Raw genomic sequence first — 57,671 nt, 5'->3', positions numbered from 1 at the left:
CTAGTGATTCCACGGCCAACCATGCTGGCTGGACATTAGGCGTAATCTACCAAAATACAGCCTTACCTTTTCGCAATATGTCCCTACGGGCAGGTGCAATACTTGTACAGGCAACCTCAGCCCCAGTTTCAACTACGATCACAGGCTTCGCAACACCAATTACAGGTGCGCTTGGCGGCAGAGCGTTATTCAGCGCACAGGAGGGGGATGCCAACCGTTCGGGGGATCAAGCGTTGTTTGGTCCAACCTCGGCTACACTTGTTGCTTTATCGGGACCTAATAACTTTGCCAACAACTTTTTTGCGTCACAGATTAACAATGATGCAGGTAATCTAAACACAACAGGTACCTTTGGAAACCGCAATCAAATAAACGGAAACCCAGGGACCAACATTATCGGCGGCCGTCAAGGCTGGGATATTACCAATGTTGACGTCTCCGCACGGCTAATAAACAATCAATCTTCAGCCGTATTACAATTAACCACCTCAGGCGATGCTTATGTACTCAACGGTAATGCCATACAGGTTGATATCAATGCTCCTAAAATAAACCTCACTAAAAGCGCTAATGTAGCCGGCCCCATAGTCGGTGATACGGTAACTTATACGGTGACTGTCAGTAATACAGGAACAGCGGGAGCAGCAAGTGTCGTTTTATCAGATGCGCTGCCGGCAGGATCCACTTTTGTAACTGGAAGCGTAGTCGTTGCTGGCGTCGTAAGGCCTACTTTTGATATTACAGCAGGAATCCCATTAGGCTCATTAGCTTTAAGCAGTTCAATAACGGTTACATATCAAGCCAAAGTCACTTCATTGCCGCCAAGTCCACAAAATATCGCAAATACTGCCAACGCTGCCTTTACGTTTCAAAGTGTAGCCGGAGGCCCTATCATGACGGGGGTCATTCCATCTAATACAGTAACCTTACCTGTATATTCACCCGTCCTTAACATTGTGAAATCAGCCAATACCACCAATGCTACGGTTGGAGATCAAATCACCTATACTCTTCAAATCACGAACACAGGAAATATCGGCGCGGTAACAACACTTACGGATAACATTCCTTCAGGCAGCTCTTACGTCGCAGGCAGCTTCACCGTCAATGGAAATCCTATCGCTGGTAACCCTGCCACGGGGATTGCTATCGGTACGGTTGCTGCCGGTGGCAGTTCTACTGTTCAATTTCGGGTCATTGTAAATAGTCTTCCCTCTCCGCCACAACTGGTCGATCAAGCAAGCGCCGCTTATACGTTTCAGGTTCCAGATGGGCGAACTATTGCTGGATCAGCCTCATCCAATACACTATCTATTCCAGTTAGAACACCCAATGTTACCGTAGTCAAAAGCGCAGGATTTGCTGACGTTGTTGTCGGTGATACACTACTCTACACTTCCGTAATCAGTAACAACGGCATAGCGGCAATTACCAACGTCTCACTCTCAGATACCATACCTGCGGGGACATCGCTGGTCCCCGGAAGTGTTACCGTCGCCGGTGTATCACAACCCTCAGCTAATCCTGGAACAGGGATTGCTGTCGGTACCATCGCTCCAGGAAGCTCCGTCGCCGTCACTTTTCAAGTCAACGTTATCTCATTACCAAGTCCTGCTCAGCTATTGAATAAATCTAGTGCCTCTTTTAGCTCGGGTGCTTTTACTGGCATTTCAGTCTCAAACACGACTACAACTCCCGTGTATCAGCCTGTAATCCAAATTGCAAAAAGCTCGAACGTTTCCAGTGCAACTGTAGGCGGCAATATTCTTTATACGTTAAATGTTCAGAATTCAGGGAATATCGGGGCGGCTGTAACCCTGAGCGACAATATTCCTTCAGGAAGCGCCTTTGTCTCGGGAAGTGTAACTGTTAACGGTGTTGCTAGACCTGCTGACTCTCCAATTACAGGAATTAACTTAGGCACTTTAGCTTCAGGGGCAGCTGTTCCTGTGACCTTTCTTGTCTCGGTACAATCTCTGCCTGCTCCACCTGTTCTGAATAATCAAGGCAATAGCAATTACACCTACCAACTGCCAAGTGGAAGATCATTCTCCGGGACCAGTCTATCCAATACCCTAACCATTCCGGTCTCCGCTCCAAACATTACACTAACCAAAACTGCAAATCTAACTAATGTAGCGGTTGGAGAAAATCTTACTTATTCAGTCATAGTGTCCAACCCAAGCAGCGTCACTGTCACTAACGTTGTTGTCTCTGACCCTATTCCTACGGGGGGAGCTTTTGTAGCAGGCAGTGTGACTGTCAACGGTTCGACGGTTGCAGCGGCTAACCCAAGTACAGGTATAGCAATCGGAAGTATCGCCGCGGGCAGCTCTGTCACGGTGTCTTTTAGAGTGAATGTTGCTTCCTTGCCAAGTCCAGCACAGTTTACAAACAGAGCCAGCGCCTCCTTCACCTCTGGGGCGTTCACCGGTTCTTCGCTCTCAAACACGATAGTAACACCTGTATTTCAGCCCATCCTTAGTATGGTCAAAAGCGCCAATGCAGCACAGGCATCTGTAGGGGGATCTCTCTCATACTCCATCCTGATCAGCAACACCGGGAATATTGCAGCTACTCTATTAGTAACTGATATCCTGCCACCCCAAGCCGTGTTTGACACGAATAGTGTCATAATTGGAGGAACACCTTTGCCCGGATATAATCCGGCAACTGGCATTCCAGTTGGACCGCTCGCTCCTGGTGATAGTGTCACCGTAAGTTTTCTGGTCACAATCACAGCCCTGCCTCCATCACAAGTATTACTGAACTCTGCTTCAGCGACATATAGCTTTACCCTTCCAGACGGGCGTCAGCTCGGAGGAAATGTAGTATCCAATACGCTCTCTGTCCCAGTGTCCGCCCCTAACGTCAGTGTTGTAAAAAGCGTAAACGCTGCTACTGCTGTTACTGGTGATATCCTTACCTTTACCTCTGTATTGACCAATAACAGTATTGCAACAGTAAGCAATATCATTCTCAGCGATCCTCTGCCTGAGAATGTCGCTTTTATTCCCGGAACCGTAATTGTAAGTGGCACTCCCCTGCCGCTAGCAGTTCCGTCCGCCGGCATTCCAATCGGTAGTTTGAGCCCTGGCGCCACAGCTACCGTAACATTCGAGGTGAGGATAACGATGCCGATACCATCACAGATTAACAATCAGTCGTCTGTCAGTTTTACATCCGGTGTATTCTCCGGTTCTTCTTCATCTAATATCACAACTACACCAGTTATTCAGCCCCAAATCTCCTTAGTAAAAAGTGCCGCTGATGGAGACGGCGATTTCGATGCTTTAGTTGTCGGTGATTCTGTCATCTACACAGTGATTGTTAGCAACACAGGTAATCTGGCTGCAAATCTTACGCTAACTGATAACATTCCAGCAGGTACAGTTTTTGTTCCTAATAGTGTCATTGTAGGTGGTATGCCTCAACCCGGATCAGCCCCTGATACAGGGATAGCTGTAGGAAATGTCGCTCCTGGTGCCAGTATTGCAGTCAGCTTCACCGTTGATATCATCTCCCTGCCAACACCTCAGCAGATTAGTAATCAGGCTTCTGCAAGCTTTACCTTTACTCCGCCTGACGGTAGACCGTTATCTGGGACTGCTGTGTCTAACACTGTAACTTTACAAGTCTCTGCTCCTAACATTGTCGTTACCAAGAGCACTACTTCAACATCAGTTGCTGTTGGTGAAACGGTCACATACAACGTCAATATAACTAATAATGGTATAGAATCTGTTACTAGCGTCTTACTCAATGATCCTACACCGGTAGGGAGTACTTTTGTAACAGGCAGCGTGTCTGTCAACGGAGTTCCATTCCCGAACTTGAATCCTGCTTCGGGGATATCTATCGGCACTCTAGCAGCTGGTGCATCAGCGCTGGTTACCTACAGTGTTACTGTTACCTCCGTCCCTCCTACAGCTTCACTCATCAATCAGGCATCCGTTACCTTCACTTCAGGCGTTATTTCAAGCTCCACTTTTTCTAATACCGTTACAGTCCCTGTGTTCCAGCCGAACATTGCCGTAGTCAAGAGTGCTAGTACAGCCAATGCCACGGTTGGCGATTCCGTTAGCTACACACTGACAGTGAGTAACACAGGAAACTATGCTGCTAATTTAACATTGACGGATAATATTCCCGCAGGTACGGCTTTTGTTCCGAATAGCGTGCTCATCAATGGACTCCCTTTAGCGCAAGCGGATCCTTCCACCGGAATTGCAGCTGGAATAATACAGCCTGGAGGAACGACCGTAGTCATTTTCACGGTTGACATCACTTCATTGCCTAGTCCTCAGCAACTGGTCAATCAAGGAACCGCAGCATACAGCTTCACCTTACCCGACGGACGTACACTTAATGGGACTGCACTCTCTAACACCGTCACTATTCCGGTCTCCTCACCTAATATTGCTGTAATTAAAACTACAACCACAACATCAACTACAGTCGGTGACACAATCACTTATTCCATAGCTTTAACTAATAACGGGATTGCCACTGTAAATAATGTGGTCTTCACAGACGCCCTTCCTGCCGGCACCACCTTTGTGACAGGCAGCGTGCTTGTGGACGGTGTGCCTCGCACAGGAGTTAGCCCAGCTACTGGAGTGACCCTAGGCAGCATAGCACCCGGTGTAACCGTAACTGTTGCTTTTACCGTAAATGTAGTTTCACTACCGCCTACTGGATTGTTAAATAATCAGTCAACAGTCAGCTTCACCTCAGGTGTTGTCTCAAATGTAGCCTTCTCAAATATCGTCACGACGCCTGTCTATCTGCCTATCCTTGCAGCAGCAAAAAGCTCCAATTCAGTCAATGCTACCGTTGGGGATACGATTACTTATACTATAAATGTGACCAACACAGGTAACTACGGAGCTTTAGCAACCCTGAGTGACACCATTCCAGCGGGTACAACGTTTATTCCAAACAGTGTACTCATTCAAGGCGCTCCTGCTCCAGGAGCAGACCCAGCTGCCGGGATCCCACTGGGGGTAATCTCCGCGAATGGAAGCCTGTCTGTAATGTTCTCAGTGCTTATCACAACATTGCCGGCAAGCCAACAGCTGCTCAATCAAGCTTCCGTCGCGTTTGCATACACACTTCCAGATGGACGGACATTTAACAATTCGATCAATTCCAATACAACAACAATCTCAGTATCCTCACCGAACGTTATCGTCACTAAATCTTCGACAGCTACCGATGCCGTTGTTGGCGATACCATCACTTATAACTTCACTGTTACCAACAGCGGAATAGCAAATATCAGTAACGTTAACCTCAGTGATCCAATACCTGCAGGCTCTAGCTTTGTCGCTGGCAGTGTGACCGTAGATGGCACTCCACGCCCTAGCGCCAATCCAGCCAACGGGATCTCGCTCGGTACACTTGCACCGGGAGCATCTTTTCAAGTCTCGTTCAACACGATTGTCAATGTGCTGCCTAATCCTACAACGCTTAGTAATCAAGCTTCCGTCAGTTTCACCTCCGGCGCATTCTCAGGATCTTCATTCTCAAATACACTTGTTATTCCGGTATATCAACCTATCATTGTAGTTGTCAAAGGGGCGGACAGAACCGCCGCAACTGTCGGAGATACGATTACTTACTCCTTAAATGTGACGAATACTGGTAACCTCATAGCAAATGTAGTTATTACCGATACCATTCCGAACGGAGCTGTCTTTGTTCCAAACAGCGTGCTCGTGAATGGGGTACCACAACCAGGATCAGATCCGGCTACTGGCTTAAGTATTGGGTCGGTAGCTCCGGGAAGTACAGTAACAGTAACCATTACGTTGCAGGTTACTATTGCTTCCCTCCCTTCGCCACAACAGTTAGTCAATCAAGCTACAGCAAATTTCACATTCACACCACCAGATGGACGTTTACTCACGGGATCCTCTGTCTCAAACGTCCTAATTATCCCTGTATCTTCACCAGACGTAAGTGTGGTTAAGAGCACTACTTCTATTGATGCGGTTGTGGGCGATATCATCACCTATACGATTGTTGTCACCAACTTAGGGATTTCACCAGTTAATAATGTCATCATGGTTGACCCTATTCCAGCTGGCAGCCAGTTCGTAACGGGAAGCATTACCGTAGATGGAGCCCCACGTCCTAGTGGCAGTCCGGCTTCGGGAATCGCAATTGGTACAATTGCTGCAGGTGCTTCTTCAACCATTACCTTCCAGGTTCAGGTAGTAGCGTTATGATTCCCGGCTCACGTACCCAACCTGTCGTAACCAATCAGTCCATGGTACTCTTCAACTCGGCAGCGGGTGTTGACGGAATTGTCTATTCCAATACCGTTAACACCCCGGTCGTGGGCCCCGTGCTTTCATTGCTGAAGAGTACAGATAAACTCCACGCCTCTTTAGGCGACACTTTGGTGTATACCATTACAGCCAGTAATAATGGAAATACAGATGCTTTTTTGACGGTGTTTGACATTCTTCCAGAAGGTGTATCCTTTATTTCCAACAGTGTGCTCAGAGACGGTGTGCCTCTTCCGGGGGCTACACCGTCTTCAGGCATCCCCCTTGGTTCTATTGCACCGCAGAGTCAAGTGAGCATCGCCTTTCAAGTCGTCATCATTTCCCTGCCGTCTTCCCTAGTGCTGCAAAATAAAGCGCTGGGCCGTTTTTCTTTTTCCACACCGGAGGGAAGAATCGTTAAAGGAGATCTATTTTCAAATTCCGTACAGGTTTCTTTACGCTCCTACCAGCTCTCGACCTCTTTGTCTGCAAGTACTCCGACTTCTTTTATAGGGGATGTAGTCACTTACACCTTGCGGCTTACAAATGAAGGCAACAGCCTTTTAACTCAAATCAACGCAATAATTTCTATTCCGGACGGGGCGGTGTTTATACCGGGGAGTGTCATTGCAGGTGGGATTTATTACCCAGAATCGGACCCGGCGCAGGGGATATTACTCGGTTCCCTGGACACAGACCTAAGCGTTGATATTACTTTTCGTGTCCGAGTAACAGAGTTTTCTCCCTCGTTGGCCTTAACCAACAGCGCGGTTGTCACCTATTCAGTCGATGAGCATACAATTACGACCGAAAGTAACACTGCGGTTGTCTCACTTGTCCAAGCGGGGGTCACCATTAGTAAAAAAGTGGATCATGTTACAGCAGCTCCGGGCGATAATTTGAGATATGAGCTTACGGTAACGAACAACGGGAATCTGGCTGTAAATGCAGTCCTAACAGATGCCATACCTTCAGGTACTCTTTTCGTATGGGATAGTGTTCTCTTAAATGGAGTGTTGCAAAAAGGTGCACGACCAGCGGAAGGCATCCAGTTAGGTACTTTAAGAGGCGGAACTACAGCAGTTGTAGTTTTTCAAGTGAGTATACCTGCAGCCATTAACATTCATGAAATCGCAGCCGTACAAAACCATGGTAGTGTTCAGTATACCTTTGTGCTTCCAGACGGACGGACCGTACGGCAAACCTCTCGTTCCAATACAGTTACCACCCTAGTAGTCACACCTGTCATTTCACTCGTAGTCCATGCAAAACCAACTATCGTAGAAGCAGGAGAGCGAGTCCAATGCTGGATCTCACTAACCAATAGTGGAAATTGGCCTGCGGAAATATCTCTGAATCGGCTAACCCCGGAAAAATGTTTTCTTGATCCCAACAGCATTGTGATTGATGGAGTTCCGAATCCACAATCTTCATTTGCCGGCACCTTGCCGCTGGGGATAGTTAATGCTGCATCTATGGTTAACATTCATTATTTTGTCCAGGTGAGTGAACAGGTAATGGGTCGTTTCCTTAAGGGATCCGTAAATGCTCAATTCTCTTTCAATATGGATGGACGTAACTACTCTGGCGAAAGCCAATCTAACAGCTATGTGCTGACCGTAGATGAGATCAGTGAATAAGAAATCACATATCCCTCATCCCCATGAATATACTTTAGTTACAACCCCAAAACATCCCCACAAAGTGAGGCTTTGCTTTCTATGCGTACTCAGGTACTTTGCGGGGGATCCAAATATATACTTTGCAAAAAATTCCCTCAATCAACATTTCATATTCCATGGGAGGTGGTCATCCTGTCGCAATCATCCGGTCCCTTTTCCTTCGTAGTCTCAAAAGAAGACTGGTCCCTTCATCGTAAAGGTCATCAGGATCAGGAACGCCATCAGCAAAAGGTCAGAGAAGCCATCAAGGATAATTTGCCTGACCTCGTTACCGAAGAAAATATTATTTTGTCAGGCGGTAAGCAGATTGTGAAGGTTCCGATTCGCAGTCTGGATGAATACCGGATTATTTATAACTTCCGTAAACAGAAGCATGTAGGACAGGGGGACGGGGAAAGTCAGGTCGGCGATGTGCTTGGGCGCGATTCACAATCGGCACAGCCCGGCAAAGGAGAAAAAGCAGGTGATCAGCCGGGCCAAGATACCGTGGAAGCAGAGGTCAATCTGGAAGATCTGGAGGACATTCTGTTTCAGGATATGGAATTGCCTCATCTGAAGCCTAAGAATAAAGAAGAGATCGAGGTCAAATCCATTATTTTTAACGATATTCGTAAAAAAGGGATGATGTCCAACATCGATAAAAAACGTACGCTGCTGGAGAATCTCCGACGCAATGCAAGCAGCGGAAATCCCGGCATTCACAGTATCAGCCCAGATGATCTGCGCTACAAAACATGGGATGATATTAGAACACCTCATTCCAATGCGGTCATTATTGCGATGATGGATACGTCAGGTTCGATGGGTTCATTTGAAAAATACTGCGCCCGCAGCTTCTTCTTCTGGATGACCCGTTTTCTGCGCCGCCAATATGAGAAGGTAGAGATTGTTTTTCTCGCCCACCATACGGAGGCTAAGGAAGTCAGTGAGCATGATTTCTTCACCCGTGGCGAAAGCGGGGGAACGATTTGTTCCTCGGCATATCAGCGAGCGATTGAAATTATCGATAGCCGCTACCCGCCTGCGCAGTACAACATTTATCCATTTCACTTCTCCGATGGTGATAATCTCACCTCCGACAACGAACGTTGCGTGAAGCTGATCGGAGAACTGCTGAAACGAAGCAATATGTTTGGCTACGGTGAGGTGAACCAATACAATCGTAGCAGCACCTTGATGTCAGCTTATCGCCATCTGAAACATGAACAATTCATGCATTACGTCATTAAAGACAAAAAAGAAGTGTATCAGGCGCTGAAGACCTTCTTTAGTCCAAAAGGTACGGTTAATTCTTAATCCCCCACTCCAAAACGCGGATGTCCCAAAAGCCAAAAATGGCTGGTGTGACATCCGCGTTTTTGGCGTCTCACCTTCTTGAACAAAACAACAAACTTCGTAAATTGCGTCATCTAAGTTCGCAAGTATCAGGGGATGGGCAAATAGCGTCATCTGGATCCGTATGATCGAGGGATGGACAAATAGCGTCACCTGGGTCAGTAAGATCAGGGGAGGGGCGAATAGCGTCATCTGGGTCCGTAAGATCGAGGGATGGACGAATAGCGTTATCTGGGTCCGTAAGATCAGGGGATGCGTCAGAATAGTATGTAGGGCAACTGGGGGATTCTGGGGGTTCGGCGCTTTCGGACACAGATGACCTTATACGTAGCTTTATCGCATATTTGGCTTCCTATCGGACTCCATAGCTACTATTAGCACGAAAAACACCAAAAACGAGCCTCATTCTTAGCAATAGCTGCACTGGAGTCCGATAATACGCTCCAAAGGCGATAAATTGCTAAATAGGGTCATCTGGGTCCGTAAGTATCAGGGAATGCGCTGGAAATCCAATTAGGGCAACTGAGGGATTACTGTGGGATCGGCGCTTTCGGACACAGATGACCTTATACGTAGCTTTATCGCATATTTGGCTTGCTATCGGACCCCATAGCCGCTATAGGCATGAAAAACACCAAAAAAGAGCCTCTTTCTGAGCAATAGCTGCACTGGAGTCCGATAATACGCTCCAAAGGCGATAAATTGCTAAATAGCGTCATCTAGGTCCGTAGGTATCGTGGATGGACAAATAGCGTCATCTGGGTCCGTAAGATCGAGGGATGGACGAATAGCGTCATCTGGGTCCGAAAGTACCGGGGGATGGGCGAATAGCGTCATATGGGACCACAAGTATCGGGGATGGGCAAATTGCTCATCTGAGTCCGTAAGTATCGAGGAATGCGTCAGTATAGTATGTAGGGCAACTGTGTGGGATTACTGTAGCCCTCGGCGCTACGGTATAGATAAAAAAATAAGCCAGTGAAATTAAACTAACTTTCTTTTTTCAGTTACATAATAACTCCTACTATAAACCTAATTTCACAATTTGGATCGGTACCGATAAACTTGTACTCCCCACCCATGTCAGCTTATTTTCGTAAGCTATGACTGCTGTTTTGTTTTTCCCCCTCTTAGATTTCCATCCTAAAAAAACCTCCAATCCCAAACTATGGAATGTGGAGGTTATTTATAGTTAAAAAGCTTTCAATGCTACACCTTATTGAACCTTCTCTCTATCCTTGCCTTTATCAGACTCACCAGCATTTTTGTTCGCTGCTTCCCGGTCCTGCATCATCTCATCCACCGACTTCACCTTCAGGCGAGCAGCGCCTTCGTTGTTAGCGTTCGTTGGGATAAGCTCTCCTGAAGCCAAACGTTCCTTGGCTTTAGCAATAGCTTCGCTGTATTGAGGCAGCCACTGTTCCCCTGCGACGAGCATCTCATCGACCATCTGCCAGATTTCTTTTGGATTGCATACGGCACCAACGAGTGGGTCCATCATAAATGCCTGACGTAACAGCTTATCATCGCCGTGTACAGCTGCTTCAACCGCCAGACGTTGCACTGAAATGCTCACGTTACATACGGCGGCAGGCCCAAGCGGCAATTCACCTACCAATGGCATGGAGATCCCGTTCCGGTCTACATATCCCGGTGCTTCGATAATGGCGTCCTCTGGTAAATTAGAGATTACGCCATTGTTCACTGTATTAAAGTGCCCCCGGTACACTCGTCCCGTTTCCAACCCTTCTATAATATAAGAGCCGTGCTCTTCCCCGCGATTCTCCTTCGTATACTCCAGTGCCGGGTCTTTCATCCAGTTTGGAAAATCGGTCTCGAACCAATTTCGACCTTCCGTGCAGACACGCAAATAACCGCCTGTTTCTCCGTTAATCCAGCTCCCCAGATCGATCCAATCCATAATTTCATCACTGCGTTTACGGTACCATGGCACGTACTCACTTAAGTGTCCATTGGATTCTGTACTATAGTAGCCAAAGCGACGAAGCATATCGATGCGCACTTTTTCCGTACGGCTGAATTCCGGATGTTTCTCAAAAGCCTCTAAAAGACCTTCGGTCAGATCCTTCCCCTCATGACTTGCTGAAATATACCAGGTCTGGTGATTGATGCCCGCACAGATAATATCAACTTCGGATTTCTTAAGACCATACACATCCGCAATTTGTTGGTGCCCATGCTGTACACCATGACATAGACCGATGGTCCGAACACCACCATATTTATTGCAGGCCCAGGTCAGCATAGCCATCGGATTCGAATAGTTAAGCAAAAGCACATCCGGTGCTGCCATCTCCCTAATATCACGGCAAATATTCAGCATCTCCGCAATTCCGCGTTGCCCGTACATGATGCCACCCGCACACAGAGTATCTCCCACACACTGATCAACTCCGTATTTTAAGGGAATGTCCACATCCGTAGCAAAGGCTTCAAGCCCACCCATCCGAATAGTACAAAATACGTACTTGGCATCCTTCAGTGCTTCTCTGCGATCCGTTGTCGCCTGAATTTGTATATTTAAACCATTCTCCTTAATATCACGCTGGCATAGCTCCGTGACCATCTCCAGATTGTGGCTGTTAATATCCATAAATGAGACTTCGATATTTTTAAATTCCGGTACAGTTAGTAAGTCCCGCAACAATCCACGGGTAAATCCAATGCTGCCTGCCCCTATAAAAGACACTTTAAATGACATGGTTATCATCCTCCGGTAATGAATTGGTTGTTCCTGTCCATTGTAGCAAGGGACCTTAGGAAAGCGTAACCAATATCATGACCTCTTTTGAAAGAAGGTGTCAAAAATCCTAACCTATCTACTGAAAATCATGCTCTTCATAACTCCAGGCGTGACGCTCAATGGAATTGCGGAATTCTACAGGCGTGCAATCGGCGTATTTTTTAAAAAGAAGATGAAAATATTGCCTGCTGCTAATTCCTACGTAATCTGCAATTTCAGCAATCGGGATGTCGCTCTGCCCAAGCAGCATCTTCGCTTTCTCCATTCGCAGCATATTCAAGTAATCGCTGAGCGTCCGACCCGTATGGCTCTTAAAAATTCGATGCAAATATCCGGGATGCAGATTAACTGCGGCAGCGATGTCCTTAACCTGAATGTTCTGGTCATAGTTCTGATGCAGGAATTCAATGCTCCGGCGCACATAAAGCTGCGAGTGCTGTTGGCTGGTATGAAGCTGCTCTTGCCGAAGTCTGGATAACCGCAACAGAAGCTCACAAAATAATAAATCAACCATACTTCCACCCTTTCCGCCGCTTTGATCAAGCTCTAACACAAGTCCCTTTAGAACATGATAGATTTCCTCCGGATCAGGCATTACTAAACTGGAAAAAGGAAGCTGCAGCATTTCTGCGAGCGCCGTTTCTTTACGGGCTAGCTTGCCAACAGAGGGTGCAACCCCTCTATATTCCATGAAGCCAAATTCCACATTTAGCATCCGACAAGGTGCCCCCTCTTCAACAATCAGCCTATGCGGAACATTCGCGTCTAGGATGATCAATTCTCCCCGCTTCAGCCGAACTCTCTCTTCTCCTCCTGAGCTTGGACGGACATCCACGATACAACTTCCTGAGATCAAATACATGATTTCCGTTGAATTATGCTGATGGTAAGACATATTGTAGTTATTCCACTGTTTATAATAGTAAGCAAAAAAATGAGGACTATAATCTCCCTCGATTAAAACCTGCTGAAAAAGACTCCCGCTGGGGCTCAGATTTAAGTTCGTCAATGGATCACTACTTTCTTCATTTATTACTTAATACAAGTGTATCTCTTTAGCCACTTCGAAGACAAGATAACGTCCGATAGCAATCAAATCAACAAAAACGAGCAACTCTCCATTATATTGGAAAATTGCCCGTCTCTATTAGAATAATATTGTCATACTTGAAAAGAAACCAAAGAGTGCTTAAGATCGGCTGCCAAGCCCTCCAGCTTTTCCGATAGGGCAACCAATTCCTCACTAACCGTGAATTGCTGAGATGACATAGAAGCTACCTCCTCCGTCGAAGCAGTGGTTTGCTGGACGATGGAGCTTACGCTGGCCATGGATTCACCGAGTTGACGCTGGAACTCAATCAGTTCGAGGACAGAAGCAGAAGATTCACTAATATGTTTCATGAAATGTTCCATTTCCTCTTTGACACTCGCGAATATCGTTGACGACTCTCTTACAGAAGAGATTTGTTCACGGAACTTAGGAGCGGCTTCATTGATATCCTTAACGGTGTTCTCGATATGTAGACCAATCTCTTCCGTGATCTTGGAGACCGATTGAATCGATTCATTCGACTGGTTAGCGAGCTGCCTGATTTCATCAGCAATCACTATGAACCCTCTACCTGCCGCACCTGCTCTAACTGCTTCTATGGTAGCATTTAGTGCCAAAATATTGGTCTGCTTATTCACAGCAATCATAGGGCTGAGTATACTGCGAATTAAATGAGTGCTTTCTCTGAGCTTAGTAGAATTATCTTGAATTCGATTGATCACCTCTACCGTAGACTCACTCTGCTCTACCAGCAGCTTCATCAGCTCTGTACCTTGATTGCTAACCTCAATGACCCGTTCTGCTGAATGGTCCATCACTGTATTTATTTCCGTCACTTCACTCATTTTGTTGCCGATAATCTCAACATTGTGATAACTGCGTTCGGCTTCAACAGCGAGGCTGGCTGACCCCGCTGCAATCTCACCGGTAGCGGTCGCAACCTCTCTGGCATGGAGGGAGATTGTACTTGATGCTTGTACTAATTGTTCCGAAGTAAGGAGGACCTCATCTGCCGAATTCCCGCTCTGCCTTGCAAGTAAGGAGATCTGCTCCATCATTTTGTTGAAGCTTTGACCCAAGCGGCCAATCTCATCTTTGCCCTTGAAATTGGTTCGTACCTGTAGGTTCCCACGCTCTCCTTCCTCCATCAAGATTGCCAGCTTACCCAGCGGGCGCCCTACCAATCGAACAAGAATATAACCAATTAGTAGTGCTATTAAGGCTGCCGCCAGCACCACAGAAAATGTGATATATAAAAGCTTGTCCGCAGACTTAGTAAAATCACTGACAGGAGCATACCCCATAAGCATCCACTTGGCAGTCGCCAGGGGCTGGTATACAACAAGCTGAGAACTTCCGTTCTCATCCTCCGCTGTAAATGAATGATTTTGCTCTTTCCCTTGTTCTTCTGAAACTTTTATGTAAGAGGGTTGACCCAGCTTGGCATGATCCGCACCATACACAATGCTGCCATCCGCACTCAAGATACGAATTTCACCGGTCATCCCAATCTGAAGGTTAGACAGCATTTCAGTCATGGCCTTCCCTTTCACTTCGATTAGCATGTAATACTCCGCTTCGGGATGTAAAAGATTACGTAGCAATCTCCCCATAGTTAAGGATGGCTCAGTATAAGCATCAAAAAAGCCTTTCTCACGAACGGGAAACCAGACTGGCTCTCCTTTAGCTGCGGCAATTTGCTCTAATCTTGCGGAAATGCCTTCATCACTACGAATCCCACTTATACCGGTAGATTTATAAGATTCTGATTCTACCAAGCTCTTGGATACCAGCCTGACGCCATACATCCGCTCATCAGACCCTTTTACCAAGTCCAGCTTTCTGCGAATCCGATCTTCAGCCCCCGCTTTGGCCACAGTTGTAAGCTCGCCACTATTTATTTTTTCTAAATCACCCTTTAACACAGAGTCGAGTGCAAACTGCCTTGATAGTGCCTCATACTCTGCCAGCACAAAATCCAGCTTGTCCGCTGCCTGAACTACAGATTGTGTGGAGGCTGCAGCAACCTCATTCGTAATGATATTTTTAGCGGCAAAATAGGAAGTCAATCCTAGCACGGAGGATAAGAGAACTATAGAACTAAATAAAATAACGAACAGTTTAACTCCAACAGATTTAAAATATAGAGTCCAGGACTTTTTCATTAAGTTCACTCCCCATGACGAAATAAGGGTACAGCCCTCCATTTCTGTATAAAGGCTGTACCCTGATCATTTATTAGCATGAAGCGAGCGAATGGGTTTACCCCTTACTAGCTCCTGCTGTCAAGCCATCTACTAGCAGACGTTGCAAGAATACAAACAAAATCATAATTGGAATGGAGATCAAAACCGCACCCGCAGAGAACAAGGTAAAGTTAGTGTTTTGATTGGTGTTAACCATATCCCACATCCCCACTGCGACTGTCCAGTTCTCCTTAGTCCGCAGAATGAGTCTCGCAAAAATGAAGTCCACCCATGGTCCAACAAACTGAGTCAGCGCCATATATGTGATCATAGGACGTGACAAAGGTAAGATGATTCGCATAAATATTCCGAAATTGCTCGCCCCGTCAATACGAGCGGCCTCATCCAAGGAACGAGGAATCGTATCGAGGAACCCTTTGGCGATAAAGGTCCCCCCCAGCGGCGCCCCAGCCGCATAAACGATAATTAACGCAATATGTGTATCCAGCAAATTAAACTCTTTAAGCAGCATATAAATAGCGATCATACTCATAAAACCAGGGAACATACCAAGAATCAATACGGTGGATAACGCTGTTTTACGCGCTTTAAACCGGAATCTGGAAACGGCATAACTGGTTAACAAAGTAAGAACTACCCCGATAAGCATCGAGAACACAGCTATTTTCAAGGTATTGGCATACCAAGTCCCAAACATATAGCTGGGTGATGTGAACAATTCTCTGTAATGTGATAAAGTGAATTGCTCGGGAATAAACGTTTTGCTGTACAATGATTTACCAGGTCGGAAAGAAGCTAAAAGAATCCAAAGGGCAGGATAGAGTGCAGCTATCGACAAAGCAATCAAGATAATATAACTACCTGCTAAGCGAATAATGTTCGCGACTTTTCTGCTCATTGGATCATATCCTCCTCTTTAAATGACTTTGTCCGGCGGTAATTGTACAGGGAGAATGAAGCGACAATGATAAAGATAATAATCCCTATTGCCGAAGCCATGTTGTTTTTATTCTGATCTAGCGTTAATTTGTATAACCAGGTTACTAGCAAGTCCGTAGAACCGGCGTATTGATAGTCACCATTTACCGGACTACCACCAGTTAATAGGAAGATCGCGTTAAAGTTATTGATGTTACCTGCAAACTGCGTGATCAAGGTTGGTGCTGTAGAGAACAATACCATCGGCAACGTTACGATACGGAACTTCTGATAACCCGAGGCTCCATCCACCTCAGCAGCTTCATACATATCCCGTGGGATAGTAGTCAGAACGCCCATGATAAGCAGCATAGAAACAGGAATACCTACCCACATATTAACGATAATTACGGTAACCTTAGCCCAGAATGGGTCAGTCAGCCACGGTAATCCATCCAATCCAAAATACCCCATGTATTGATTGATAGGCCCGAATTGACCGTTAAATAAGTTGCGCATGAGCAGAAGCGAGATTAACTGTGGCACCGCGTAAGGCACAATCAGAATTACCCTCCACATTCCTTTGAAGCGAATGCCCTTCTGACTCACCAGCAAAGCGACCAACAGTCCTCCGAAGTATGTAGTAATGGTTGAAAGAACTGCCCATATAATTGTCCATGTTAATACACCATAAAAAGTGTGGCTCCATGTCTTAAGGACCAATAAATTACGAAAGGTCTGAAATCCAACCCAGTCCACCAATTTGGCGGGTGGAAGATGATCAGGTGCGGAATAGTTCGTAAAGGCCAACAGGATCATGAAGATAATTGGCATAATCGTAAAGAATAGAACACCAATGCCCGGCAAGACTAGAAACGCTTGAGCAAACTTGTAATCCAGGATATAACGAACACTTTGTTTAAAAGTGTTTGCCTGAAGACCGTTATCACGTTTTTCTCCAATCTTGTAAGCATCTCTGATATTCAAATACCACGCGATAATCAATAGAATAAGAATAAGGATGGTGATCAAGCTTTGGATCATGATATAAATCGAGTGATCACCGGTAACCATCTTGGCGATCCCCTTCACTTTAACCAGACGACTCGGATTCTCTCCTAGTGTTACGATGCCCCATAAAGAGTTGGCAAGGTTCTCAATAAAATAAAAAACGGCTACAGCTTCTACGGCTAAATATAATATTCCTTTAACGAATTGGCGGTTATATATTTGTCCCAATCCCATAAAAATCGTCGACAGTATTGCGGCCCTCGTGCGATGTCGTTGCATTTCGCTTCCGTTCTCCTCTCCGAGTGAAAATAAGAAGCTGCCAGCCGCTAAACATGCGGCGGGCAGCTTGATTCACTGTATGCTGTTAAGACAGTGAATTATGATCCTTATTGGGATGCACTGTTATTCAAATCTTTGATTTGTTGTACAGCTTTGTCCATTGCTGCTTTTGGATCCCCATTTTTATCCCAAATTTCTGGAAGGGCAGCATTTACTGGGCTCCATACGTTACCCATTTCAGGAATAGAAGGCATCGGTTGGGAGTTCTTAGCTTGTTCTGCAAAAACAGAGACATATGGATCGCTAGAGATCTGTGGATCAAGAAGCGCCTCGTTGTTTGTAGGAACCGAACCAATCGTTTTGTTCAGTAACAGCTGAGCGTCTTTGCTTGAAGCAAAATTCGCATACAATTTAGCAGCATTCGGATATTGAGTAAACGAGTTAACTGCGAAAATTTTAATACCAGAGAATGTAATTGCTGTTTTGCCATTCACTGTAGGGATTGGAGCAATACCAAGGTTGTCACCAAGAGCTTCTTTGTATCCTCCAAGCTCCCATGGACCTGTGATATCCATAGCTACATCACCAGAGTTGAACAAGCTGCGTTTGATATCACTGTTGATATCACCACTCTTAATTGGCAATGCTTCCTTCAGTTTCACAAATTCTTTAAGTCCTGCAATTGCGCCATCGTTAGCAAGACCGATATCATCTTTATCCGTACCATCCTTACCGAAGAGGTATCCGCCATCGGAAGCGATAAACATGTAGTTGAAGTACAAGTTTCCTACTTCCCACATAATCCCATATCTATTTTTCGATTTATCCGTGAATGTTTTGCTGAATGCAAGAACATCATCAAATGATTTAGGTGCTTCTTTAACAAGCGATTTATTGTAGAACAATGCATAAGTTTCTGCTGCTCTTGGGTAACCATACAATTCGCCTTCGTACGAAGATCCGATAATCGAAGCTTCAGTATTGTTAGCTTTTGTTTCTTCACCGAAGACATCGTTAGGAAGAACCAAGCTCGCGCTTGCCGCTTTACCTAAGTTATCGTGAGGGATAAGAATAACGTCTGCCGCTAATCCTGAAGGACCATCTTGAGTAAGTTTAGTTACTTGATCTGGTGGTGCCAATTCTTCAACCTTGACTGGAACGTTATATTTTGCTGTGAACTGTTTAGCAATCTCATCTGCAAAAGGTCTTTCTTCTTTACTTTCCCATACCACTAGAGTTGCGCCATCTTCAGGTACAATTTCATCTGTTGCTGCTGCATCTGTGCTCTCTGGCGCTGCAGTCTCTGTAGTAGCATTATTAGTAGCTTTTGCTGCGTTGTTGCCCCCGTTATTCGTACTGTTGTTGTTGGAACCGCATGCTGTAACGGACAGAGCCATTGAGAAAGCTGCGGTGATAACCATCATTTTTTTCAATTTCATTACTTTAACCCCTCCCAATTTTTAAAAACGTAAGATGGAAAATAGTAGTGCTGCAATCTGCGCAAACGATTTCAGAAAGGCTAAAAAAAAAGTTCTTCTTTTAGCTTGCTCCTTCTGTATCTGCATTTCACAGGTAAGAAAGCGCTTCATTCATGAGTACATCATACAACAGTAACGATTGTTTTTAAAAACGTTTGCATATACTGTATTGGGTCATTTTCCATTATTTGATATACATTATAGGCATATATCTCCATTTTTCACATGATATCTTTTAATTAGTCGATAATTCATGTGTTTATTATTGGAATATCTATTTTATTTGCCCCTAATATGCCACATTTTCTCTATTTCAAGAGATTTCTCATAAATTGCCCTTCACAATGCTCGTTTCTTTTAGTGAAATTTAGTGCAATGGTTTGAACAAGAGTATTGAAAGCCCTTTTATTCCATGCTATAATCCAAAACGTTAAGAGGCTGTCCAGCATGAAGCACAACATCCCTTGTCTGCCTCCTGTTCTATATAATTAAAAGGCAATGTTACTTATCAAAGGTACAACCTCGGGCAAGCTACTTCGCGGTGGTTGTGCCTCTTTGTTATGTGCTACTCTGCTACTGATTTAGTGCATGTTGCATAAAAAACTGTGCAACCAATAACAATAGCGACATTCTACATTCCACGCGCTCTGTGGAGTATCGTCCGGGAATAGTTTATGCTTTCGAGGAAGTAACGCTAACAAAACTTAGCGTATGCTTTCGATGCGGTTTTGCCGAAGTATCCGAGGAAGTAGCGCTAACAAAACTTTAGGAGGATTTATCATGTTACTGGAAGCAGTGTATCATCGTCCGCGGTTAAATTGGTCTTATGCCTATAATGAAAGTACGATCCACCTGCGTCTACGCGCTAAAAAAGGAGATTTAACCGAAGTGTTCGCCTTTGCTGGAGATAAATATGCTTGGGATACCACAAAAGAGCTAATTCCCATGACCCTCTTCACCTCCGATGCTATGTTTGACTATTGGGAATGTGCTTCAGTACCTCTCTACCGCCGCTTGAAATACGGTTTCTTACTTCAAAAAGATAACGAACGAATTTGGATGACCGAAAGTGACTTTCAAACGGTGCGGCCGGAAAACCCAAACAAGCTGTTCGAATTCCCTTTCATTAACCGCGTTGACGTATTCGCTCCGCCTGCCTGGGTAAAGGACGCTGTTTTTTATCAGATCTTCCCAGAACGCTTTGCAAATGGTGACCCGAGCCTTGATCCGGAAAATGTTCAGCCATGGGGCTCCGAACCAACACCAACCAATTTTTTTGGCGGCGACCTGCAAGGGGTTATTGATCATTTAGATCATCTTAACGAGCTTGGGATCACTGCTATTTATTTCACACCTATCTTTGATGCAACTACTAATCATAAATACGATACAGAAGACTATATGAAAGTCGATCCGCATTTTGGAGATATTGAGACTTTAAAAAAGCTCGTCGATAGCTGCCATAAACGTGGGATTCGTGTCCTGCTAGATGCCGTATTCAATCATTCTGGCAGAACCTTTGCCCCTTTTGTGGATGTTCAAGAAAAAGGAGAGGCTTCCGCCTTTAAAGATTGGTTCCATATTCGCAAGTTTCCGCTTCAGATTGAAAACGGTGTCCCTACTTATGACACCTTTGCTTTTGAACCGCTAATGCCAAAGCTAAACACAGAACACCCTGAAGTTAAACAATACTTACTGAAAGTCGCAGAATACTGGATCAAAGAAGTCGGGATCGATGGCTGGCGTCTGGACGTTGCCAATGAAGTGGATCATGATTTCTGGCGGGAATTCCGCAAGGTGGTTAAACGTGCTAATCCTGAGGCCTACATATTGGGGGAAATCTGGCATGAATCTGCACCTTGGCTAGAAGGCGATAAATTTGATGCCGTTATGAACTATCCTTTCACTGACGCCGTCCTTGACTTCTTTGTGAATGGCACTCTTGATGCTGAAGGATTCGCCAATTCCATTGGTAAACAGTTATCACGCTACCCGCTGCAGGCTAGTGAAGTTGCTTTTAATCTGCTGGATAGCCACGATACTCCACGACTGCTTACGCTGGCTGCTGGAGACAAAAACAAGATGCGATTAGCGGCACTGTTCCAATTCACCTTTATGGGCACTCCCTGCATCTATTACGGTGACGAGATCGGCATGGACGGTGAAGGTGACCCTGGTTGCCGCAAATGCATGGAGTGGAACCCTGAAAAGCAGGATCGAGAGCTCTTCGAGTTCTATCGTCAGCTTATTAAAATACGCAATGACCACCCTGCTCTCCGCACAGGTACATTTACCTTCCTTGAGGCAGGACAACAAGGCAGCAAGCTAGCTTATGAGCGCCGGCTGGATCTGCAGACGATTGTGGTACTAATCAACAGTGAAGAGACCGCTCAGACCTTCCGTATTGACGTAGACGAGCGGGATTGGGAGAACTTGTTTACAGGCGAAACACTGCGCACAGAACGCAGCAAGCTGATCGTGAAGATGCCAGCCTATGGATTCGCTATACTAAAGGCAATCATCTAAAAGACTTCTTTTCTTCCCACTGCTCAGCCATACAGCATAACAAAACAGGGTATCTCGCAAGCGATAATCGCTTCGGGATACCCTGTTTTCTTTTGGAGCATACTAAAATGCTAACCGCTGCTCAAACTAAGGGGTGCCAGAATTCAGCACACCTTAGTTTAGCCTACTTGCTCAGCAGCGTATAAATAACCTGTGCGCTTTCTGCGCGGGTCATCCATGCTTTTGGAGCGAATCGATTGTTCTCTCGGCCTTGCAGGAGTCCTAAGTCTGCTGCAGTCTTCACATAGGCTTCCGCCCACTTGCTAATACTTGAAGCGTCAGTAAATGCCGTAGAGGCTGCTAAAGGTTCAAGCTTCTTACCAGACTTCACTTCAAGTGCGCGGATCGCCATAACAGCCATTTCCTCACGGGTAATTGATGCATTTGGCGCAAAAATATTATTACTCCGTCCACTAACAATACCCAGCTTAGTAGCTGTGGCTACATATGAGGCATACCATGCATCTGACCTGATGTCAGTAAACAGGACCTGCCCTTCCGCTTTTAAGCCAAGTGCACGTACTAGTAGTGCTGTAAATTCCGCACGGCTAACATTACTTTTCGGATCAAACTCAGAGGTAGTGACCCCTGACACAATTTGTTTGGCGGCAAGTGATTGAATCGCCTTAAATGCCCAATAGGTTGCAGGAACATCTTTGAACGACTTATCGATTTCAAGCACAGCATACTTACTGAAATGTGTGACTTGTGCCGTGATCACATCTCCATTCAGCTGTCCTCCCACGTACTCTAACCCGCCATTATCACTTAAATAATAGATTCCGATTAAGTCCTTGTTGAATTGCCCTTTAATCTTGAATGAGATCGTAATCGGCTCATCGAACTGCTTAATTACAATCCGAGTACCGTCTTTCATCAGCACGCTAAGTCTGAATTCAAATACATCGGAAAGAGAGCTAACATGAGCACTGTCTTTGATTAAACCGTCTACTATGGCTTTCGCAGCAGACTGCGCCAGTGGGTTCAGTTCAAGCAAGATTTGGGCACCTACCCCATCAATACTTGAAGCTAAACTTGGCATTGTACTTAAAAGCTGGCTAGGGATAGTAACTAACAGATCTCCCATTTTAAACACAAGATCATTAGTTCCTAGTATTTGTGCAGCTTGTAAAGGTAAGCGTACCGCTGTCTTACCGGCAGCAACATCAATTTGCACCTTGCCGTCTTTACCATTCTTCAAGCTATCCTCATTCACAACCTGAGTATCCGCTGGCGGCGTAGGGCTAGGGTTAACAACAACTCCAGAGGTTGGTGCCGCTGTGGCTTCTGGCGTTGGTGTTGGTGTCACCTCAGGCGACGGTGTTACTTCTGGTGTCGGCGTCGACGTTGGTGTCGGCGTTGGCGTTGGCGTCGACGTTGGTGTCGGCGTTGGCGTTGGCGTCGACGTTGGTGTCGGCGTTGGCGTTGACGATGGTGTCGGCGTCGGCGTTGGTGTCGGCGTTGGTGTCGGTATAACATCCGATACTTCCGCCAAAATAACCGTGCCTCCATCATCTCTGCCTGGCAAATCAATATTTACCTTTTGATCTTCGGAAACCATGTATGTTTTACCGCTGTATTCATCGGTTACCGATGAATTGGCAGCAAACGGTACTGGAATCGTTACAGAATTCCCACTAGTTTTAGTATTGATTACCGTCACTACGTTCTCATCTTCATAAGATTTGTTGAAAGCTAAATAACCTGAATCATCTGAACCTGCGAGCTTCGTGCGCGCACCTTTGGAATACACTTTGGAGTACTTCGCACGGATATTCAACAGCTTTTGATAATGGTCATGTAGTGGCTTCTCTGCCGTCAATTGATCCCAAGGCATATCCTTACGGTTCTCACTGAATTGACCTTCAGACATATTTCCAGCATTGCTTCCGGAATTCCCCAGTTCTTCTCCGTAGTATATTACCGGCTGTCCTTTGGCGGTAATTTGCAGAGCTGCAGCAATCTTCAGCTTGCCTTTATCGCCTCCCACATAATCAGACAAGAAACCATTCTCATCGTGACTGCTCAGGAATTGAGCCATTATCTTCGTATTATCGATCTTTAATTCACGTTCCTGCAGATAAGCATCCACACTGTTTACCTTACCATTTGCAAAATCTCTGGCTGCATCTTTAAATCCAAAATCAAGCAGACCATCCATCTGGCTAGTTTCGAGCATTCCACCATTGTTATCAATGGTTCCACCGAAGTATTCGCCGGTCATTTTGAAGTTTGGATCAATCGCTGTCAGTGCATTTTTAAAGGCTTTCCAAGTCGTATCGTCCACGTGCTTGACTGTATCCACACGGAAATAATCAATCGTGTCTCCACGTTCCGTACGTGCGTTGTCTAACCAGCCTGTTTGCCAAGCGATAATTTTTTCACGAACGGCTGGATCTTCCGTCTTGAAATCTGGCAGGAAAGCAAGCTCACCCTTAATTGGATCTGTATCTGCGGATACACCATCCGTGCGCAGCATCCCTTCGAAACGTGCTTTATCCTCAGCTGTAATTGTCGGATAAGTATCCTCAGCTTTCAGACCGTAACCCGTATGATTGAGTACAACGTCAACCATGATCTTGATCCCTTTGTCATGCGCCTTTTCGATTAGCTCCTTGAAGGTTGCCATATCGCCAAGATGCTCGTCGAGCTTGGTAAAATCTTTTGCCCAATACCCATGGTATCCATATTGTTCGCTGCCAAAGTCAACGCCTTTGTTAAAATCAATATTATCTACGATTGGCGTGATCCATAACGTGTTAATTCCTAGCTCTTGCAAATAATCGAGATTGTCGATCATCCCCCGGAAATCTCCACCATGATAAGCTTCCAGATGATCTTTATTTACATTCTCATTATTCGTTGGGTCACCGTCTTTAAACCGGTCTGTAAGCGCGAAATAAATCCGGGCCTCATCCCAATCAAAATCCAGCTTATCCCCTGTATAGGTTCTTGCTTTTACCTCAAGTGTAGCCTTTTCCTTATGTGCATTGCCGTATTGGTCTACGAGCGTAATCGGAATATCCTTGATGCCCGCTGACACCGTGTCTTTCACAGCAACCGTTTGTTTCAAGAGTTCCGTATCCAGCTTAACTTTGCTAGGTCCTCCAAGATTGGTTAAATCCATATATGCTTCAGAGTAAGTTACTTCTTCCGAAGAGGAAGCGTTGATGCTTACAACAGCATTCTGATTGGATGTGACTGCCTCTGGACTTACGGATGTCGTAATCGTAACGACAGGTTGATGATAATCAATAACAGATTCATCATTCACCGTATTCTTTGGATCTGTAATTTCGGTAGTGACGCCGTCTTTAGTAATCAAGAAAGTATATTTATACATACCTTCTTTTAAATCAGCCAGTGTATAAGTGAACCACTCGTTAGCCGGATCATAGATCATTGGATACGAAGTGCCGTTCACTTTTACTTTAGCAGCTGTTATTGCGTCCATATTTCCATTACGGAACAAAGCGTCGTCGCGGTATCTGAAAGTAATCGTTCCATCTTTTAAAATAGGGCCGCTAATACTTGGTTTGATATCAAGCTCTTTAACCATACTGGTTACATACACTTTAGTGAACGGTTCACCAGGGGTCAACGGTATGACACGATCGTCCGGGTAGTCTTGTTTTCCCGTGTTCCAATCCGTACCTTTGCGCAGGACAAATCCAACGCTTGTTGCATTCTCCGCAACCTCAATCAGAACGCTCGCTGTGCCATTCTTAAAGGTTGTGAAATCAATCTGGTCATTTTTAGCTCCAGTGTTCCAAACCCAGATATTCCAATCCTTATAGTCCTTATCGCTACGGGTATAAGTGAATTGAACATATCGTTTGTCAGTAACTTTAACGGTGACGGTTGTGGAAACACCCTCATAAGAGATAGTAAGGGTTGCCGTTCCTAGCCCAACCGCTTTGACTAGACCTTTATCAGTTACTGTAGCCACTTCAGGTTTATTGGAAAGGTAAGTAGCCTTCTTAGTAACATTACTTCTGCTATTGTCATCATATTTCGCAAAAACAGCGGTTTGATGCGTATTTCCTGCTGCCAGCGTGTAGCTTGCACTATCTGTTTCCAAAGAGGTCAGCGTAACTGGTGCAGCTTCCTTTTGAATAATCACAGCCGTCAAAGGCTCTAATGTAATTAAATTTGCTGTCAAAATAAAACCTGTCTGCTGCGCAGCCGGTATCGCTGTAACACCAGCTTCATCGTTGTCCACAAGAACTTGACCACCCGTCAAATCCTCAGATAAGGTCAGCTTTCTAGTTGTGCTGTCACCATTCATGAAGACATAATAGATGCCAGTACCATCTGTTGCTTTGTTGGAATAACCGATGACAAGATCGTTATCCTTCATTTCTGGAGCAGGGATCAGGTTAATGTTAGAGTCAACCAAATCCTTATCGCCCAATCGGAAGGCATCCGTTGATTTTCTCAGCTCCATCAGACCCGACGTATATTTTCTTGTCGTGTTCTGTACCGGGAACTTAGATTCATCCGTTGCTTTGGTCCAATCAAACATGTTAACTGCATCCGATGAATCGTAAGAATCATGAATGAAATAGCCAAACGATTGGTTGTTATTGTCGAACATCTCTGTGAATTTATCCTCAGGATCCGTTGTGCCCTTCCACTGCTTAGTCCGCCCATATTCCTGACCGGCATGGATAAAGGCTGTACCTTGAGAAGTTAATACGAGCATATTTCCTAATCTGATCCGCTGCTGAATTTCAAGCTCATTCTCAGCAATATCCGGATCCTTCTTGATCGATTGTGCTATGACATCATGAAGTGTCAGATTATCATGAGCTTCGATGTATGGGACGATATCACCCGGATCATCTGCTGGTGTATTCGAAGGTTGAGCTTTAATATTGTCCAGGATTGTAGCGATCGGACGTGCTCCACCGGTAATAAATCTAGGCTGACCTTCGGAACCATAACCAGACTTCAATTCATTACGGAATTCATCGGAGAAAACACCGACACTATCCGTTTTGTCCATCCAATCCTGATCTGCACCTTGCCCAGCGAGAGAAGGATCAGCCGCAGCGCCGCCGAATGTTCTCCAGCCTTCACCAATAAAGAGTGCCTTCGGATTCACTGCTGCCGCGGCATCATAAGCATGCTGAACAGCATCAGCTGTCGCATCGCCCATCATATCCCAGCGCATTCCATCAATCTTATACTCTTCAAACCAGTATTTTACCGAATCAACCATCAGCTTCTCAGCCATTTTATGGTTGGTGGCTAAATTGTTGCCGAACCCCCCGATAAAGTTACCGTTTGCATCTTGGAAGGCATAATAATTAGGTACGATGTCGTTTAAAAATTCTTTTTTAGCCATGTGAGTATACACTACGTCCAGAACGACACCCATTCCAGCTTCATGCACGGCATCAATCAAACCTTTTAATTCTTTAATCCGCTCTTCTGGATCGGCAGGATTCTGTGAATAAGCCCCGTCCGGAGAGAAATAGCTATGAGGATCATACCCCCAGTTGTATTCATTGTTTTTTGCTGAATAATCTGGCTCTCTAGTCCCCATCTTCGTCTCATCCCCGTAATACCAAGCCATCACAGGAAGCAACTGAACATGCGTTACACCAAGAGATTTAATATAATCAAGTTTCTTTTCAAAAGCGCTATAAGAACCCCATCTTTCCCCACTCAGACTATCCTCGATCGATACATCCGATGTAAAATCTCTCACGTGGACTTCGTAGATGATGGCGTCCTCACGTTTTTCGTAGCCTTTTATATCAGCATACCCAAAGGTATCAGGGTTCGTCTGGCTTAAATCAACGATAGCCGCTTTGCCCACTGTATCCCCGCCGGCACCAGCAGCACCTGTGGTATCCACAGTGAATATCGCCATTGATTTAGCATAAGGATCAAGGACCTTATGGGTTACACCGTCATTCGTTACTTCGTATTGATAAAAGAAGCCCCTTACATCTGTTGCCGCTGTGCCTGTCAAATCAGCTGGCTTCAGCTGGACTGACCAAACCCCTTGCTCGCCGAGTGTTAAAGCAACACTACCCACTTGCACGTTAGAGTCATTCTTATCGTAAAGATTTACAACGACTCCGCTTGCTTTAGGTGCCCATAATTTCAATGTGGCTGTTTTGTCAGCATTATACGTAGCTCCAAGATCGTCTCCTGTATAATTGTACATTTCATCAAGCATTCTCCAGCCACTTGCGGCGGAGACTGTTTTACCTGAATAGGTAACGCTAAGCGGAACTTTTTCCAAATCAAAAGCTTCTGTATCCACTTCGATTGAAGTTTTGCTTGTAAGGGTTACAGCAGTAATCGGGACTGCAGCACCCTCTTTATCCTTAACTGTAATTGCTGACTTTAAGGCTGCTGGATCCAAACCGTCAGTCAGTGTGAAGCCGAGAAGGATTTTGCTCGTCGACAACACCTCTGCGGATACTAAGCCAATTGGTGTCTCTCCAAACGGAGAAACATAAACATTGTTGTCTCCTTCTTTAACCCATAGCTGATTGTATCGATCCAGCAGGCTAAAGGTTTTATTGTCACCGTCCTTATCACCGTTCGAAGGTTTCATCACAATAAAGCCAATTTTCTTCGCGTTCTCAATAAGCGGAACATCAACATATGCACCATAACGATCTGTTTGATCTGCCACAAAAGGAGTGGCACCAGACGGCCAATTTTCGGATTGGGCTACGACGTCATCCCACAGCCACAGTCCGTATTGATCATGATTTGTATCAGCTCTGGTATAGTGAATTCGCACTGTATTAGGAGCAAGTGCAACTGGTTCATACGGTGTTACATCATTTGACCCTTGCTTGATCCAAATTTCATTCGTCTCAGGCGTGTTAATGGCAAAGAGTTTATCGCCTTCATCCTTAGCCTGAGTGACTCGGTTTACCACAAGGAACGAAATTTTCTTGGCCCCATCCTTCACTGGCACGTCAACATAAGCACCATATGAATCGATTTGCCCTTCAGGAAATGGAGTTGCACCTGTTGGCCAATTTGCGGAAGGGGATTGAACATCATCCCATGTCCATAATCCCTGATTTTCATAGTCACCAGCTGTCCGATTGTAGTGAATACGGATGTGTCCAGCCGGAACAGGGGTAACCTCAACAGGTTCAGAAGGAATTTTATATTCAGCTGTCACACTGCCATCCAGTGGATTAAATTTAAAGGTAACCGGCAGATCGGAAGGAAGACTCAGATTATTAGCAGTTTCGGGATACAATTGATCCCCGGCTTCACCGTCTCCTGGAACAGAAACTTGGTAGGTGTAATCTCCCTTAGGAAGGGTAGCCACCGTACTATAAACATCATCAAAATCAGGATCAGATAATGTGGTAAGTGCTTCTGCCGGCAGGTTTCCTGTCAATCTTGGTAGTTTAGCGGAAGCAATCGGTGTGTAATACGTGGAATCGGCTATTTTATGAGTTAAGTCATTATAATAAAAGGTCACGGCAGTCTCTGTTTCCAGCTTGATATGAATATTCTCCCCATCATTGCTCCCCTGAGGATTGGTGTAACTTGTGAATCCATAGTTCTCATCCCATAAATCATTTAGAGTAACCTTGTAGTTATATTCTCCTGCCGGCAATGTGCCTGTAAAAGAATATAGGCCATTATCTGAATAGGTCATTTGGGTAACTACCGATGTCTCATCCCAATCCTTACCCGGCGTTTCCGCATCTGTCGATGTAAATTTAGACTGCAGATCCCCGACCAACACAACCTTCGTCGTTGCTGCTGTAACATTAACAGGATGTAGTCCAAGACCAGAGAACACGAGAGCAATGATCATAAAGATCGCAAATGCCCTCTTCCCCCATAAACTTATTTTCATTTTTGAAAAACCTCCCATAATTATGAATTCCCTTTTTGCAAGCGGATACATGATTTCACAAACCCCACCAATTTATGAGATTATAAATCATGCGAATTCCTTCTGAAGGTGAAGAAGGTCTATATGTAGGGCTCGTCAAGCCAATTCAACGCTGTCACCATCCTTCTATCAAAGTAAAAGCTTGATACATCATGTCGAAATTAGTGCAATCGTTTGCAAAAAGCTATGCACAAACACTAGTCCATAAAACCCGATCGTTAGTGCAACTGATTACAACCTAAAAATACCCAATGAAAACGCTTGCTGTATTTTGATTTACATACTAATGCCGAATTTACGGTATTGTCAACCAGTATTTTCTAAAATAAAAGCTCAATTTAAAGCCGCAATAAAAACGAGACTTGTTCTTCCCTTCCTTTCAGCTAAGTTCTTGCATCCTTTAAGCCATACGTTTGCATTCAGCGAATGCTCTTTTCACAAAATTCAGACCGCATTTATACATATTAAGATCAAAATTCCCGAATCATTCATACTTTTTTGGTGAAAAGCAACAATATTACATTGAAATTTCTTGTGTTCCTTCCAAAAGTAGCAATTTCCTCCTTTTGAATGACTTTATCTATTTACAATTTAGAACTCTTAGATTAATATTACTGTGTAAAGCAAACGGTTCCATAAGGAGGTTTCAATGACAGTTACCATTAAGGATGTGGCCAAGAAAGCGGGAGTATCTCCCTCCACGGTATCCCGGGTATTGTCCAACCATCCCAGAATCAGCCTGGAAACTTCCCGCAAAGTTAAAGCTATTATGGAGGATATGGGCTATACCCCTAACATGATGGCTAAGAGCTTGGTGTCGAAAACTACTAACAGCATCTGCTTCAGTCTTCCTAAACCTGCTGAAGAGCTGTTCTCTAATCTATTTTTTATGGAATTAATTCGCGGGATCGTTACACAAGCCAGCCGTTCCGGTTATGATGTGCTGATAAGCTCCGGAGCGAACGAGAAAGAAGAACTGGAAGCCGTTTCACGACTTCTGAAGGGTCGCCGTGTTGACGGCGTTATTCTGCTTTACTCTCGTACGGATGATGCCGTTATTGATTTTCTAGAGAGCAACGATTATCCATTCGTGCTTGTTGGCCGGAGTGATAAATATGAGAATATTTTATCAGTCGATAATGATAATGTGATGGCAGCATACGATGCTACGAACCACCTCATTTCCATGGGGCATAAACGTATTGGCTTCGTAAGTGGACCACCTAATCTAATCGTTTCTCGTGACCGTCTCGCCGGATATCGTAAAGCATTGCAGAATAGCGGTTTAGAAATGCGGGATGAATGGATTGTAGAGGGTGAATTTCTACAGGATAGCGGCTATAGAGCGATGTCCTTTTTCATGAATTTGCCGAATCGACCCACTGCGCTGGTAGCGGTGGATGACATGGTATCGTTCGGAATTTTGCGCGGGTTGAATGAACTGAAATACAAGGTTCCAGACGATCTCGCCATTGTAAGCTTTAACAATATTCCATTATCTGAATTATCTAGTCCTCCGATCAGCAGTATTGATATAGGAATTTATCATCTTGGCTACACCGCATCACAAGTACTTATCCAAAATATCAAGAGTCCGGATAACGGTTCAGGTCATACCAACCGATTTGTCATTCCCCATCGTCTGATCGTGAGAGAGTCATCCATGCACTCTCAGGCAAAGCATAAAACCGAATGAATAAGTGAAGCGTTTAATCGCTTCATTTATTTTTTGAAAATCTGTACAAACGTTTGCGCTAAATCATACAATACTTAATGATCCAGTTCTTTATGGGTGATTTCTAGGATCTTAGGTTAGGATAAACTTACACATCTTAATCAAAGTTTAAACGGTTTAATAAGATTCTAATACGGCATCCGCTGGATCACGACGCTGTCAAAACTTTTAGGAGGTACTACAATGTCGGAAATTAAAGCCTGCTTGTTCGACTTGGACGGAGTAATCGTCGATACAGCCAAATACCATTATATCGCTTGGAAAGAGCTTGCAGATGGACTGGGATTTCTTTTCACAGAACAAGATAACGAACGCCTTAAGGGAGTCAGCAGAACGGCTTCACTAAATATTTTGCTGGAAATCGGTGGACTAACGATTGCTGAAGAAGAGAAAGCTAAGCTTGCGGAACAGAAAAATAATCGTTATGTCGAATATATTGCAAAAATGGACAGTTCTGAGATTCTGCCAGGTGCGCTTGATTTCCTAAAAGAGTGCCGTACGAATGGCATCAAAGTCGCTCTCGGTTCTGCCAGTAAAAACGCTATGACGATCTTGAATAATACCGGATTAACCCCTTACTTTGATGCAATCATCGATGGAACTCATACTAGTGCTGCTAAACCAGATCCGGAAGTGTTCCTGTTAGGAGCCAAAGCACTGGATGCCGCACCTGAACATTGTGTAGTCTTCGAAGATGCAGAAGCGGGAATTGAGGCCGCTACCCGGGCCGGTATGTTCAGTGTTGGCATTGGTTCGCCGGAAACCCTCAGTGCCGCGAATATTGTGGTTCCATCGCTCGCTCATATGAGTGTGTCCATGCTCAAAGAATCTTTTGCATAAATATAGTGAACATAATGAACTCAAATAGTACTGATTTGAGTTGTTATGGACATTCCTACCAGAGATTAAATGAACTAATAATTAATCGTTAACTTTCTGGTGATGAAGTGACGGAGAGGAATTTTGGAACTGTAGAAGCATAGCGTTCGCCTTTATAATCAGATTTCATCCGCAAAATGTGGTTTAAATATAGAAATCTGATTATAACAGCGATCGAAAGTCCAAAGATTCATCGCAGTCACTTTTATATCACCGGAAGTTTAACAAAAGATTTGTTCATTTTATATATCCCCCTAACATATTTAAAGGAGCGGTTATCGTGAAACAATATTTAACAATTGATGAATGGTCCATTATTGAGGAATCCTTTGATCCACAGACGCAAGAAATTTCTGAAAGCGTATTTAGTCTTGGTAACGGATTTATGGGTGGCCGGGCTAATTTCGAAGAGCAATATAGCGGCAACAGCCTGCAAGGCAGCTACATGGCGGGCGTCTACTACCCTGACAAAACACGTGTCGGCTGGTGGAAAAACGGCTATCCTGAATATTTTGCCAAAGTACTTAACAGCACGAACTGGATCGGTATTAACATTGATATCGAGGGTACCCCCCTTGATCTGGCAAAGTGCACCGTTTCCGAATTCCGCCGTGTACTTAATATGAAAGAAGGAACGCTCTCCCGTAGCTTCACTGCCACTCTCGAAGATGGTAAGGAAGTTAAAGTAGAAAGTATCCGGTTCGTAAGCATGACTCGTCAAGAAATCGGCGCGATTCGCTATTCCATCATTCCTGTCAATTTCTCAGGCAAGATTACGATTACTCCTTATCTTGATGGTGATGTGAAGAACAAGGATTCCAACTATGACGAGAAATTCTGGAATGAAGTTGAGAAACAAGCAGGACCTGATCATGGACATCTCACTCTAAAGACTAAGAAACTCGACTTCCATGTCACCTCTGCTATGTCTTTTGATATCCTTGTCAATGGTGAGAAGGTAACTGCCGAAGCAGAAGCGATCGAACAAGAGAAATATGTAGCCAGCAAACTGGACGTAACCGCACAAGCAGGCAATCAAATCGTCATTTATAAATATGTAGCCAATGTTACTTCTCGGAATCACGGTCTGGGACAATTGGTCGACGCCGCCCAAACTGCTCTGCAAGCTGCTAAGGAAGCCGGATTTGTAACTCTTTTGACCGAACAAATTGAAGCTTGGAGAGAAAAATGGAAAGAAAGCGACATCATCATTGAAGGTGACGTTTCGGCTCAGCAAGCGATTCGCTTTAATATTTTCCAACTCAATCAAACCTATAATGGTGAAGATGACCGCCTGAACATTGGCCCTAAAGGCTTTACCGGTGAAAAATACGGCGGCAGCACTTACTGGGATACAGAGGCGTATTGCGTTCCCTTCTATCTCAGTACGGCGGACTCCTCCATTGCCCGCAATTTGTTGATCTACCGTTACAAGCACTTAGAGAAAGCTAAAGAAAATGCCCGTAAGCTTGGATTCAAAAAAGGTGCGCTATACCCAATGGTTACTATGAACGGTGAAGAATGCCACAACGAGTGGGAAATTACATTTGAAGAAATTCACCGGAATGGTGCCATTGCCTACGCTATTTACAACTATGTGAACTACACCGGAGACAAAGCTTATCTGGGACAATATGGCCTTGAGGTTCTCGTGGAAATCTCCCGCTTCTGGGAAGAACGTGTTCACTATGCATCACGCAAAGACAAATACGTAATGCTCGGCGTAACGGGCCCGAATGAATATGAGAATAACGTTAATAATAACTGGTATACGAACCGTATGGCTTCGTGGACTATGGAATATACCATGGAAGCACTGGCATACTTGCAAGAAAATGAGCCTACTCGTTATGCTGAGCTAGTTGACAAACTAGGGCTGCAAGAGAGCGAAACTACAAAATGGAAAGACATCATTGCTAAGATGTATTATCCTGCGGATGAAGAGCTGGGTATCTTCTTACAACAAGATGGCTTCCTGGACAAAGAGATCATTCAAGTCAAAGATCTGGAACGTGAGCATCTGCCACTCAACCAAAAATGGTCATGGGACCGTATCCTGCGTTCTTGCTTCATTAAACAAGCAGACGTTCTGCAGGGATTATATTTCCTGGGTGACCGTTACGATCTCGATACCAAAAAACGTAACTTCGACTTTTATGAACCGATCACTGTTCATGAGTCCTCCCTTTCCCCTTGTATCCACTCCATTCTAGCCAGTGAGCTGGGATATAAGGATAAGGCCTATGAAATGTACTTGCGTACTTCAAGACTGGATCTTGATAACTATAACAATGATACAGAAGACGGCTTGCACAGCACTAGCATGGCTGGTACTTGGATGTCAATCGTACATGGTTTCGGCGGACTCCGCGTGCATGACGGCAGACTGACACTGAGCCCATCTAACCCAGGTCACTGGACCGCTTACTCTTTTAAAATCATGTTCCGCGGCTCCCGTCTGAAAGTAAGCGTTACGGATGCACAAGTTACTGTTACGAATGAAACTGATATCCCTGCTTCTATTACTATCTACGACAAAGAATATACCGTAAACGGACTAAGCAGCATCACTGCTGATAGCAATTCCGTCACAGTATAAAACTTACACCCAAGAGACCCTTGAAGCTTAATGCTTTTGGGGTCTCTTTATTTTTTAGGAAGATAACTTATATAAGGAGTGATTTTGAATGAACAGAACCTTTTGGAAAGAAGCCGTTGTCTACCAAATCTATCCCCGCAGCTTTCAAGATAGCAATGGTGACGGGATTGGAGATCTGCAAGGAATCATTTCACGTCTGGATTATTTGCAAAAGCTAGGTGTCGACGTAGTTTGGCTGTCACCTGTATATAAATCACCAAATGACGATAACGGTTATGACATCAGCGATTATCAAGATATTATGGATGAGTTCGGCACATTGCAGGATTGGGAAGAATTACTGACTGGATTGCACGCCCGTGGCATAAAACTGATGATGGACCTTGTAATCAATCATTCCTCAGATGAGCATCCTTGGTTCGTAGAATCCCGTTCTTCAAAAGATAATCCATATCGCGATTACTACATTTGGCGTCCGGGTGGACCAGATGGTGAGCGCCCCAACAATTGGAGTTCTGTATTCAGCGGCCCGGCTTGGGAACTGGATGAAACCACTGGTGAATACTATCTGCATCTGTTTTCGCGCAAGCAACCGGATCTCAACTGGGAGAATCCGCAGCTGCGTGAGGAGTTATACAAGATGATCACCTTCTGGCTCGACAAGGGTGTGGATGGTCTACGAATGGATGTAATCAATATGATTTCCAAAGTGGAAGGTCTCCCTTCCTCTCATAGAGACGGCCTTGCTCCCGGGGAACTTGCTTGGGGTGGCGAATATTATATGAATGGACCACGTGTTCATGAGTTTTTACATGAAATGAATGACAAAGTGTTATCCAACTATAACATTATGACTGTCGGCGAGACTCCTGGCGCTACAGTTGAAGATGCCATCCTTTACACGGACGAGGAACGCAAAGAGCTGCAAATGGTATTCCAGTTCGAGCATATGGATGTGGACTCGGGTCCTGACGGCAAATGGGACGTAGCCCCGTGGACGTTGTCGAAGCTGCGCGATATTCTTCATAAATGGCAAGTGGGTCTGGCGGATAAGGGTTGGAATAGTCTTTATCTTAACAATCATGACCAGCCACGTATGGTCTCAAGATTCGGGGATGACGGTAAGTATCGTGTGATCTCTGCCAAAATGCTCGCTACCTTACTGCACACGCTGAAAGGAACGCCCTATATTTATCAAGGCGAAGAAATCGGGATGACTAATGTAAAGTTCACAGCCATTGAACATTATAAAGACATTGAAATCCTCAATATGTATCGCGAAAAGGTTACCGAAGGCGGCGCTGATCCTAACAGCGTGCTAAACGCTATTCATATCAAAGGCCGTGATAATGCGCGCACTCCGATGCAATGGGATGATTCTGCGAATGCCGGCTTTACTGAAGGGGAGCCGTGGCTCAAAGTTAATCCGAACTACAAGGAAATTAACGTGGAGCAGGCCCTGGCGGATTCGGATTCCATCTTCTATTATTACCAAAGGCTGCTTGCTTTGCGCAAAAAAAATCCGATCATGGCTTATGGCGAATACAAGCTACTTTTGCCAGAGCATGAGGATATTTATGCCTATACGCGTACTCTGGATGACGAGAAGTGGCTGGTGCTGCTCAATTTCAATGAGGTTCCACAGACTGTTGATCTTTCCGCAGAGCTAAGTAAGGCTACGGAACTTATTATTGGAAATTACCCTGATGATGCACCCACACGGGAATTATTACGACCTTATGAAGCAAGAGTGTATCGATTGAAAGACTAACTTTGTCTATCTTCCTGAGTTATACTATTTAGGATGATTTTTTATGAGATTATCCTTCTGCCTGCTACCTGTCATTAGAGAGCACGGAATAACAGGATTTTGCAAATGTAGCCTGATAGTATGAACTTAAAGGGAGATGACGGACTTGGAATGGCTTATCCGCATGAAAGAAGCTTTAGATTATATGGAGAGCAAGATGGAGGAATCTGTGACCATTGAAGAAATCGCCAAGGTTGCTTACTCCTCCCCCTTTCATTTCCAGCGCATGTTCAATATGCTTACCGGAGTATCTATTAAAGACTATATCCGTAAGCGCAGATTAACTCTGGCTGCACAGGAGCTTGCTATTTCTAAAGTTAAAGTGCTGGATGTTGCACTGAAATACGGATATGACTCGCCCGAGTCGTTTGCCAAAGCATTCCGCAAGGCACATGGAATTACTCCTTCTGCTGCGCGGGAGTCAGGGGTACAGCTCAAGGCTTTCCCTAGACTCTCCTTCCATCTATCACTGAAGGGAGATAAAGAAATGGACTACAGAATTGAGAAAAGAGACGCCTTTAATGTTATCGGACTAGTAGAGGAAATGACAACGAAGGATGGGGAGAATCTGCGCCGCATCCCTCAGTTGTGGATAGAAGCTAATGAAAATGGTACGTCGGATAAGCTGATTGAGCTCGGTGAAGATAAGGATTTATTAGGCATCTGCTCTGACATGAACCATGATAAAGAAACCTTCTCCTATTGGATCGCTGTCGAAGCTACTCCAGAGACTGATGCACAGGGCTTTGCTTCTACAACAATTCCAGCTGCAAGTTGGGCTGTGTTCACCTCAGTAGGGCCGATGCCTGATGCGATCCAGCAGGTATGGGCACGCATTTTCCAGGAGTGGTTCCCTTCCACAGGCTACGAGCACACAGGCGGACCTGAGTTTGAGCTATATCTTCCAGGGAGACCAGACGCAGAGGACTATCGTTGTGAGATATGGATCCCTGTTACGAAAAAAGAATAGAACTAAAAAGACTATCGAAATCCCGATAGTCTTTTTTCTTGTGATTGCCTACTATTTCATTTTGAGAATTGGCATAGTCTTGGTATAATAAATAGATTATGTAGTTCTATAATGATTATTGTCATCCGAATTATCGGTGAAGGAGAATTTCATGTCTACTGTAAAAATATTTTCAGACAGCACTTCCGATTTACCTCAAAACTGGAAGGATACTTATGACATCGGCATCGTTCCTCTTTATGTTGTATTTGAAGAAGGTACCTACAAAGATGGTGAAGATATTACACCCGAGGAAGTGTATCGCCGTGTAGCCGCTAGTGGAGTATTGCCGAAAACGGCAGCACCTTCGCCAGCAGATTTCATTGCTGCATTTCAACCCGTGATTAGCAGCGGACAAGATATTGTATATATCAGTCTCTCCTCCTCACTATCCTCTACATATCAGAATGCACTTTTGGCTGCCGGGGAATTTCCTGAGGGACGCGTACAGGTTATAGATTCGCAAACCTTGTGCGGAGGCATTGCCCTCCTTGTTATGAAGGCTGTCAGAGCTGCTGAAAAGGGCCACTCTGCCGTAGAGATTGCAGCCATGCTGGAGCACAGCCGCAGCCTTGTGGAAACTGAATTCGTTGTGGATACGCTAGATTACTTATATATGGGTGGACGCTGTTCAGGCATGCAGAACTTCATCGGTAGTCTGCTCAAAATCCGTCCTGTTCTTAGACTGGTAGATGGGAGCATCATACCTACCAGCAAAATCCGTGGCAAAAAAGAAAAAGCTGTGGAACAAATGCTCCAGAACGCTTTGGTTCATGTCGATCGAATGGATAATGAGTTGCTCATCGTGGTCCATACCTTGGCGGAAGAAGATGCGCTCTATCTGGAGGCAGCACTACGAGAGAAAACTCAAGTTAATGAAATAGCAATCCTCCATGCGGGTTGTGTAATTGGCAGCCATTGTGGGCCGCATACTGTAGGTCTCATGTATATGCTTCAGGACTAATAACACACAAATCTCCGGCCATTGCTTCTTAAGCAAATGGACCGGAGATTTGTGTGTAACCCCCCTAGTTTGAAGTTACTTCCAGCTCTATATCTTCTGCTCTGCAAGGCAACATAAAACGAAACGTAGAACCTTGATTCTCTTCACTTTCTACAAAGATCGTCCCACCCATCAGCTCCACAAGCTGTTTACAAATCGCCAGTCCCAAGCCTGTGCCTCCATATTTACGGTTTATGGACGGATGCAGCTGTGAGAAAGATTGAAACAATAGATTGAGTTTGTTACCGGCAATTCCTACACCTGTATCCCGCACTGAAAACTCCAACAAAAATTCTTGTTCATCAGATAGTGGAATGTTCTTCACCGATAGGGTCACGCTCCCACGTTCCGTGAATTTCAGCGCATTGCCTACCAGATTCACGACAATCTGCCGCAAGCGGATCGGATCAGCAATGATTATGGTTGGAACGCTAGTATCCATCCACCAACGTAATGCCAGCTTCTTCTCTTCCGCTTTCGGTGCAAATAAATCAATGACGTCTGAGATCATCTCGCGGAGATCAAACTTCTCGGATTGTAGTGACATTTTACCTGCTTCCATTTTGCTGAAATCAAGAATGTCATTCAAGATCTGCAATAACGTATAACTACTGCTGCGTAAAATCTCGGCATAACCTCGCTGCTCTTCTCCAAGTTCAGTATCCAACAATAGATCAGCCATTCCGATCATCCCGTTCATCGGCGTCCGAATTTCATGGCTCATCATCATTAAGAAATCAGATTTGGCTTGCGCTGCCTGCTCTGCTGATTCTTTCGCACGAATGATTTCTCGCTCATTCGTAATATCACTGAAGGCAATAACCGCACCGGCGATCAGCCCTTCATCAATAAGAGGTGCTACCCGATAATTAACAAAAAAACTGGTGCCATCCTTACGCCAGAAGATCTCATCATCTTTCTTACGGATGATTCCATCCTCTATCGTAAGACTAATCTGGCAATCAGGTGTCGAATAACGCGAACCATCACCTTGGATATGATGGATATAATCCATAAGCTTCAAACCCATCAATTCTGTTGGTTGGTAGCCTAACATATCCGCTGCCTCACGGTTAATAAATAGAGCGCACCCCGTTGTATCCAGCACAAAGATTCCCGCGGAGACGGAATTCAGAATGAGACTCGATTGTTGATCCTTCACAGCTACTATTGAGGTATCTTTGGAGCTGATCTCCACTTCGCCCGTGATAGGTAATTCAGTATCTAAGGTGTCCGCTAATTCATCTAGCCAGTCTTGTAACAATTTTGCATGTAAAAGAGCGCTTCCGTTAGCCACTTGAGTAATCGCGAATACCCCGGCGATCCCTTCTTCCGTTCTGATCGGTAATAGTTTAACGCCTACGCAATCTGAGCCTTTTTTGGGATTCTCTAAATCTTGTAGCTCAAAGCTTGAGGAGTTCCCCTGCAGAGCAGCCTCAAAACTAGCAATATTGCCAAGTTTTTTTCTCTTTGCTGATATCGGACTTGTATTTTGCAACTTCGCTTCTGCGCTCAAGCCTAGATGAAAAGTTCGATTGGTTCCTACGCAGCGACCTTGTCTATCCAGAACGAATATCAAATCAGGATGATGGTCATATAACGATTTATAAGCGCTCTCTTCCGAAAGCAACCGTCTCAGAATGGACGTCCAGTCTTTATCCACAGTTCACATCCCCTCAGGCTCTCTCATCCATTATCATTACCCCTAAACGAGCAATGTTCATCTAAAATTTAAAATATATTTCATATCTATTATATCAAAATTACGGAAATCAGTCGTAGATAAACGTCAAATTCCCCCTTTATAACCCAATCACGATGCTTTTTCATCGTTACAAAAGGGTTATAAAAGGGGGTGAATTCCGAATCTATTAGGCTATATCTTTATGTTCAATGTTGCGAATAGCCATATAGGCAATACCTGCTCCTAGCAAACCAAGTGAGATCGACACCGCCGCTAAATTACCTAAGCGAGCTTGATCAAATCCCCCAGAAATTAGGGAGGTAACTAACACAGCTGAGACGATGGTGGCAGGGACCGATTTTTTCTTCATTCCAAAGTACAATGGGATTAGAGCAATACCCGCTGCGTAAAAAGCGTTTGCGCCTAACTTAATCAGCTCTGAAGTGATTACATGAAGGGTCAGTTCACCCGGAATAAGCCCTGCAAAGGAATTGAATCCTACTAGGATAGCGCCGACTACAATATCTGCCACGATAATGGCCACAAATGTGAAGGCGAACACTATCAATATTTTCGCAGTCATCAGCTTTTTACGTGAGATAGGATACATGAAGAGAAGAGTAATGGTGTTGTTCTTATACTCATCAATCACCAGCTTGCTAATAATAACCGAAGCGAAAATAATATAAGCAGCCTTTACAAAAACGAACACGCCCTCAAACAACTCTGCATAAGAAGCAAACGACGGTTCGCTCTCATTTTGATCAACGAATAAAACCATAATCATAAAAGCAAGAATCGCAAGATTGACGATTGCTGCACCTGTAAGAAGCGTTTTTAGCTTATTCTTCCGAATCTCCAAAGATATTAATTTAAGCAATGCCTTCACCCCCAATCAATTGCAGAAAATGATCCTCCAGCGTATGTTGTTTTTTGCTGATACTCTCAATTTCCACATCTGCTAGCACTAACGCCTTATTCAGATCACGTTGTGAGATTCCACCGTCATAGATTCTTACTGTAATATGATCTAGTACTTTGAAATTATTAAGCCCAAGCTTATGCTCCAACACATACACTGCTTTATTAATCTCATTCGTAACCACTTCGATATATTCAGTATTTTGGCCACGAATGGAATCCATCGCCACTTCTTCTACCAGAGCACCCTGCCGGATCACACCGATCGTATCAGCAATCTGCTCTATTTCCCCCAGAATATGACTAGATACAAGTAACGTCATTCCATATTCACGGCTAAGCATCCGGAACACTTCACGCATCTCCTTGATTCCCACAGGATCTAGCCCATTAATCGGCTCATCCAAAATGAGCAGCTCAGGTTTCGTCATGAAGGCTCTGGCAATACCCAGACGTTGCTTCATCCCAAGTGAAAATTGCTTCACCGGCTTTTTATCGACACCTGTGAGCTTTACCAGCTCCAGCGCTTCACCAATCGCTTGCGGATCATAATAGCCCATGTACTCTCCGTGCAAAATCAGATTTTCTTTGGCTGTCAATTTATCATAAAACACTGGATATTCAATGATGCAGCCCATCCGCTTCAGCATTTCGTAAGAATGCTCAGTCATTTTTTCATTAAAAAATTCAATTTCTCCACTCGTAGGTTTAACGAGGTTCGTGACCATTTTCATCACGGTAGTTTTGCCAGCACCATTGGGTCCAAGAAACCCGTAAATTTCACCTTGCTTAATATTCATATTCACATTGCTGACGACTTCTTTACCTTGATAGGTTTTCGTTAAATTTCTTGTCCGAAGTATTGTAGTCAATTCCGCGCTCCCCTTTGTTTTCGTCTCGTCTTCCTTAGTTCTTATTGTACACAGCAGAATTTTCTTTTTTATTACTCGTTTCTTACGAAAATCTTAAGCTGCGCACAATTCTATTCCTTAGAAGCGTAATCTGCGAAAAGTAAGGGTAAACACCGTTCTCACATACGGCTGACTAACCAGTGTAATCGTTCCATTCATTTGCTCCGTTAATCTTTTGGTGATCGTCAGACCTAGACCGCTGCCTTGATAAGCCCGATTTCTTGAGTCTTCCAGCGTATACAGACGCTCAAATACTTTATCCTGGTGTACTTCACTGATGCCTTTTCCCCGGTCCCACACCTCTATGTATACTTTGTTCTCATCACTATAGAGCCTTAATCCTAATACGCTCCCAGCGTCGCCATAAGAAATTGCGTTCGACAACAGATTGGACAATATTCGATCAAGAGCCTCTTCATTTCCCATGAAGTAAACAGCCTCATCCGGAATCTCAATCTCTACCTCACTGCCCTTAGCGCTGAGGATATCATAGAAAGAAAGGATGTTGCGTCTGCATACTTCACCTGCCTCAACTCGTGAAAGCGCAATTTCCCGATCCCCAGATTCCAGCTTGGACAAATCAAAAAACTTGTTCATCAGCTGGATCACTTCATTGGCTTTTTGATGAATCATCTTCATCATTCGTTCCCGTTCCCCGGCCGGCAAATGCTCATCCTGTTGAATGGTCTCAATATAACCAAGCACAACCGTTAGCGGAGTCTTAAGATCATGAGAAATATTAGACAGCATATTACGCATGGATTTCTCCAGCCTAACGCGCTCAATGCTTCCTTTATGATTGATATCCAGCAGCCGGTTCAGGTCAATCAGCACGCTCTGCAGCTCCAAATTACCGCTGAACAGCAGCAATCTTTCATGTGAGCCTTCCTCCATAATGCTGCTTAACTTGTCATGCATATATCGCAAATCATTAGAAGCTTTACGCGAATTCTGATATTGCCACACAATGACGGCGAGTAAGAGCACAATGACAACACCTAGCACCGCTATCATTATAGCTGTTCTCCCAGCTTATACCCGATGCCCCATAACGTCTTAATGTATTCGGGATGGGAGGGATCGTCTTCTATTTTTTCACGCAATCTTCTCATATGTACATTAATGACGTTCTCATCCCCGAAATAATCATCCTCCCATACGCTCGCATAAATCTGCGCTTTGGTAAATACTCGGCCCGGATGCGTCACAAACAGCTTAAGAATATGAAATTCCTTCGACGTTAGCTTTACTTCTTCCCCGTTCTTCAACGCAGAGAAGTTATCTAAATCTACAGTCAATCGGCCAATGGAGATCATTTGCTTCACCGGAGCTTGATCTTCCACTTGGATACTGGGAGATGCATAACCTGCACGACGGATCGCTGCCTTCACCCTAGCCGCTAGCTCAATCATAGAAAAGGGCTTCGTAATATAATCATCCGCCCCAAAGCCTAACCCAAGCGCTTTATCTACATCACTGTCTTTAGCGGACATGATCAACACTGGAACCAGACTCCCCGCACGGATAGTCTGAAGAATGTCAGTCCCGCTTCGCTTCGGCAGCATAAGGTCTAACAGCACAAGATCAAATGGACCACCGGTCCGAAATGTTCTCTCCGCTACTTCACCGTCAAATACAGCTTCAATCTCATAACCTTCTTTTACCAAATAAGACCTGACCATTTCACTGATTGCTTCGTCGTCCTCAATCAGCAGCACACGCTGTGGCATGTCCAAACCTCCCCGTAGTCGAAAACCTCTTCGTTAAATTATACCAATTTCCCGGAGCTCTTACTATTTCGGTTTTTATTTCAGCTTTTATTTCAGTTTCATTAAAGGTAGCCCAGGTATTATGGCCTTAACAACTTACAAAATGAGGTGATGCTTCAATGTTGAACAAGAGAAGTAAGCAAGCCTGGAGCTTCAAACGAAAGCTGCTGATCGTGATGATCATTGTCCTCCTGCTTCTCGGCACAGTGATATATAGTCTGGCAGATCGTTTCTTAATCGAACATGTCGAAGTCGTAGTTGCGGATGATGCAGCTACAACTAGCAGCTCAGGAGCTACAGCCGTTACAACTGCCGAAGTTAACGCAACCTCTGACGACTGGAATTACTCCAGCGATGATATTCAGATCCAGATCGACCAAGTGCAGACCGGTTCCGGTTCAGAACAGATCACTTATTTTGTCGCTGATATCGTCCTCAAGGAAGCGAGCAGTCTGCGCACTGCTTTTGCCGACAACAGCTTTGGAACAAACATCACTGAGGATACCTCGGACATTGCTTCCGCGAACCATGCGATTTTTGCCATCAATGGTGATTACTATGGCTTCCGCAATGACGGAGTGATAATCCGTAACGGCACGGTGTATCGTGATGATCCTGTGCGGGATGCAATGGCGCTGTTCGATGATGGGACAATGCAAACCTATAACGAGGAAGAGATTTCTTCCTCTGAACTGCTGGCGCAAGGGGCCACCGATACCCTTTCCTTTGGTCCGATTCTGATTCAGGACGGGGAGATTGCCAGTGATTTCAGCAATGTCAAAATCGATACCAACTTCGGCAACCATTCCATCCAGAACGCGAATCCCCGCACCGCAGTTGGTATGATCGCACCAAACCATTATGTGTTTGTCGTAGTTGACGGGCGCAATGAAGGGTACAGCCGTGGGATGACCCTTACTGAGCTAGCTGATGTAATGTCCGTCCTTGGCGCCACAGAAGCCTACAATCTGGACGGCGGTGGTTCATCCACTATGTACTTCATGGGACGGGTCGTAAATAATCCGCAGGGCAAAAACAAGGAGCGGGGCGTCAGCGACATTCTTTATATCAAGGAGGATGCAACATCATGACTATACTGATCCCAGCCTATGAGCCCGATGAACGACTGCTCGATTTGATTTTACAGCTGCATAATTTCCGGCTTGAACCTATTGTTCTTGTGGATGACGGCAGCGGCCCGCACTACCGTGGAATCTTCGATATGGCCGAAGCATTCGGCTGCACTGTCCTAACCCATGAAGTCAACCTCGGAAAAGGACGTGCTCTGAAGACAGGGTTCCAGTATATTCAGGAGGCCGGTCTGCCGGATTATGTAGTCTGCGCGGATAGCGACGGCCAACATCTGCCTTATGATATTAACCGGATCGTTGAATCTCTGCGGAACCAGACTACCCCGGGAATCGTACTCGGCAGCCGCCGGTTCACCGGAACCATTCCTCTGCGCAGCCGCTTCGGCAACTCTGTAACCCGGACGGTCTTTTCCTTAACTACAGGCACTAAGATTTATGATACACAGACTGGGCTGCGCGGCTACCCCCTATCAATGCTTGATTGGCTATGCCAGATTCCCGGCGAACGTTTTGAATATGAAATGAACATGCTGCTGACTGCCCATAAAGAGGGGTACACCATTACGGAAGAGTACATCGATACCGTCTATCTGGACGATAATAAATCATCCCATTTCCGGCCTCTGATGGACTCCTTCCGGATTTATCTGCCGATACTGATGTTCAGCACTTCTTCGCTGCTGTCAGCCCTGCTCGACTTCACACTCTTATTCCTGTTTCAGAGGCTCAGCCATAACCTATTCCTGTCCGTCGCGGCCGCGAGATTGTGCAGCTCTGTCTTCAACTATTCTATGAACCGAAAATATGTCTTCACGGGCGGCAAACGCTCCAAGATTCAGGCATCGCTTCCCAAATATTTTGCGCTGGTGATCCTCGTATTGTTGTTCAACTATGGGCTACTCTATTTCTATAATGAAAAGCTGATTATTCCGCTTGTCGCCGCCAAGCTACTGACCGAGGCTTCAATCTTCCTATTCAGCTATTGGGCGCAACGGAGGTTTGTGTACTGAGGGTTTGGGAACTATGGGGAAGGTTACGTTCTCTCGACTGCTTATGCTCGTGTGGTGAGCAATTGGGAATTTGTGAAGCACTAATTGGACACTTGTGGAGCACTTTTCGAACACTTATGGAGTACTAATCGGATACTTGTGGAGCTTCTATCGGGCACCTATGGAACTGCTCCTCGAACACATATGGAACATCTATTGGGCACCTATTGGGCACCTATCGGACACAGATGACACTAATCGCAGTATTATTCCACTTTTGGTATGCTAACGGACCCCATTGCCGCTATTGGGAAGAAAGACACCATATATGAGCCTCTTTCTGTGGGATAGCGTCTGTGGGGTCCGAAACCCTGATCAAAAGGCTGGAAATTTGCAAATAACGTCATCTGAGTCCGAATTCACCGAGAAGGATACCGTTGATAGAATTCGCATACAAAAAAAGCTAGTGCTTCCTTCCAATAATGTATACAAAATCACATTATCTTCACTCAGAAATTCAGAACGTCATACACTCATCTTCTCTCCCATATACTTAAATGGAACAGTCCCGGACATTGTCGCGGAACCTTTGCAGCCTTGTCAGAATAGGTTGCAGCATAAGCCCAAGCTGGAGGGAGAGAAAGATTCATGCCAAGCGAAGAAATTAATGCGCTAGAGCGGGCCATTGCCGAGATTACGGAAATAGCCACTGGCTTCGGTTTAGATTTTTATCCCATGCGTTATGAAATATGCCCCGCAGATATTATTTATACATTCGGCGCTTATGGAATGCCTACACGATTTGGACACTGGAGTTTTGGAAAAACCTTTCATAAAATGAAATCCCAATACGATTTCGGACTGAGCAAAATATACGAGCTCGTTATTAACTCCAACCCTTGTTATGCCTTCCTGCTGGATGGAAATTCACTGATTCAGAATAAGCTGATCGTTGCCCATGTGCTAGCGCACTGTGATTTTTTCAAAAATAATATGCGTTTCTCCATGTCCAACCGAGATATGGTCGAGAGCATGTCAGCTACAGCAGATCGGATTGCCGGTTATTCTGTAACTTACGGAACTGATGCTGTGGAGAGCTTCATCGATTCAGTGCTGGCTATCCAGGAGCATATAGACCCCAGTCTGATCCAGCCACGCAAGCTGGGCAAAACTCACCTACTGGAAGCTAAGATGAAGGAGCTCAAAGACGCCCCTCCAGGCGGCTCGAAATCAACCAATCCTTATGACGAATTATGGAATTTAGATAAAAGCAATACCGGGCCGCAGGAAGCATTCTCTGGAAACCGTGCTTTCCCCCCTGAGCCAGAAAAAGATATGGTCTGGTTTATCCAGCAATATTCCACTGTTTTGGAGGATTGGCAGCGTGACATTATGACGATGCTCCATGACGAAATGCTCTACTTCTGGCCACAGATGGAGACAAAAATCATGAACGAAGGCTGGGCTTCGTACTGGCATCAGCGCATCGTTCGCGAACTAGATCTGACCGAAGAGGAAACAGTGGAATACGCAAAACTAAATTCATCCGTCGTGCAGCCCTCACGGCAAAGCCTGAATCCTTACTATCTGGGGCTGAAAATCTTTGAAGACATCGAACGCCGCTGGGACCGTGAGAAAATCTTTGAAGTACGTGAGTTGGAATCCGATACCTCCTTTATCCGCAGCTATCTGTCGAAGGAATTGGTGAACGACCTCGATCTTTATGTTTTTGAGAAAAAAGGCCCCGAATGGAAAATCACCGATAAAGCATGGGAAAATGTACGAGATCAACTGGTGCTCGCCCGGGTCAATGGCGGGTCTCCTTACTTGGTCATTGAGGACGCAGACTTCGAGAAGAATGGTGAATTATTTATAACTCATCGCTATGAAAGCATCGAGCTGGATCTGAAGTATCTGGAGCGCACACTCCCTCACATCTACTCTTTATGGGGGCGGACGGTTCATCTACAGACGGTTGTGGAAGACAAAAAGGCGCGTTTTTCATACGATGGCAAAAAGGTGCAGCGGAAGTTTATTTAAACTAAAAAAAGCGGCAGACCTAAACGGGTATTAACACCCTGGTCTGCCGCTTTTTGCTATGACTAAAATGAGGATTCAGATTCTTTTAACGACTTCGAGAAATATTTTGGAGCCTCAACAAATCCTTGTCGAGCATAAAATCTATGCGCATCAGTTCTTCTGGAATGACAATGAACCTGAATTTTATCACAGTTTCTTTTTCTAGCTAAATCAGCGCAATACTCCTCAAGCTTTCGTCCAATACCTTTGCTCCTAATGGCATTGCTCACCACAAGATAACTTATAATTGCAGTCTCTCCTACCAGACCTAATTGGGGTATGTAATGCATGGAAATACAAGCTACCACTTGATCATCTTCCTCAAAAACCAATAATTCCTCGTCCGGATGTAGGATTAGCTTTTCTATTTTTTCTTGCATGAACACTTCTGTATCCGGATATCCCAACTGTTCTAATAATTCCGCTATGTCTTTCCAGTCATCAGCTCTCGCTTCTCTAATCATCTGCTTCACTCCCTGTTATTTTCGAATTACCTTACTTATTGACTCTATTACACTACGGAAGATCATACTCGTCAAACATAAACTGATTAGATAAAAAAACACCCCAAAAGTATCATTGGTTTCCATATGAGAGTTCCTAAAAAAGGAGACCCACAGCGGTAACACGTTGCGGACCTCCATCGACACCCTCATATCAACTTAATAACTGCACATGGCAAATGCTCAGGTGAACGTAACGTAAGGAAGTTTGAAAATGTAGGCGCGTAGCGTTCGCCTTTGTCAGCGACCTAAAGTCCAAACATTTCTGAAATTACAATTATCACCGCGCGGTCTTTGCCCTTATCGACTATTCAGTCAACTTTTTCACAGGAACGTAAATCTCCATCACTGTATCTGGCCGCGAATGGCAGCGTTCATCGTAAAACTCAAAATCCAGCTTAGTCTCGTCATAAACGTAACCACTGTCCTTAAACCACTCTTCGAAGATGTACTTCCAGCTGCTTTTTATGACTTGGGCAAACTCTATTTGCTCTGTATCCGTTGAAGTATCCACTGGAGGTGTTGTGAACACGGCATATTCGGCTTCTGGCACATCCATCGTCAACATATCAGCTTCTACCTTGGAGTAGTCCTCAACAATAACACCCAAAAGATAGGTGGCATTACCGTTATCTGAAGACGGAATACATAAACCAACTTCTCCGTGTTTAGGCGGGTTTAGTATTTTATACATTTTGGACTCCAGGTTTTCACCCTCATAATGGCTCCAAAAAGAAGCAATATCCTTAGTGTACATACTACCCGCAACATTAGTTTGGATACCATAACCTGCCACCTTAAAAGCAGGCTTACGAACAAAAACAGGATTCATAATATAACCTCCGATATCAAATATTGAATTTCCTTTACTAAACCCATCCATCCGCGCTGCATATTGTGTCGGACTATAACCAAAGGTTTTGCGAAAAGCTTTAGTAAAGCCACTTTGTGTTTCAAAACCATAGTCCAGCGCAATATCAATGATCTTTTTTCCAGCAAATAATTCAATTGAGGCTAAGGATAATTTTCGGCTCCGCACATACTCCATCACAGACATTTCCTTGCACAAGCTGAACACTCGGCAAAAATGATACACCGAATATCCGACCTCCGTCGCTATTTCTTCCACCGTTATATTTTCTTTGATATGAGCTTCTATATATTCAACACATTTTTCTATATCTTTACTGTAATTCAAGTGCAGCACCAGCCTTTCCCCGTACGGTGATTTCATTATATCAACTGCGCTGGAGATGGACTGTTCCTGTTTTGCTGAGCTGCATTATTGCCTGTATAAAAAAACAGAGCAGTGATCCTCCATTTACAAAAGGATCATAACTCTGCGTATTCTTAGTCACCATCATTTTGGGTAAGCCTCGAAGTAGACAACGCTGGATTCACGTAACCTACTTACTCTTCCGTTCAGTTGCTCCCTACGACTGACTAAAGGACCCAGATGACGTTATTTGCAAAAATATCGCCTTTTGAGCGGAGTTTCGGACTCCACTGCAGCTATTACTCAAAAAAAGGCTCATATTTAGGGTTTTTCCTGCTAATAGCGACCATGGGGTCCGATAGCCTGCGAAATATACTCAAAATCTACGTTTAGGGTCACCTGTATCCTTTAGCAACTTCCTACGCACAACAGCCACATTAGTCAGACGGGTTGCGGCGTTTAGATTAACATTAGGAGGGTAAAAGGAGGAAGATACAACATGGAAGGGCAAAAAAAGAGTGCTCCACAGCCATGTTCATGGCTTTTGGAACACCCCGCATAAATGAATTCTTTTTTAACGGTTAAGCAGACTTCCCACGTATTTCAGCAGCTCGTTGGCGCAGATTGGGCAGTAGTGATGCCCATCAATAAGTCTGGCGCATACCTCATTGATTCGTTTGAGCTGACTTTCATCAGGTGTTTTGGACGAGGTGGTGATTTTGACAATATCTTTGAGGTCTGTGAACAGCTTTTTCTCAATCGCTTCACGCAGGCGGTCGTGGTTGTTGTACTCGAATTTCTTCCCTTTGCGTGAATACGCGGAAATCCGGATCAGGATCTCTTCACGGAACGCTTTTTTTGCATTCTCAGAGATTCCAATTTGCTCTTCAATCGAACGCATTAACCGCTCATCCGGCTCCATTTCCTCATCCGTCAGCGGATCACGAATTTTCGACCAATTGCAGAAAGCTTCGATATTATCTAGATAATTTTCAAAAAGTGTCTTTGCAGATTCCTCAAAGGAGTAGACAAATGCCTTTTGTACTTCGCTTTTCGCTAAAATATCATATTCCTTGCGGGCAATGGAGATGAAGTTCAAATAACGCTCCCGCTCCTCTTTTGTAATCGACGGATGCTGATCCAGGCCATCCTTTATCGCCCGCAGGACATCCAGTGCGTTCATGCACTGCAGATCTCCTTTGATCAGAGCGCTGGAAATGCGGTTGATAACATAACGCGGATCAATTCCGGACATGCCCTCATCTAAATACTCCGTTTGCATCTCCTTAAGATCGGCCTCTTTATAGCCCTCGACCTCTTCACCATCGTACATCCGCAGCTTTTTGATCAGATCCATACCTTGTTTTTTGCTTTCTTTAAGACGGGTTAGGATGGAAAAAATAGCGGCGGCACGCAGCGCATGTGGTGCAATATGCACATGACTCATATCACTCTGGGCGATCAGCTTCGCGTAGATTTTTTCCTCTTCCGAAACTCTGAGGTTATACGGAACAGGCATAACAATCATACGGGACTGGAGCGCTTCATTCTTTTTATTAGAAATAAACGACTTATACTCGGTTTCATTTGTATGAGCAATTATCATTTCGTCCGCACTTATCAACGCGAAGCGGCCAGCCTTGAAATTGCCTTCTTGCGTCAGTGAAAGCAGGTTCCATAAAAACTTTTCGTCGCATTTGAGCATTTCCTGAAATTCCATCAGCCCACGGTTAGCCTTGTTCAACTCCCCATCAAAACGGTAAGCGCGTGGATCAGATTCCGAACCAAATTCAGTAATGGTCGAAAAATCAATACTTCCTGTCAAATCGGCGATATCCTGAGACTTCGGATCAGATGGACTAAAAGTACCAATCCCTACCCGCTCTTCTTCTGACAGAATAACACGCGTCACCTTAACCTGCTCAATGTCGCCAGCATAATCATTTCTTAGACGCATCTGGCAGGATGGGCACAAGTTGCCCTCAATACGTACACCAAGTTCCTTCTCAATCTCCGGACGGAGCTCCAGCGGGATCAAATGCAGCGGGTCCTCATGCATCGGGCAGCCCTCTATTGCGTATACCGCACCCGCATCTGTGCGCGAGTACTGTTCCAAACCACGTTTAAGCAGCGTGACCAGGGTCGATTTCCCCCCACTGACAGGTCCCATCAATAACAAAATCCGTTTGCGAACATCAAGCCGACGTGCTGCAGAGTGAAAATATTCCTCGACCAACTTTTCGACTGCACGATCAAGTCCAAAAATCTCCTGTTCAAAAAACTTATACCGTTTGCGTCCGTTTATGTCCTCTACGCCGTGCGACTTAATCATGTCATAAACGCGGGAGTGAGCGGTTTTTGCGGGAGAGGGGTCTTTTCTCAACAGTTCTATATACTGCTTGAAGGTGCCGCTCCACGCCAACCGGTCGTTCTCAGCCCGATACGAAGCTATACGCTCAAAAATGTCCATTGCTCGCTGCCTCCTCTTGCGCTCCTACTTGCTCTTCTACTTGCTCTCCTATAGCGTTAAAAAGTGTATTACATACCTATGCGGCAAGCGCGGAATAGTTGACCTCTTTTTTACTGTGCTATAATAGAGAATCAGAAAATGGCTGTAAAACCTTATTGGGAAACCCGAAAATAAAGGCCTACGGGAGTGACAAGATGGCGGTACGACATGAAACGGAGCTGTATGCTCCTTTGAAGATTTTTTTTGAAAAGCAGGGTTACAGCATCAAAGGTGAGGTTCGGACCTGCGATTTGGTGGGGATTCGGGAGGACGTTGAGCATCCTCTGATCGTGGAGATGAAAAAATCATTCAATCTCGCCTTGCTGCTGCAAGGGGTAGAACGGTTGAAGCTCAGTCCTACCGTCTATCTCGCAGTGGAACGTGTCCGTGATAAAAAAGGAGCGGTGAACCAGCGCTGGGGCGAGCTTAGCGGATTATGCCGCCGGCTCGGTCTTGGGCTGATCACTGTTATCTTTTATAAGACCAAAGCACCGCTGGTCGAGGTGCTCGTAGAGCCAGACGAGAAGCCGCCTGCGCAGCGCAGCAATAAGCGGCGGCGCGAGCGCCTGCTCTATGAGTTCCGCGAGCGCAGCGGAGACTACAACACCGGCGGCAGCACGCGCGTCAAGCTCGTGACGGCCTACCGCGAGAAAGCGCTGCGTGTCGCGCTTTCTCTGCAAGCAGCGGAGGCGGACGCCGCCGCCGCTGCAGAGAAGGCAGCTGCGAAGGCTTCGCTCGCAGCTGCCAAACGTTCAGCGGCGGGCACCGCTGAACAGGTTCCGGCGCTGAGCTCAGCGCCGGAGAGCCGTGCTGCCGGGGACGCGGCAGCACGGGAGGCAGCGGCGGTAGGCACGCGAAGCGGTGCCCCTAGCGCTGCCTCAAGCACGCTTCCAGCGGCCGTATTGGCCGCAGGAAGCGCTCCCCGCTCGGCCGGCATCACTCCGGCCGAGCTGCGGAAGCGTAGCGGCGTACCCACCGCCGCCGCTATGCTTCAGAACAACTACTACGGCTGGTTTCACCGGGTAAGCCGTGGGCGTTACACCCTAACCCCAGCCGGTCATGCGGCGCTGGTGGAATATGCCGCGATAACAAGCGGCGTACCCAATAACAGCAATCATCCCATTAATTAGCTAACCTAGCCGGGACAGTACTTCTATCGACTATTTCTTTTTAGTCGGGTCTTATTCTTTTAGCTCGGTTCTAATCATTTACTCAGACTTTAAACTTATTATTCTGATGCACACATAACATGTGTAAATAACGCCAAAAAGCATCCCACCTACGGGATGCTTTTTCGTATGTCTAATCTTATTTAAATCCTATCTCTGTGCATTCCATGTTCTTAACTTACACTTAACATATTAGTATCTGGTGCGTACCACGCTCTTACTACACTCATACCACATTTAGATTACATTTTTAACACACTAGTATCTCATACGTACCATGTCTTATTTTACTCATATCTCATTAGTACTCATACATACCACATTCGTATTACATTCTTACCGCGTGTTTAACTCGCTCTTCCCACGTTCGCAAATCATTCTCATCACATTAGTAACTCATTCGTCCACATTCAGATTTCATTCGCGTTCGTATCTCACTCTTACCACGTTCATATCTCTGCGTACCTCATCCGGCTCTAAGTGCCTGTACTTATTTAACTTATTTACACTCTCGAACACGAGCCTTATTTACTAATTACTATTTTCTCTACTCTTGCTTTAACAAGCTACTCTTGCTGAATCATTCAAAGCAAAATAAGCTTTAAAAACACCATTCCGAAAAAGGCACACTAAGTTATTAGGGAAATCCTCCCCAATATTCTTCGATTCACACGCTAAAAACCGCATTTTAGGGAAATCTTCCCTGATTTTCGCCAGATTTACCCCTAAAACGGGGAATCCCTTGATTTTTTAGGGAGAAATTCCCTAAACAGTCCATTTTAGAGTTCAAATCGACCAGTTTTAGGGAGGATTTCCCTAATTAATCTCACATCACGAACTTCGTCTTGCCCGACTTGTAATTCTGTCCTTGTTTTAGCTCTAAAAGTGTCTTGTGTTATCATTCATTTCAATCATTTCATTCCCAACTTTCATTCCACTACCTAACTCCGTGCTGTGAACTCCTTAACCGCTTCGCTCATCAGATTCATGCCAAGCAGCAGCTCATCCCGGCCGGGATGGCTAAAGTTAAGGCGAAGGTGATTGCTGACTCCATCTACACTACATAACGGACCTGGCAAAAAAGCCACTCCCTTACCTAGCGCACATTTGAGCAACGCCATAACATCCATTCCCTCTGGTGGTGCGACCCACAGGAACATGCCTCCTGATGGAAGGTCATAGTAGCTGCCCTTCCAAGCAGGCCGCTTGAGCAGTTCCACCATAAGCTTCAGACGGGTGTTATACTCTCGATTCAGCTGCGCGATATGCTCACGCAGATCAAACGCAGACACATCCAATAAATGATGCAGCAGCCGCTGATTTAATGCGCTCGACTGCCAATCGGCCATCTGCTTAGCCGCAGACATCATTCTGATCAAGACTCGGCTGCCTGCCGCCCAGCCCGTCCGCAGCGCGGGCGCAACGGTCTTGCTGAACGAACCGATATAAAGCACGTGTCCGCCATCGCTGATATTTTCCAGTGCATACAAAGACGGATATCTTTTAGCCTTTTGTTCACCCTGCTTCTGGAAGTGCAAATCCCCATAAGAATCATCTTCCACAATCAAGATGTTATATGCGATACATAAATCCAATACTGCGCGGCGTCTCTCCAGACTCCATAAAATGCCGCTTGGATTAGTAAAGCTAGGGGTTGCGAACAGCATTTTCGGCTTATGCAGCTCAATCTGGCTCCGCAAATGCTCCGGATCAAGCCCGTCCAAATCACCCTGTACAGGAATAATAACGGCCCCCTGCATCCGAAGAGTCTGCAAAAATCCTGGTGAGGTCGGATTTTCTACTAATACACGATCTCCTGGATCAATATACACCCGCGACAACAAATCAATGGCTTGCTGGCTACCCGTTGTTAGCAGAACTCCACCCTCAACAACATTTACCCCTTTTTCTTTAAGCCAATCCCCTGCGAGCCACTCCCGAAGCGGTCCGTACCCTGCAGGATCACCATATTGCAGTGCTCCCGCATCTGCTGAAATCACCGTAGATGCTGCTTCAGCAAGCAGTGACAATGGGAATAGTTCTTCCGCTGGTAATTCTTCAGCTAGCGATATCATGGAGCTTCTCCGTGTTTGGGTGCGGATACTAAGAAGCGATGACGACAACAATGTGTGTGCGCGAGCAGAAAATTCGTAAATCATGCGAAATCCCCCTTCCCTGTTACCAAGTAGAAACGGCTTCGTCATCCTCATCCAAGGATGGGATGGTTACCCATTCAACATGATATCCTTACTTCTACTCCAAGAATATTCCACCCCATACGTCATTATGTCGTAAAGCGTGGGTTAGGCGTAGATTTGCCTGTTTTGTCTTGAGAAGAGCGCGAATTTCTCAATCGCTTGTGCCCGGGTCGAAACATCTAGCTTTACATAGATTTTGCGCAAATAATTATCAATGGACCGACGGCTTACCGCAATTTCAAGCGCAATTTTATCGTAGGTAATCCCTTGAACGATTCGCTCCATGATAAACATCTCTGTCTCCGTCAGTTGCAGAACATCATCTAATCCTTTAAATGTCGAAATCGGCCAAGCTCCTTTTTCAATCCATTCCAACGGCATTGAAAGAAAACCCTCCCGTAAACCCAGGATCAGCTGTAAAAGCTGACGGGGAGAAGCTCCCTTCGAGAATATCCCGCTGGCTCCTAGTTCTACGAGGGGCTGAAGCAGTTCTCGCCCGTCTTCGTCTGTCATCACGACAAAATGTGAGTTTGGTGAGCTTTTTTTCATATTTAACAGCACACTCTCAATATTCCCCTCAGGCATATGATAATCTACTAGCACTAGCTCGGGATTTTTTTCCCTTACGATGGTAGCGCCTTCGTCCCAAGTGGAATACATTCCCAGAACCTTAAGCCCCTCTTCCTCTTCCAAAATCAATTTTGTCCCCAGCATACTTGTAGGATGACACCCCACAATGACCACCTGCCAAACCTTCATCATTAATGCCCTGACCCCCTGCTCTATATATAATCATCTAGAAAGGAAAGCGCCGCAGCGTTTCCGGTTAAAACGCAAGCAAGGCTGTATGATGACTTGTCTGTATAATCTCTAGCTGGTTACCTTGTGTACGTCTATCAGAATTCCAATCTATAGAAATTGTATCGCAGTAGTTTAATAGGATGCAATTACTTTTTCTAGTTTTCATACTCTCTTACATTTTTGCGAATCTTGTCAAAGTCTGATAGAATGGGGACTTGAAAAAAAGACCAACCCGAGGTGATAAAATGCAACCGCTAGCGGAAACGTCCCCGGTACGCTCGCGCTCTACTACTGCGAGAAACGGCCCTTCCGTAAAATGGTTTTTACTGTTCTGGATTATGATGATCGGACTCGGCGTATATGCTGTATACAGCTACACGAACCATCTGAAGCAACAGGTGCTTACCGAACTTAGTACTCAGAGCCAGCAGCAGCTTACCGTTTTGAAGACCGACTATGAAGCAAAAATTGCCGTTCTCTCTGAAGAAGTGAAGGAATTGCAGAATACAGTGCAAAGCTTTAACGAACTATTAACCTTCACTAAAGATAATGCTAGTGCCAAGACAGATAACAGCAACAAGCTATATACGCAATTGAGTGAGGTAAGCAAACAGTTAGAAGCATTGAAGAAAGAAATGGATCTGATCAAATGATGACGCCAGTCAAAAGAGTAAACCGCTTCTTCATGCTTCTAACTGCACCGTTCATAGGCTTGTTTATTTGTATGTCGTGGTATCGACCACCGCTACAGCTAGACCTTGATGTAGGACAATTCACACCAAGCGCTGGGCCAGTGAATGAAACAGCTTCCTTAAAAAAAGAGCTGACGCTGGCAGAGGCCTCCGCAGCTTACACCATTGATGCTGTCAGCGCTAGTGCCAAGCTATATAAAGAGACTACCACTACGATGAATAAGCTGGTCGAAACAGCACAGACTCAAGCGAACCGGCCTGAACTGATCTATAACCGCAGGATTTCAGCCAAGCTTGGTATACCTTCAGAGATCGTTACTAGCGACCGTATAAGAGTTGAGTTATATCGATTGAATCCAGGAAACTACAAAGCTTATGCGTTGAAAATCAAATTGAAGGACCCGACCGCTATGAAGATGAGCTTGGCGGAGACAGCCTCCGGTGCGGAAACTACTATGCATGCCGTACAGCGTAATGGTGCCATTGCTGGTATTAATGCGGGCGGCTTTGCAGATCAATCCGGAAAACGTTATCCCTTAAGCACAACTGTAGTGGATGGAAAGTATTTATACGGTTTTGAGCCCACGTACAAGGACCTAAGTTTTGTTGGGCTGAACAAATCCGGGCAATTAATCGGAGGGAAAT

Annotated in this window: 33 protein-coding genes (2 of these 33 cut by a window edge); 16 read left to right on the top strand and 17 right to left on the bottom strand. The window is 45.1% G+C overall.

The genetic code is table 11. The annotated features are described in order from the left end of the window. From NST94_RS08585 to yhbH, 3 genes are all read left to right on the top strand, one after another. A protein-coding gene (locus tag NST94_RS08585) for a hypothetical protein (protein WP_339281879.1) crosses the window boundary here: on the top strand, positions 1 to 6,233 show its 3' portion. 505 nt of this gene lie to the left of the window's left edge; 6,233 of the gene's 6,738 nt are visible here — the last part of the coding sequence; its start codon lies off the left edge, out of view; its stop codon occupies positions 6,231 to 6,233. Then, on the top strand, positions 6,230 to 7,915 hold the full coding sequence (locus tag NST94_RS08580) for a hypothetical protein (RefSeq protein ID WP_339281878.1): 1,686 nt from the start codon (positions 6,230 to 6,232) through the stop codon (positions 7,913 to 7,915). The genes NST94_RS08585 and NST94_RS08580 overlap by 4 nt, the downstream gene beginning before the upstream one ends. 174 nt (positions 7,916 to 8,089) lie before the next feature. Next, positions 8,090 to 9,253: a sporulation protein YhbH gene (gene yhbH / locus NST94_RS08575; RefSeq protein WP_036684553.1), complete on the top strand. Its 1,164-nt coding sequence runs from the start codon at positions 8,090 to 8,092 to the stop codon at positions 9,251 to 9,253. Positions 9,254 to 10,508: 1,255 nt separating this feature from the next. Here the strand turns inward: yhbH and NST94_RS08570 are convergent. The 6 genes from NST94_RS08570 to NST94_RS08545 all read right to left on the bottom strand — a co-directional run bounded on the left by NST94_RS08570 (position 10,509) and on the right by NST94_RS08545 (position 18,961). Then, positions 10,509 to 12,014, bottom strand: coding sequence for an alpha-glucosidase/alpha-galactosidase (locus NST94_RS08570; RefSeq protein ID WP_280752681.1), 1,506 nt, complete (start codon positions 12,012 to 12,014; stop codon positions 10,509 to 10,511). Positions 12,015 to 12,132: 118 nt separating this feature from the next. Continuing rightward, complete coding sequence (locus tag NST94_RS08565) at positions 12,133 to 13,050, bottom strand: AraC family transcriptional regulator (protein WP_339282136.1); 918 nt, start codon at positions 13,048 to 13,050, stop codon at positions 12,133 to 12,135. Positions 13,051 to 13,217: 167 nt separating this feature from the next. Beyond that, the gene (locus NST94_RS08560) at positions 13,218 to 15,272 is read right to left on the bottom strand and encodes a methyl-accepting chemotaxis protein (protein ID WP_339281877.1); all 2,055 of its coding nucleotides are present in this window, start codon (positions 15,270 to 15,272) and stop codon (positions 13,218 to 13,220) included. A 97-nt stretch (positions 15,273 to 15,369) separates the two neighbouring features. Next, positions 15,370 to 16,212: a sugar ABC transporter permease gene (locus tag NST94_RS08555; RefSeq protein WP_036684372.1), complete on the bottom strand. Its 843-nt coding sequence runs from the start codon at positions 16,210 to 16,212 to the stop codon at positions 15,370 to 15,372. Further along, entirely contained in the window at positions 16,209 to 17,522 is a 1,314-nt protein-coding gene (locus NST94_RS08550; protein WP_036684375.1) for a sugar ABC transporter permease, read from the bottom strand. The genes NST94_RS08555 and NST94_RS08550 overlap by 4 nt, the downstream gene beginning before the upstream one ends. Positions 17,523 to 17,629: 107 nt before the next feature. Next, positions 17,630 to 18,961, bottom strand: a complete 1,332-nt coding sequence (locus tag NST94_RS08545; RefSeq protein WP_076126469.1) for a maltose ABC transporter substrate-binding protein — start codon at positions 18,959 to 18,961, stop codon at positions 17,630 to 17,632. Positions 18,962 to 19,780: 819 nt separating this feature from the next. Between NST94_RS08545 and NST94_RS08540 the strand changes: the two genes are divergently transcribed. Beyond that, a complete protein-coding gene (locus NST94_RS08540) occupies positions 19,781 to 21,526 on the top strand; it encodes an alpha-glycosidase (RefSeq protein ID WP_076303876.1) in 1,746 nt (581 codons plus the stop codon). A gap of 163 nt (positions 21,527 to 21,689) precedes the next feature. Here NST94_RS08540 and NST94_RS08535 read toward each other — a convergent pair whose 3' ends face one another. Continuing rightward, entirely contained in the window at positions 21,690 to 29,420 is a 7,731-nt protein-coding gene (locus NST94_RS08535) for a pullulanase (RefSeq protein WP_339281876.1), read from the bottom strand. Between the two features lie 688 nt (positions 29,421 to 30,108). On the opposite strand from NST94_RS08535, the gene NST94_RS08530 reads away from it, so the two are divergent. The 6 genes from NST94_RS08530 to NST94_RS08505 all read left to right on the top strand — a co-directional run bounded on the left by NST94_RS08530 (position 30,109) and on the right by NST94_RS08505 (position 38,455). Continuing rightward, positions 30,109 to 31,155: a LacI family DNA-binding transcriptional regulator gene (locus NST94_RS08530; protein ID WP_076195090.1), complete on the top strand. Its 1,047-nt coding sequence runs from the start codon at positions 30,109 to 30,111 to the stop codon at positions 31,153 to 31,155. 222 nt (positions 31,156 to 31,377) lie between these two features. Then, entirely contained in the window at positions 31,378 to 32,034 is a 657-nt protein-coding gene (gene pgmB / locus NST94_RS08525; RefSeq protein WP_076279393.1) for a beta-phosphoglucomutase, read from the top strand. A 319-nt stretch (positions 32,035 to 32,353) separates the two neighbouring features. After that, positions 32,354 to 34,672: a glycoside hydrolase family 65 protein gene (locus tag NST94_RS08520; RefSeq protein ID WP_280752676.1), complete on the top strand. Its 2,319-nt coding sequence runs from the start codon at positions 32,354 to 32,356 to the stop codon at positions 34,670 to 34,672. An 88-nt stretch (positions 34,673 to 34,760) separates the two neighbouring features. Then, positions 34,761 to 36,443, top strand: coding sequence for an alpha-glucosidase (locus NST94_RS08515; RefSeq protein WP_036684397.1), 1,683 nt, complete (start codon positions 34,761 to 34,763; stop codon positions 36,441 to 36,443). A gap of 145 nt (positions 36,444 to 36,588) precedes the next feature. Next, positions 36,589 to 37,452, top strand: a complete 864-nt coding sequence (locus NST94_RS08510; protein WP_175618914.1) for an AraC family transcriptional regulator — start codon at positions 36,589 to 36,591, stop codon at positions 37,450 to 37,452. A gap of 151 nt (positions 37,453 to 37,603) precedes the next feature. Next, on the top strand, positions 37,604 to 38,455 hold the full coding sequence (locus tag NST94_RS08505) for a DegV family protein (RefSeq protein ID WP_076126458.1): 852 nt from the start codon (positions 37,604 to 37,606) through the stop codon (positions 38,453 to 38,455). A 64-nt stretch (positions 38,456 to 38,519) separates the two neighbouring features. Here the strand turns inward: NST94_RS08505 and NST94_RS08500 are convergent, their stop codons facing one another. The 5 genes from NST94_RS08500 to NST94_RS08480 all read right to left on the bottom strand — a co-directional run bounded on the left by NST94_RS08500 (position 38,520) and on the right by NST94_RS08480 (position 43,740). After that, positions 38,520 to 40,157 (bottom strand): ATP-binding protein, encoded by a 1,638-nt coding sequence (locus tag NST94_RS08500; protein ID WP_339281875.1) that lies wholly within the window; start codon positions 40,155 to 40,157, stop codon positions 38,520 to 38,522. A gap of 208 nt (positions 40,158 to 40,365) precedes the next feature. Next, positions 40,366 to 41,067: an ABC transporter permease gene (locus tag NST94_RS08495; RefSeq protein WP_256717259.1), complete on the bottom strand. Its 702-nt coding sequence runs from the start codon at positions 41,065 to 41,067 to the stop codon at positions 40,366 to 40,368. Further along, positions 41,051 to 41,971 carry an ABC transporter ATP-binding protein gene (locus NST94_RS08490; RefSeq protein ID WP_076126453.1) on the bottom strand — a complete coding sequence of 307 codons (921 nt, stop codon included), beginning with the start codon at positions 41,969 to 41,971 and terminating at the stop codon, positions 41,051 to 41,053. The genes NST94_RS08495 and NST94_RS08490 overlap by 17 nt, the downstream gene beginning before the upstream one ends. 117 nt (positions 41,972 to 42,088) lie before the next feature. After that, complete coding sequence (locus tag NST94_RS08485; RefSeq protein WP_076277543.1) at positions 42,089 to 43,024, bottom strand: sensor histidine kinase; 936 nt, start codon at positions 43,022 to 43,024, stop codon at positions 42,089 to 42,091. After that, complete coding sequence (locus NST94_RS08480) at positions 43,024 to 43,740, bottom strand: response regulator transcription factor (RefSeq protein WP_036684414.1); 717 nt, start codon at positions 43,738 to 43,740, stop codon at positions 43,024 to 43,026. The genes NST94_RS08485 and NST94_RS08480 overlap by 1 nt, the downstream gene beginning before the upstream one ends. Positions 43,741 to 43,898: 158 nt before the next feature. On the opposite strand from NST94_RS08480, the gene NST94_RS08475 reads away from it, so the two are divergent. The 3 genes from NST94_RS08475 to NST94_RS08465 all read left to right on the top strand — a co-directional run bounded on the left by NST94_RS08475 (position 43,899) and on the right by NST94_RS08465 (position 47,899). Continuing rightward, positions 43,899 to 44,870, top strand: coding sequence for a phosphodiester glycosidase family protein (locus tag NST94_RS08475; RefSeq protein WP_339281874.1), 972 nt, complete (start codon positions 43,899 to 43,901; stop codon positions 44,868 to 44,870). Continuing rightward, positions 44,867 to 45,880 carry a bifunctional glycosyltransferase family 2/GtrA family protein gene (locus tag NST94_RS08470; protein ID WP_339281873.1) on the top strand — a complete coding sequence of 338 codons (1,014 nt, stop codon included), beginning with the start codon at positions 44,867 to 44,869 and terminating at the stop codon, positions 45,878 to 45,880. The genes NST94_RS08475 and NST94_RS08470 overlap by 4 nt, the downstream gene beginning before the upstream one ends. A gap of 627 nt (positions 45,881 to 46,507) precedes the next feature. Further along, positions 46,508 to 47,899, top strand: coding sequence for a SpoVR family protein (locus NST94_RS08465; RefSeq protein WP_339281872.1), 1,392 nt, complete (start codon positions 46,508 to 46,510; stop codon positions 47,897 to 47,899). A gap of 62 nt (positions 47,900 to 47,961) precedes the next feature. On the opposite strand, the gene NST94_RS08460 is transcribed toward NST94_RS08465, so the two are convergent. From NST94_RS08460 to NST94_RS08450, 3 genes are all read right to left on the bottom strand, one after another. Then, on the bottom strand, positions 47,962 to 48,402 hold the full coding sequence (locus NST94_RS08460) for a GNAT family N-acetyltransferase (RefSeq protein WP_076184672.1): 441 nt from the start codon (positions 48,400 to 48,402) through the stop codon (positions 47,962 to 47,964). 346 nt (positions 48,403 to 48,748) lie between these two features. Then, on the bottom strand, positions 48,749 to 49,675 hold the full coding sequence (locus NST94_RS08455) for an AraC family transcriptional regulator (protein WP_248547664.1): 927 nt from the start codon (positions 49,673 to 49,675) through the stop codon (positions 48,749 to 48,751). Positions 49,676 to 50,231: 556 nt separating this feature from the next. Then, a complete protein-coding gene (locus NST94_RS08450; protein ID WP_036684429.1) occupies positions 50,232 to 52,127 on the bottom strand; it encodes a PrkA family serine protein kinase in 1,896 nt (631 codons plus the stop codon). 194 nt (positions 52,128 to 52,321) lie between these two features. Between NST94_RS08450 and NST94_RS08445 the strand changes: the two genes are divergently transcribed. Continuing rightward, entirely contained in the window at positions 52,322 to 53,296 is a 975-nt protein-coding gene (locus NST94_RS08445) for a DUF2161 family putative PD-(D/E)XK-type phosphodiesterase (protein ID WP_339281871.1), read from the top strand. 980 nt (positions 53,297 to 54,276) lie between these two features. Here the strand turns inward: NST94_RS08445 and NST94_RS08440 are convergent. Both NST94_RS08440 and NST94_RS08435 read right to left on the bottom strand, forming a co-directional pair. Further along, entirely contained in the window at positions 54,277 to 55,494 is a 1,218-nt protein-coding gene (locus tag NST94_RS08440) for a PLP-dependent aminotransferase family protein (protein ID WP_076184673.1), read from the bottom strand. Positions 55,495 to 55,638: 144 nt separating this feature from the next. After that, the gene (locus tag NST94_RS08435; protein ID WP_036684433.1) at positions 55,639 to 56,295 is read right to left on the bottom strand and encodes a response regulator transcription factor; all 657 of its coding nucleotides are present in this window, start codon (positions 56,293 to 56,295) and stop codon (positions 55,639 to 55,641) included. A gap of 284 nt (positions 56,296 to 56,579) precedes the next feature. On the opposite strand from NST94_RS08435, the gene NST94_RS08430 reads away from it, so the two are divergent. Together NST94_RS08430 and NST94_RS08425 are read left to right on the top strand one after the other, a co-directional pair. After that, positions 56,580 to 56,987, top strand: coding sequence for a hypothetical protein (locus tag NST94_RS08430; RefSeq protein ID WP_036684435.1), 408 nt, complete (start codon positions 56,580 to 56,582; stop codon positions 56,985 to 56,987). Further along, on the top strand, positions 56,984 to 57,671 hold the 5' portion of the coding sequence (locus NST94_RS08425) for a phosphodiester glycosidase family protein (protein WP_143766386.1). Its footprint extends 377 nt past the window's final position; the window shows 688 of its 1,065 coding nt (coding positions 1-688); it begins with the start codon at positions 56,984 to 56,986; its stop codon lies beyond the right edge, outside the window. Before NST94_RS08430 ends, NST94_RS08425 begins: the two co-directional genes overlap by 4 nt.

The sequence above is a fragment of the Paenibacillus sp. FSL H8-0282 genome, assembly GCF_037963825.1.
GTDB lineage: Bacteria > Bacillota > Bacilli > Paenibacillales > Paenibacillaceae > Paenibacillus_AQ > Paenibacillus_AQ odorifer.
The sequence above is the reverse complement of the archived record's forward strand: the minus strand, read 5'-3'. Positions and strand labels throughout refer to the sequence as shown.

Excerpts from the sequence above, each read along its gene's own strand:
- NST94_RS08580 (WP_339281878.1), top strand. The coding sequence starts at position 6,230 with ATGATTCCCGGCTCACGTACCCAACCTGTCGTAACCAATCAGTCCATG.
- NST94_RS08570 (WP_280752681.1), bottom strand. The coding sequence starts at position 12,014 with ATGTCATTTAAAGTGTCTTTTATAGGGGCAGGCAGCATTGGATTTACC.
- NST94_RS08560 (WP_339281877.1), bottom strand. The coding sequence starts at position 15,272 with ATGAAAAAGTCCTGGACTCTATATTTTAAATCTGTTGGAGTTAAACTG.
- NST94_RS08555 (WP_036684372.1), bottom strand. The coding sequence starts at position 16,212 with ATGAGCAGAAAAGTCGCGAACATTATTCGCTTAGCAGGTAGTTATATT.
- NST94_RS08550 (WP_036684375.1), bottom strand. The coding sequence starts at position 17,522 with ATGCAACGACATCGCACGAGGGCCGCAATACTGTCGACGATTTTTATG.
- NST94_RS08545 (WP_076126469.1), bottom strand. The coding sequence starts at position 18,961 with ATGAAATTGAAAAAAATGATGGTTATCACCGCAGCTTTCTCAATGGCT.
- NST94_RS08540 (WP_076303876.1), top strand. The coding sequence starts at position 19,781 with ATGTTACTGGAAGCAGTGTATCATCGTCCGCGGTTAAATTGGTCTTAT.
- NST94_RS08535 (WP_339281876.1), bottom strand. The coding sequence starts at position 29,420 with ATGAAAATAAGTTTATGGGGGAAGAGGGCATTTGCGATCTTTATGATC.
- NST94_RS08530 (WP_076195090.1), top strand. The coding sequence starts at position 30,109 with ATGACAGTTACCATTAAGGATGTGGCCAAGAAAGCGGGAGTATCTCCC.
- pgmB (WP_076279393.1), top strand. The coding sequence starts at position 31,378 with ATGTCGGAAATTAAAGCCTGCTTGTTCGACTTGGACGGAGTAATCGTC.
- NST94_RS08515 (WP_036684397.1), top strand. The coding sequence starts at position 34,761 with ATGAACAGAACCTTTTGGAAAGAAGCCGTTGTCTACCAAATCTATCCC.
- NST94_RS08505 (WP_076126458.1), top strand. The coding sequence starts at position 37,604 with ATGTCTACTGTAAAAATATTTTCAGACAGCACTTCCGATTTACCTCAA.
- NST94_RS08485 (WP_076277543.1), bottom strand. The coding sequence starts at position 43,024 with ATGATAGCGGTGCTAGGTGTTGTCATTGTGCTCTTACTCGCCGTCATT.
- NST94_RS08480 (WP_036684414.1), bottom strand. The coding sequence starts at position 43,740 with ATGCCACAGCGTGTGCTGCTGATTGAGGACGACGAAGCAATCAGTGAA.
- NST94_RS08475 (WP_339281874.1), top strand. The coding sequence starts at position 43,899 with ATGTTGAACAAGAGAAGTAAGCAAGCCTGGAGCTTCAAACGAAAGCTG.
- NST94_RS08470 (WP_339281873.1), top strand. The coding sequence starts at position 44,867 with ATGACTATACTGATCCCAGCCTATGAGCCCGATGAACGACTGCTCGAT.
- NST94_RS08465 (WP_339281872.1), top strand. The coding sequence starts at position 46,508 with ATGCCAAGCGAAGAAATTAATGCGCTAGAGCGGGCCATTGCCGAGATT.
- NST94_RS08460 (WP_076184672.1), bottom strand. The coding sequence starts at position 48,402 with ATGATTAGAGAAGCGAGAGCTGATGACTGGAAAGACATAGCGGAATTA.
- NST94_RS08455 (WP_248547664.1), bottom strand. The coding sequence starts at position 49,675 with ATGAAATCACCGTACGGGGAAAGGCTGGTGCTGCACTTGAATTACAGT.
- NST94_RS08450 (WP_036684429.1), bottom strand. The coding sequence starts at position 52,127 with ATGGACATTTTTGAGCGTATAGCTTCGTATCGGGCTGAGAACGACCGG.
- NST94_RS08445 (WP_339281871.1), top strand. The coding sequence starts at position 52,322 with ATGGCGGTACGACATGAAACGGAGCTGTATGCTCCTTTGAAGATTTTT.
- NST94_RS08440 (WP_076184673.1), bottom strand. The coding sequence starts at position 55,494 with ATGATTTACGAATTTTCTGCTCGCGCACACACATTGTTGTCGTCATCG.
- NST94_RS08435 (WP_036684433.1), bottom strand. The coding sequence starts at position 56,295 with ATGATGAAGGTTTGGCAGGTGGTCATTGTGGGGTGTCATCCTACAAGT.
- NST94_RS08430 (WP_036684435.1), top strand. The coding sequence starts at position 56,580 with ATGCAACCGCTAGCGGAAACGTCCCCGGTACGCTCGCGCTCTACTACT.